The following is a 57,671-nucleotide window of genomic DNA, read 5'->3' on the forward strand; positions in this document are numbered from 1 at the left end:
CTTTCTATAGCAATATATGCAAGCACAAATAGTTAATAAAATTTTTGAGATTTTTAGCAAGAATAATCCAAATCCGAAAACCGAATTAATATATAAGAATGATTTTACCTTATTAGTAGCGGTAATATTATCTGCTCAAGCCACCGATATATCAGTAAATTTAGCAACTAAATCTTTATTTGCAACTTATGATACACCAGAAAAAATTTTAGAACTCGGCGAAGAAGGACTTAAAAAATATATAAAATCTATAGGACTATTTAACAGCAAAGCAAAAAATATTATCGCATTATGTAAAATATTGATAAGCAATTATCAAGCTTCAGTACCAAATGATTTTAAGGCATTAATTAAACTACCGGGCGTTGGCAGAAAAACTGCTAACGTTGTACTAAATTGCTTATTCGGCATGCCTACAATGGCAGTTGATACGCATGTCTTTAGAGTAGCCAACAGAATCGGGCTTGCTAAAGGCGGTACTCCTGAAATAGTAGAAACAGAGCTACTGCAGATTATCGATACAAAATGGCTAACGCATGCCCATCACTGGCTAATTCTGCACGGCAGATATATATGCAAAGCTAGAAAACCCGATTGCGACATCTGCCCTATTAAAGAATATTGCGATTATTATTTTAACCTTAAATAAGAGTTATAGTAAATCTTATAAATTACCAATTATTTCTGAATAATATTCATGTTCTATAGAATTAGGTTTAGGATCAAGTGTTGCTAATGTTTCTAAATGACAAGTAACGAACGGTGCACCTTTTACCTTGCCCCCTGCATAGATACGGATGTTTGCAAAACCAAGCGAATTCTCCTTCCATTTGTGCACTAGTTAATTCATGTAATATATTACCGTTTTTATCATAAAGACTAAATAAAGTTTTGTCATTATCCTCAATAAGTTTTATAGGGGTTTGTTTATTATCTAAATTTTCTTGCTGATGTCCTATATATATTTTATCTAAAACTTCTTTTTTCTCATATTCTTTAAGAATTATTTGTGTCATTTCTTTTACCGATACAGTAATCATATATTCTTTTTTATTAGAATAAATATCTTTGGCACAGGCGGCAATAAAACTATGAAGTTTAACTGCAAGATTTTTATGTTTTATAATAAAAGGTTTTTCTTGATATATTGGAAGTCTTGCTATACCAGAATGCGAAATAAAGCTTGCATTTTGAGAAGTCAGCATGGTTATAAACATCTCTATAGATGAAGTATCACGCGAGTCATATTTTATTGGAAACAAAGGCTACATAATACATCGGTTAAGCCTTGATCATGATAATCTAAGCTAGCGGAAAAGGCATACTTCCACTTAAAAATTTTTATCACCAGATCATTACCTTGATAAGAACTTTGAAAGCTACTCTGCTTACCCAAAAAATCTTGCCAAGCAGACATATTCGCTCCGTTGACTTTTACCATATAAAAATGTAAATCATCTTCCTGTTTATAATGATGAATTTCTGAATTTACTTTTTGTATTTGTGTCTCTTGTAACTTTTTAAAAATACCCTGTAAATCAGAATATTGTTTATCTATTTTACTGAAATTATACTTAGAACCAAGCCGTAAAGCTCGCCCATATTGCATTTCGATTCCATCCGGGGTTTTATCTTCTTTACATACAGCTTTTATAAATTGACTTAACTGTTCTTCATCTTTAGTAAAATTATTTTTTTTAAATCTCTCTAAGAATTTTTTTAATAAAGCCTCTTTTCTGCGATCTGTCATATTAACATCAATATGATTAGTAATATTTATGCCTGTTTTTAATCTTAAATTCAAAATATCTTCCATATATCTATAGAAGGTATAAATTTCTATAGTTTGGGGCTTAAAAGATGAATTATCATTTAATTGCAAAATAAAATCATTTACTTCTTTCCAATGTTCATAAGTTGATATATCAAGAGCGATAATTTTATCCTTTACTATATAAGGATTTTGAAGAAAATTAAAAATCTCTTGTAAGCTTATTCCCTCTAAATTTGTACAATCTAAGACACCGTCTTTCATAAAAGATAGTGCTTCTTTCAATTGATCATTGATTTTTCTTTCATTTTATAAATCTTTTAAATATTAATTCTTAAAGAAATACTAAAAATTAATATTTTATCAACAAAATATCTTATGTGATTATAAAGATACGGCTAAGTGATGTGTACAAATACTTTAAATTTTAATATATTTTCAAGTTGACAATTTTTTGCTTACTTCATAATATCTAGGCTCAATTTGATAAAGGTAAAATTTATGCGTTCAGCACTTATAACTTCTATATTAGTAGCTGTAGCTTTCTTAACAAGTGCTTGTAATACAATGCAAGGTGCAGGTCAAGATATGCAGGCAGCCGGTAAAAAACTTAAAGATTCGGCAGAAAGCAATAAGCCTCAAAAAGGTTGCGGCTGTCCTCACAGCTCAGCTAACTAAATATAATGTTTTTTATAATGGGTCGTCTGCCGATTCTTCATTTACTCGGAGTATATATCGCAGACGACTTTTTATTTTTCTGCCTTATCGATTTCTGCTTTTAGCTTTTCTATTTCTTCTTTTGAAAGTTTAGTATATTTAATTATTGTTTCTAGAGGCTCTTTATCAATTAGCATTTCTTTTGCTATTTCAATATTTCTTCTAGCTTCGCCTTCAGCTCTTCCTTCCTCTTTCATCTTTTTAAAAGCACTAGTTTCAATTCTAAGCCACTCTAAACGATTTTCATATTCCTCTCTTTCTGCATCATTTAAATTTATTACCTCAAGCACGGTTAATGCTTTTTTCAATACATCATTATCCAATTCTTTCGGTAAATTATCTTTATTTAATAAATCATTACGTGTTAAAAATGCTAGCCATATATCTAAAGCATTTTTAACTTTCTTGACGACATCCGATAACTCCTCCTTAGGATGCTTAGCAAATTTATTAATCTCTATCGTATGTAACTCTATATCTTTAAAATATACTAAACCACTTTTTATTTCCTTTAACTGAAAAGAATTATGATATTCATCTGTATCTGTAATACTGGTAAAGTTAAGTATGTGTATCCCTATTGTTTTATTTAATGCCACATAATCTGATCCCTCTTTCAGTTGCTCCGTATACATTTTCGCCCAGTAATACAAAGCTCTTTTATCGTAATCCACTTCATCGGTTACTTGGATTTCGATTTATACCTTTTACTGCTTTTACTTTTGGCTTTTATATCAAGTATAGATAGTTTATCGGCTTTAAAATTCTTTGGATTATACGGATTAAGTAATGTTACTTCTACAATCTGATCTTTCTCTCTTACTATCGAATTAATAAGCGATATCAATAAATCTTTATTCTCTTCTACTCCGAAGATTTTTTTAAATGCTAAATCTACTCTCGGATTAACTTTTGACATATTATTATGTTACTGAATGTGATTTTCTCTTTATTTTAGCATATTCTGAGGTAAATATTCTACTATAAATTTATATTAAATCTTTTGCTTATTCACCAATCTATATATCTCTTTTTTACTATAAACATCTTTGAATTTGTCATAAACAAGTTCGGTAGTAGTTTTGCTACTTAAGTTTTTACTTAAGCAAAGTTCTATAAATTTTTCTAAATTTTTGTGTTGGTTTTGTTCCTGTATATTTCCTGAAATCAACAATACTATCTCACCTTTTAAAATATTATTTTGATAGAACTCTATTATTTCATCTATATCCCCTGTTTTTATTTCTTGATACAGTTTAGTTAACTCACGAGCTACACATATTTCTCGGTTTCCTAGTATTTCCTTAGCTACCGATAAAGTATTTATCAAACGAGGAGCCGTTTCAAAAAAAATCAAAGTAGCCTTAAGATTTACTAGTTCAGAAAAAATCTTTTTCTTACTTTCTATAGTTTTAGGTAAAAACCCGTGAAATAAAAATCGATCAGTAGGAAGAGCCGATAAAGTTAGAGCAGTAACCGGTGCAGATACTCCCGGTACTACGTCTATATGACAATTAAGATTGCGTATACCTCTAACTAACTTATAGCCGGGATCGGAAATTAAAGGAGTCCCTGCATCAGAAATTAAGCTTATTATATTGCCCGATTTTATTAAACTTATGATATTTTCTCTATCTTTCTCGTCACTATGATCATTATAAATTTGTAATTTTGTATGAATATCATGTTTTGCTAGCAATTTTTGTGATATTCTAGTATCCTCGCATAAGATAATATCCGAATTTTTTAAAGTCGATATAGCACGAAGCGTTATATCTTCAAAATTACCGATCGGTGTTGAAACAATATATAATCCCGGTTTGGAAAGATATCTAATCATAGTTTTTTAATTTTAAGTAACATTATGGCTAGTATAAAACATAAACTACGAATCGTTCTATCATTTTTTTGCTTGATATATTTAACGTCCTGTCAAACTCCTAAAGAAGAACCTATAAGTTTTCCTAAAAAAGAACAAACAGAAATTGAGATTGCAATTTTAATGCCAAATCAGGGTCCTGATAGTATTGTCGGGAAACAATATAAAGATTTAATTAAAATGGGACTTAACGACGGAATCAAATCTTACATACATGTTACTTCTTACGATGGTTCAGACGAAAAAAACGTTTTAGCCGCTATGGATAAAATAGTAGCACGTAAAACTAAGATTATTTTAGGTCCTCTATATTCTAACTTTACCTCTCTAATAGCCGAAAAAGCAAAGGCAAATGATATTATTATAATAACTATGTCAAATAATCCGGCTCTTGCAGAAGATAAATTATTTGTATTCGGTCATGCACCTTTAAAACAACTGATACGTATCATTAATTATTACGCAAGTAACAACCATAAAGATTTTATGGCATTATTACCTAAAGGGAAGCATTCGCAAACTATTAGTCAAGTAATGCAAAATATATTGATTCAGAACAATGCATCATTATCACGCACTGAATTTTATGAGGATAATCCTGAATCTATAGCAAAAGCCGCAAGAAATATTTCAGACAATACCGATATTATAAATGAACGTAGCGACACGACAAAACCGGTTATTTATCTATCAGACGATCCAAAAAATTTAAACCTACTTGCTGATAGTATTCGTAAATATAATTTAGATAAAAAGGCTATTTTAATCGGTGATCATCGTATTGATATCGATTACCCTGAAAATATCGATATTAGCTTTACCGGCTCTTTAAATTTACTCAATAGCAACGTTCCGGATAGGACAAAAGACTTAGGTATTAACCATATAGGCTTCATGCATCTTCTTTCTTATGATTTAGGACGTATGACTGCAAACTATATAGGCAATGAATTTGCATCTGAAAGGTTTTTAAATAGAATGAACAGTAGACAACCTTATATAGGTTTATCCGGTAATATTTATTTCATCGATGGAGTAGCTCAGAGACGATATGATATTATTAGGAAAGAGAATGGGATATATTCTACTGTTTCAGGAAATTAGGGCGTTGTTGTATCTTGGTCACTCAGTGACCTGACCATGTGTTGTACGAATGTTCAGGATGTCATTCCCGCGGAAGCGGGAATCCAGTACTTTAAAGATTTTTTGAAAAGCTCTATTTATCTCGCTTTACTCTGGATTCCCGCTTCCGCGGGAATGACATTGAGTAGGTTTTTCAAGCCATGCAACAAGGCTGGTCAAGCCACAGGATGACAAAGGGACACTAACTAAAGATTAATTATTTATTTTTATCATTATCACTACCATCGTCTTTCATGCCGTCTTTAAAAGCTTTAAGACCTTTAGCAAGATCGGACATGACTTGTGGTAATTTGCCGGCACCGAATAATACAAAAATAATTAATAAAACTATTAATAAATGGCTAAAGCTCATTCCCATGATATTTTTTTTGCTGTATAAGTTAAAATTTAATTATATAAGATATTATAGCTCTAATCTAGGATAAAATAATTAAAGAAATGTTTACTAAAAAACAATTTTCAGAATTTTTTGCTACTTTTTTTTATATCGGGAAAATAAAATACTGCCCAGGCACTTTTGGATCGATTGCTGCTTTCCCTCTAACTTATTTCTTAATATATTTTATTGTTAATAACAAAATAATCATTCCTTTCTTAAGTCTTACTCTCGGTGAAGCTCAACTTGTCAGTATATTTATTATAAGCTTTAGCCTATGTTTGATACTCTTAATACTCGGCACTTATTTTACTAAAATATATTTAAATTATACAAATTCAGAAGACCCTAAAGAAGTGGTCATTGATGAAGTAGTAGGGCAAATACTAACTATTGTTTTAGTATTTTTTTCCGCTTTATTTGCTAATGAATCGTATTTAATTAAATATTTTAGTCCGCTAACAATAAATATTATATTACTTTTCGTATTACCTTTTTGTCTATTCCGATTTTTTGATATAGTAAAGCCCTGGCCTATTAATTGGTTGGACAAAAATATTAAGGGCAGTATCGGCGTTATGCTTGATGATTTGCTAGCCGCAATATTTGCTGCGGTAACTCAATACGCAATTATATTTGTGTTAATAGATATGCGACAATAGATTTGCTATAAAAAAAGATCATTGACTAATTTCTAATATAATAATATGATACGATAAATATTTATAAATTTTTAAAGAGATAGTTTTCATGTTCGCAGTTATAAAAGCAGGTGGAAAACAATATAAAGTAGACAGAAATAGTATTATTAAAGTCGAAAAAATTGATGGAGAACTTGGCTCTAAAATTCAGTTTGATCAAATTTTAATGATTGGCGAATACTCAAAGCCTTCTTTTATTGGGACTCCAATAGTTAAAGGGGCTGTCGTTACGGCTGAAATTACTAACCAACTTAAAGATAATAAAATTATAGTCTTTAAGAAAAAGCGTAGAAAAAATTATCGTCGTAAAGCCGGTCATCGTCAAGAATTGACGGAATTAAAAATATTAGATATTACCAAACAATAATAATAACTTAAAAGGAATTATAAAATGGCAACCAAAAAAGCCGGTGGTAGTTCTAGAAACGGAAGAGACTCGGCCGGTCGAAGGCTGGGAGTTAAAAAAGCCGATGGACAATATGTAATACCCGGTAATATTATAGTTAGACAACGCGGCACAAAAATTCATCCTGGAACGAATGTAGGGCTTGGCAAAGATCATACAATATTTGCTTTGATAGAAGGTAGAGTAGAATTTTTAACTAAGCGAAATCATAAAATCGTGAATGTTAAAGAAATTGCAAGTACTTAAGTATTGCGGTTTGATCTACTAGTGTTACGTGGAACGAAAAATGCTTTTTATGGCATTGTTACGTTGATTGGTAAAATCCACTTGGTCACCCCGTGGCTTGACTAAAGGGTCCATAAAAATAATTTAAAATACTAATATTATTAGTATTTTAAGCTGGATCCCGCGATCAAGTCGCGAGATGAAAATTGAAAACCGTTCCACACAATCATGTCTGTAAGTGCGCTAGATGACGACAGGCGGAAATTAATTATATAACATAATATTCTATTAGGCTTTCTTTACTTATGGCCTTAATAATTCAAAAGTTCGGTGGCACTTCCGTTGCAAATATTGATAGAATAAAAAAAATCGTTCCTATCATCAAAACCGAAATAGCTAAAAATAACCAAGTAATTGTAGTAGTTTCGGCTATGGCAGGTGTTACTAATCAACTTGTCACATTGTGTAATGAAGTATCAAGCCTTAATAACATTTCTCAATTTGCAGAATATGATGTAGCACTTTCTAGCGGTGAAATAGTCACTGCTTCATTACTAGCGCTCGCTCTTCAAGAAGAAGATATAAAGGCGCGATCATTTCTAGCTTGGCAATTACCGATGCTCACCGATAATAATCATAGTAAAGCTTTAGTAGAATCAATTACTACAGATTTACTAGAAAAATATTTACAGTTAAATACCATCCCTATAATAGCCGGTTTTCAAGGAATTAACAAATCCAATAGGTTAACTACTTTGGGCAGAGGAGGATCTGATACTACTGCCGCCTTAATCGCTGCAGCTATGAAAGCCGATAGATGTGATATTTATACCGATGTAGAGGGAATATTTACTGCTGATCCAAGAATTATTCCAAATGCCAAGAAGATAAAAGAAATAGATTTTTTAGAAATGTTAGAACTAGCATCAAGTGGAGCAAAAGTACTACACCCTAGAGCCGGAGAGTTAGTAATGCGGTATAAAATAGATATGCGTGTTCTGTCAACATTTTCACCGGATACAGAAGGTACGTTAATCACTTCAAAGGATAAAAATATGGAGAATGGGATTATTAACAGCATTACTTCTAATAAAAATTTATTAAAAATATCTGTAAAGAGCATGTCTTTAAGTTTTTTGCAAGTTGCAAATATGATTACACAAAATAATAATCATATTGAGTTTATGCAAGAGATAAAAAATAATGAAGAATATAGTTTTATTACAAATTTAACCGATAAAAATAATTTACAAGCTTTACTGACTAATTTAAAAGATGATAAGCAGATACAAGATTTTACTTTTGATACCGAAATTGCTACAATCTCTCTTATTGGTTATGGGATTAAAAATGATTGTAAATTACTTGAAACGATATTATCAAAGTTAACGAACGATAATATAAATGTTCACATGATACAATTATCAGAAGTTAAAATTACCTTATTCATAAATGATCAAGATGCAGAAAAAACAATTTTTAATTTATATAATCTTTTTAAAATATCTTAGATTCTGCATCTGAAATTTAATTTATAGAAAAAGAAGTGGAACAGACATGGCTCATACTACAGAAAAATTTTATAATTTGTGACAAAAAAAGTTAAAATAGATTAATTTAAATTTCATATATAAGACCTAAATACTTAATTCAATAGCTTAAATTTATTATTTTCATTATAATTATCTTCTATTTACTATTTATTAGTTATATATTAATAAATAAGTCTCAGAGCCTATCTATGAAGTTATTTTAACTCTCAATTTTTAGGAGTAAATTTTACAGGAAAAAATAATGAGCGAAGATATAAGGTCAAAAGAACGATTTAATCGGATTAACGATATATCAGAAACAAATAAAGATGATTCAGAAGAAATTAGAAATAATTTTAAAAAATTTGTACTGAATATATTAGAAACAGACAATATAACCCCGTATAAGTTAAGTGAAAAAACAGGTACTCATGAAACAGCGTGGAAAAATTTTCTAGATGGTCGTACAAAAATGCCTGATATGGGAGCAATTGTTGCTCTTGCAGATTATAAAAATGTTCCACTAGATGCAGTAATAGGCAGAGATATAAATAAAGCAAAAAAGATAACGGTAGAAATAAAACAAACTCCGGAAATATCGGCATCTATAGCTAAACTACCAAAAGATATACTGCAAGAAGCCATGTTGATAGGAGAAAAAACTAGAGGGTTTATTCATAAACCAACAAATAAAAAGACAAAATCTTTTGCTGAACAAGTTAAAAGCTCTAATAAACCGAAAGGAAGGTCTATCTAAATAAAAATATGTTTTTCAATATTGAGCCTAATATAAAACTTAAAACCTTACTTGATATTCTAAAATGGAAAATAACTTCAAAACGACCAAAATGACCGACAACACTGCCGTTTACTTCCACTGATATTCCACCACAAAAAATAACTAGCAGTAAAAATACACAGCTAAATCTCGATCGCTTCAGACAAGATGAATTTAAGGACGAGTCTGCACAGTGTACATTAGTACGTGACTACAGACGAGTTCCACGAAATTCATTAGTATCAAGCGATCGAGATGACGCTGTACGAGTAGCCTACATAGGACATGTAACCTTTTGAATTCAAATAGACGGTTTAAATATCTTAACCGATCCGGTATGGTCGGAGCGGGTTAGTCCTTTTACTTTTACAGGACCAACGAGAGTGGTAAAACCCGGTATTAATTTTACCGATTTACCTAAAATAGATGTTATATTAATAAGCCATAATCACTATGACCATTTAGACATCAGAACAATTAAAGATTTATGGGTACAAGATAACCCTAAGATTATTACACCGCTAATGAATGACGTAATAAGACGTAATAAAAAACATATTACCGATGCAGAAATTGTTACCTTAGGGTGGGGAGAGTCATATAAAGAACAAGAAATACAGCTAAATTCAAAAAGTTTCTAAGAAGATGAAATTAAAGGCGATGTAGAATTTTATTTAGAACCGACACAGCATTGGTCGGCTAGAGGAATATTTGATAAAAATAAAGCATTATGGGGAACTTTGATCATTAAAACTAAGATAGGAGATATTTGTTTTATAGGTGATTCGGGTTATAACGATAATCTTTTTAAAGAGATCGGAAAAAAACATAATATTGATGAAAATAAGTTGATTACCCCTGAAATAGGTGAATTTTTCCTATTTGATAAAAATGATTTATAGTTTATGCACTTAAATTAGATGTGTTTTGTCTACCCATACTATATGTTTTACTGGATCCCGTGAATAAATCACGGAATGACAGAGAGGAATAATAAGCCACACCAACCACCCCTGAACGACACAAAATTCAGTTTATAATGGAGATAAAAGCATATTTATTACTGAATAAAAATTGCCAATTTCTGATTTATCACAAGAAGAGAAAATAGAGCTACTAAATGGTTGTGCTTGGGGCGTTGCATTAGTCCATAATATTCTACCACTTTTTGCTTCTACTATTCCTATAGACATAAATATATTATCTGCATTACTTACTGAACAACCCAAAGCACTCATTAAAAAGTCACGTGTACGAGCTCCATTAGTCTTTATCATTTGCACATAATTAAGTAATACAAATATATCAGCTCCTGTTTTTTCTCCTAACATTATAACAGGTTCACCTATATTTTGAGTCATTGAGAAAGCTTTTCCTTCAGGCCATAATAAAGGCGTATATAAAGCAGTATAAGTATTATTATAGGAGCTACGGAAACGAGATACTAAATCATCAAGCTTTTGTGTTCTAATATCTTTGTTGTACAATAGCTTAACTCTTAAACCATTCTTCTGCATTGCTAAAGAAATTTCTTGCTTCAACAATTCTTCCAAATGATCTTCATAGTTATATTTACGTTCTTTGCAATTACCAATATCTAACGTATATACTTCCGTTTGCATCGGTAAAACTAATATTTCCTTGTATACATAAGATAATAAAAATTATAGATTTATGAAAAATTTTATGCATAACATTTAAAGTTATCGTCAAGATTTATTTTTTACCTATTACGGTTAAATAATATGGTCATAGAATAAGCAAGTACGGCAAACATGCAAAGATATAAAATCGGGAATAGGTTAAAATCAAATGATTTTATTACCTTTGCACAAATATAATTAGCAGTACCGGACATTAACATTGAGCCGATATTATGTCCTAAACTTATAACACGATAGCGTTCTTTAACTACAAAAGACTTAATAACTATACTATGAGCAAGAGAATTAAAAGGTGCAACTGATGCAGCTAACATTAAACTAGCTGCAAGCCCTAAATTAGTCATTTGATATTTTACTGCTATCACAAAAAATACACTTGCTGTAATAGTACATATAAATGCGATTTTTAATACTGAATTAACTCCTAAGCGATCGGCAATAAAACCGGCAATCGGCATGCAAACAGCAAAACATATTACTATTAAGACCGAAAAAGCACTCATAATAATACCGACTGAAGGTAATACGATCGGTAAATATTGCTTCATAAAGATGATCGCAATTTGATATGTTGCTCCAAAACCTCCGGCTAAAAATATTAACCGTGCAATATTTTTCCATTGCTTTTTAATTATAGAGCTAAGTTTTTCAATAGAATCTTGGCTATAGTGTGCTTTTTTAAACTCCGGTGTTTCATCAAATTTCCGGCGATAATAAAGAGTTATTAATGCAAGTGGTAAACTTAGTAAAAACGGAATACGCCAACCCCACTCCGGAAAAATATGAGAATTAAAGAAATTAGTTGCACCGATTCCGCATAATAAACCCATTACTCCTGTACATCTAGTTATTGCCGAGGCAGTAAATCGGTATTTTGCTCCTAAATGTTCAATAACATAAATCGCTGCACCGTCATATTCCCCTCCAATAAAAATACCTTGCATGAAGCGACATAAAACTAAAATTATTGTACTCCAAACTCCTATCGAGGAATAATCGGGCAATAAACCTATTATTAAGGTAGGGATTACAATACCGATAATCGTAAAACTTAAGGCTTTTTTTCGACCGTATATATCCCCTATACGTCCAAAAATATAAGCACCCATAGGCTTTGATAAATATGCTGCTGCATAAACGGCAAAAACATTTACAAGCTTTGTTAATAGATCAGTACTGGCTGAAAAGAATTTATCAGCGATAATTGCCGCTGAAAAACCATATAAACTATAGTCGTAATATTCAATAATAGTGCCTAAAAAAGCACCGAGAACTTTATTGCGTGATTTTGTTTGTTTCATTTTAAAGGTATACTGTGAGTAAACGAAAAGTAGGTAGACGACGAAGTTTAATTTGGAAAAGAGCAAGGCGTCTTGAAGCTGATAACCGCAGTGTACATACTAGTACGTGAGGATTATCAGCAAAAGACAACGTAGCCAATTTTTCAAATTAAACGAGTATACATGACCGCTTTGGCCGTTACTTAAAATCCTTCAAAGACCTTTATGTAAAGGTGGACTTCATATATCTAAACTGAATTAGTATTAGACAGGGACGATGTCCTAAAAGTTAGTGGTAGTCCTAGGTTAATATTAAGCTCACGAACCAAGCAGCTAATAGCTAATATATCACTTTCCCATTTTACGTGCAAGGTTTTCTAGGTAACCTGCTATAGTAGTTAAGGTTTCTGCGAATTTTTCTTCGTCGGGATGATTTTTTTGAAGACCATTTTTATTAAGTTTTTCTGTTAGACTAGCTATTTCAGCTTGTGCATTAAGTGATGCCATAACTAATAATAGCTCAAAAGAGGCTGTGGGACTACCAAGTTTAATTTCAGCTATTTTATCATTCAATTTATTCGCTAAAGATAGTAATTCTTCCTCATCTCCATTATTACAATATAATTGAAAACTCTTGTTATTTAATGTTACCGTAACAATTGACATAATTATTTTTGCTGTTTTTTTATTTCTTCAAGTTCATTAATATAAATGTTAATTTGATCTAGCATTATTATATAATTATCTTTTAATGCTTTATTTTCGTTTTGTAATTTTTGAACTTCATTTTGATTATTTACAAGCATACTCAACAAATCATCGAGTTTATGTTCTACTTCTTCCATTAATTTCTTTAGACTGCTTACATAACTTGCTTCTAAAGGTAATTTGTAAGTCGATCCTGTACTCGCATCCTCACGTACGTCTATGTACGCTGCGGTGCCGCGTTCCGTGTCTCCTTCAAATGCCTCTTTATTAGCTTCATTCTGTAAGCAGTCTAATATTTCATTATCCATTTTCGTTTAAGCGTTAATTATGAATGGATGACTTACAATAATAATTGATAACATTATAATAGATATAAGTACTAATTGTTTTTTACGTTTATAATTTATCACCGTAGCTCTTTTATTATTTAATAATTTTTCGGTTTCGTTCTGTTTAGTAGCTTCTATCTGCTCTGCATTTCTATCTTTTACATTAAGATAATCCAAGTATAATTTTAAGTAACCTCTTACGTATACTTCTCCCGGTAAAACATCAAAATCCCCCTCTTCTAAAGCTACTAAATATTTTTTTCTAATTTTTAAATCACTAGATACCTGATTTAAAGTTTTACCTGAATCTAACCTAATTTGCTTAAGCATTGACGACATAATTTACTCAAGTTTTTGTAAGAATATTTCAAATTTCTTGTTTGCTAAAATAATTATATTTAAGTCTATAGTTTCTTGAGCTTTAATTTCTTTAATAAAATCAAGCAAATTTCTAACTAAGTTATTATTATCAATCCATAAATCTAAATCAATAGTTGTTTTAGATTTATTAATTATTTTTATTAATAATCTACGTTGTTTGTCATATAAATCATCTTTTAGCGATTGAATACCTAAGCGACGCCAAAATGAATCGTTCAATTGCCTATCACAAGCTTTACGTAACCAATCAAGACTAAACATATCACTTATAACAAAATAAGCTTTTGCTATCTCTTTATTATTCCCTGAAGTCTGTTTTGTTACATATATAATGTCAAATACTGAAATTAAATTGTCAAATGTAGCGATAGTAGCAGCCAATGATTCCTCTACCCCGCTAGTGGTATAATAATTTAATTTTTCTTCAAATCTTATTTTAGTTTCTCCGACTAATAAAGTATCTACCGTTTTTCTTAAGTTTTGTGCAGGAACTCTAAACTCTTCTATAGTTTCACTAATATTAATAGGATGTTTTAAATTTTTAATAAACCACGAAATACCTCGACGCATTAATTTCGTTATTTCGGTAAACATGTCGATTTTTACATTGTAATCAATATTAGTAGGTAGCTTACTTATCGTTTCCCATATATCATCAAGATCAAAAATTTCACAAATAATGGTATATGACCTTATTATATCACAAAGAGGAGCCCCAATCTCACGCTTTACAATACTAATAAGCGGTCCTCCAAGCTGATTCATTATTTTATTTATAGTAACGGTTTTAATAATCTCATGTTTAAGTGGATGAGATAAAATTTCATTACGAAACTTTTTTTGCATCATTTCAGGAAAATAATCTATAAGATATGCATCAAAATATTTATCATGGGAAAAAGTAGAATTAATTAACTCATGATAAGCAGATCTCTTACTATATGATAGCAATATGCAAAGCTCAGGACGAGTTAATACTTCACCGCTCATAGCTCTGCTATTCAATTCTTCTGCACTAGGCAAGAATTCATTTTCCCGCTCTAATACTTTTTCTTCTTCTAAAATATCTATAAATTGACTAAGTATATTAACAGTTAAAGTAGGAGATAGTTGCATAATTGTTATTGCTTCGGTTTGCTTATAATTATCAAGTAATACTAACTCTTCAACTTGCTTTGTCATATCGTTTAGAAGTTTATTACGTTCTTCTAAAGTAATTTTTCCTGAGGTTATCGCACTACTTAAAGCAATCTTGATATTTACCTCATGATCGGAGCAATCAACACCTGCTGAATTATCAATAAAGTCAGCATTTATGCGCCCGCCTTTTTTAGCATATTCAACTCTACCTCTCTGTGATACCCCAACATTACCGCCTTCTGCTATAACTTTTGCTCTAATTTCTTCACCGTTACATCTAAGGTTATCATTTGCTTTATCACCGATTTCTAAATTATTTTCCGTTTTAGCTTTGATATAAGTGCCTATTCCGCCATTCCACAATAAATCAACACCTGCTTTTAAAATAGCTTTAATTAATTCTTCCGGTGATAATTCATTATCATTTATATCAAGTAATTTTTTAATTTCCGGCGATAATTTTATTAATTTACTACTGCGTTCAAATACTTTGCCTCCTTTAGAAATAAGCTTAGAATCATAATCAGACCAATTAGACCCCTTTAAATTAAATAAACGCAAACGCTCATTAAAACTTGATAAAGGATCAGGAGTAGGATCAATAAATATATGTTTATGATTAAAGGCAGCAACTAACTTAATAGTCTCTGATCTGAGCATACCGTTACCGAACACATCTCCCGACATATCTCCTATACCTACGACGGTAATAGGGTCTTTTTGGACATCTAACCCTAAAGTTTTAAAGTGATTAGTTACGGAAATCCAAGCTCCTTTGGAAGTAATAGCCATTTTTTTATGATCGTAACCTGCAGAACCACCGGAAGCAAAAGCATCATCAAGCCAGTAATTATATTCTCTTGCCACACTATTAGCATAATCCGAAAATGAGGCTGTACCTTTATCGGCAGCAACCACTAAATAAGGATCTTCTTTATCATAAATAATAACGTCTTTTGGATGTACTACTTTACCGTCAATGATATTATCAGTTATGTCTAATAAACCTCTAAGGAAATTCTTATAGCATTCTACCACTTTTTCCATATATTCATCACGAGTAAGCCCTTCCTCAGTAAAATGAACATAAAATCCGCCTTTAGAACCGACAGGGACAATAACAGAATTCTTAGTCATTTGTGCTTTCATAAGCCCAAGGACCTCAAGCCTATAATCTTCTGCTCTATCCGACCATCTAAGCCCTCCGCGTGATACGGGACCGCCTCTTAAATGAACAGCTTCAAAATTTCTAGAATAAACAAATGCTTCGGCAAACGGAACAGGTTTAGGTAAATCCGGTACTTTTGAAGAATCAAACTTAAATGAAAAAATATGTTTATGTGGTTGATAGTAATTTGTTCTAGTAATAGCATTAACTATACCAAGCATATTACGTAGTACTTTATCTTCACTACTCATCTCAACGGTTACTAAGTAATTATTTAGTTTATCTTTAATTACGTCACAATTATTATCCGAATGTTTAGGATTAAATTTTATATCAAATAGATTTACCAACATTTTTGTATATTCGGGATGTTTAAGTAACGTTAACTGTACATAACCTTTACCGTAACTAAATCCCGTTTGATGTAAATATCTTGTTAAAGCTTTGACGAGTTTAACTTGCTTCCAATTAAAACCGGCAAGCACTATTAATTTACTTAAAGAATCATTAGCAAGCATCCCAAGTGCCATTTTGTCTAAAGCTTCTTCAACATTTATTTTTAATTCGGTAATATTATCCTTTACAGGTACAATAGAAGTTAAGATAAAATTATATATCCAGCTTTCTTTGATTTCGAGAGCCTCCTTAATTGCAAAAGTTTGTTCATCAATTGCTTTAAAACCTAAATTTTCTATTGGCGGCAATATGTTAGAAAGTGCAAGTTTTACTTTTGGACTATATATTTTTAAGTAAAATTCCGTTTCATTTACAGAAACTAGATTAAACATACATTTTTGTGACTTACTTGCTTCCGTTAGATATTCAATATCTACTAAAGCTATTTCCGGAGAAAATTTTTGCCGATAATCTGCCGAAAAAACATTATCAAAAAGCTTTAAATTAATACCTGTTTGATATTCGCCGAATTTTTTAGAAAACTTAAAATAAAAATCTTCACTCCAACATGTAGAGATACGATCTAAATCTTGCTGTATTATTTCTGCTTCAAAACTTATTTTATGTTCCCCTTGTGCTTCAAGCGTTACAAAAAGATAAGAAAAATTACCAGCTACTTCGGTGATATAGTTGGATAAAATTTTACTACCGAATTTTTCTGCTAAATAACAATCTATCATATTATGGATTTCAGCCGTTAAACGTTCTCGTGGCAGAAAAATTATGATATTAAGAAAAGAACTAGACCAATCATATTGAATAAATAATTTAAGCTTCTTACTCATCATACTTGAGAGCATATGTAAACACATACAATATAAATCGCCTTGATCAATTTGTATTAAAGCTTCTCTCGGTAACGACTCCATTAAAATTCTTAACTTATCAGCATTATAACCAGATAATGCAAAACCGGCTTTCTCAATTACAAAATTAAATTTTTGTCGTAGGATTGGAATATTACTTATTGAATGGTAATACATATTTGAATTATATATACCGAAAATTATACTTCCCGAAATATATTCACCCGAAGAGTCAAAATTTTTCACTAAGATATAGTCGATTAAATTATCTGAATGGATAAGCGACGCACTATTTATTTTACCGAGTATTATTAATTGATTTTGATATAAAGGATTAGCAGAACATTTTATAATATCATCAATCTCGTCTTTTACTTCTTGCCATATTTTTTCTGCTCCTATTTCATTGCTTAATTTTAAAGATTTTACTTCAAAATCAAGAGTCCCTAATAAAACCAAATTATCGTTTTGTAACCAATTTAAGAATTCTTTAGCCTCTTTAAAATTTAATTTATAATTATCAATTATATTTTTAGATAAATCTTGTAATTTTGTGCGTAATTGCGGTAAATGGCTATAGCTTTGCTCTAACTTTTCTAATCTTTCATTTATAGCCTCGGTTAAAAATGTAGTAGTTTTATCGTCAAAATTTCCTAAAATGGTTAAATGTAGTATTGATTCTGATTTTTCATCCGACACAGAATTTTCTAATATTTTTTCTAATTCGCCTTTACTATTTCGGACACAGTTTATTACCGGATGGAGTAAAAACTTAGTGTGCAAATTCATGTTTTTAAGCAGACATATGATAAAATCAACAATATGCGGCTTATTATCAAGTAATATCAAGACATTTATTGCCGGATCATTTTCGATAACTGCCTTTGTTATTGCTATTTTTCTTGCTCTTGCTATCCTTTGCTTAAAAAACTTAAAGGCTTCATCTGCAAAATTTTGGAATAATTTTGCTCTATTCTCAAAATCATAATCTATCGGAATATAATTTAAAAACTTTTGAACAAAATCTATATATATGGAACTTGACTCACGTTCCTTGCTAAGTTCTAGAATTTTAGTTTTATAATTCGGGATTTGACAATTTAAACGGCTAAAGTTTAAAGAGGTTGTTTTTGGGGTCATGATTTTCTTAATTAATAATAATATGATTATTTCTGTTGTTATTATATTATATAAAATAACTTAAGCAAGAGGCATAGAAAATAAGTGGAAACGATATTTGCACAAAGCTCTGCATTCGGTAAAGCAGGCGTAGCAGTTTTTAGGATTTCTGGTCCTAAAAGTTTAGAAGTTTTACAGCTACTTACCGGTAGAAAGGACTTTAAATCGAGATTAATGTATTATCAACAAATTACAGTCCCTGAAACTAAGGAGCTAATCGATAATGTTATGGTTGTTTATTTTAAGTCACCTGGTAGCTTTACCGGGGAAGACGTAGTCGAAATTCACACGCATGGCAGTAAAGCTATATCTATAATGCTGACAAATGCATTATTAAATATAGCTGGTATTCGTTTGGCAGAAGCAGGAGAGTTTACCAAAAGAGCTTTTTTAAATAACAAATTTGATTTAACAGCAGCAGAGGGGATAGCCGATTTAATTAATGCCGAAACTATAATGCAGCATAAGCAAGCAATTAGACAAGCAAGCGGCAAACTTGAAGCATTATATAATAATTGGCGTAGTCAGCTTTTAAAAATTATCTCTCTGCTTGAAGCTTATATAGATTTCCCGGATGAAGATATACCTGATACCGTCCTTAATGAAGTTACTAATACTCATACAATTCTTGTAAATACAATATCGGAATATCTTAATGATAACAGAAAAGGAGAATTACTACGAAGTGGTCTTAAGCTTGCAATTATCGGTCCGCCAAACGTTGGTAAGTCTAGCTTACTAAACTTCTTAATGCAGAGAGATATAGCGATTGTCTCAAATATTGCAGGAACTACTAGAGATATAATTGAGGGACATTTAGACATTGGCGGCTATCCTATTATTTTACAGGATACAGCAGGTATAAGAGAAGAAAGTAGTGACATTATCGAGCAGGAAGGTATAAAACGAGCTATAAATTCAGCTAAAACAGCAGATATTAAAATTATAATGTTTGATGCCGAAAAATTAGACTCCTCTATAAATGAAGATATTATTAATTTAATTGATGAAAATACTATCACAATAATTAATAAAATCGATTTAATCGAAGCTAGTAAAATCTTTTCTATTGAAAATAAATATAAATGCTTAAGAGTTTCAGTAAAAAATAATATTGCTCTTTCAAGTATATTAAAAAATATTGAAAATATTGCCGAAAATATGGCAGGATTTACCGAAACTCCTTATATAACAAATCAGCGTCATCGTAACTATTTACAACAAGCTCTCTCACATTTAACGGCTTTTAGCTTAGATAATGATTTAGTTCTAGCAACTGAAGATATTAGAATGACGGCACGCTGCATCGGTGCAATTACAGGTGTTATCAACGTAGAAGAAATACTAGGCGAGATCTTTAAAAATTTCTGCATAGGTAAGTAATATTGTATAGCTCGTTCTATGTCATCCCCGCAAGGTATTATTGCATGGACACCAAATCATCATTGCGAGCGACTGTAAGGAGCGTGGCAACCTCATGAAACAGTAGATTTCTTGCATAACCTCCTTCTAAAGATAATTTGTACTTCAATCCGGTACTCACATCCGTTTCCTGTAAATTCCTCTTTATAAGATAGGTTATGCAAGAAGTCTAGTACAAAATGATTGCCAAGTCGAGGCTTTGTCTCTCCTCGCAATGACGAAAAAACGAAACATTACAGCATAACAATCATCTTTCTCAAATCTTTCCATATATTAAAGTATTTATTTTAACTTTATCTTGACAAAAACATTAACATACTTTAGAAACCACTTTTTATTAATTATAAGGAGTAACATTATGGCATCTATATTAAATATAAATTTTAAATGCGTTATGCCTATATTTAGCAATGAAATAGTAAGCCGTTTACCGGGTAATGTAAGCCACATCATTCATAAATTAAGCAGTACTATATTTTCATCAGTATATAGTACTGTTGAAGGAGCTTTTAAAAAAGGTTATATAGTGGATAATACACAGTGTAATTGGAAAAACATTGAACAATCTTTCAATGAGTCCCCAAATGATTTTTCAATACTACACCAAGAGTGCAACAATGGTTTAAATATTCCAATAACTAATATTTTTATCGATGCTGAAAATAATCCTCATATACTTTTACAACAAGCCGTAACACCTCATCAAAACGGTACGGCTAGTATTCTTAGTCAACTTTATAAAGTAACGAATGATTATATATTCTCTCAAGGCAATATTACCGAAACTAGCGGAGCTGATTTCTTAGGTTTAAATGAATGCACTAAAGAAGAAGCTATGAGTGCTTTACAAAACTATAACGCTTATAAAGAAACTTTAATCCCTCGTGAATCGTTTATAAATACTCTTGAAAATACTCTAAATCACTTAGGTCTCTCTTTAGATAATGTCTCTCCTACAGAAATAGGTAAAAATATTTTAGATCAACTCGGTAAAGCTTACACTGACCCTACTACTACAGAAAGACCTAACGATGATACAAATGACGGTGGATATAGCAGCGGTGCTTATATAGCTGGAATAGCATTAGGAACATTAGCTGTAGGTACGATCTTAGGGTATTGCATTAAATATGGATGGGATTGGTATAAGGGAAGAAATATACAAAATGAAAATTTAGATTTAGTAATGCAGAATAAAGAATTAGCATTTGTAGAACTACTATATGAAAATTTTAAGAAGAATGCAGTTATATTCGATGAAGTTATAAAAATAAATAATTTACATGATATTATAAAACTAGCAAAATCTATTAAGGAATATGAATTCTCAATACTACCACTAACTAATTTAAATAATGAAATTGTCAAATTAAATTCCCCATCCGTTATAGCAATAAACTTAGATTCTTCAAGCGGAATATTGCATGAAATATGTAAGAGTCTTGGCGGTGATGATAGTTTTCAGACTATCAGCAACTTTGCACGCTTAATAACAATTATACGAACAGCAAATCCCAAGTCTGAAGAATATAAAGAAAGCATTATAGAAATATTTGAGAGATTTAATCCTTGTTACACAGATATTGACTATCAAAATTGCGAAATGCCGTTATTAGCCGATGTATCATCACCATATAACTCCTTAGGTATAGAAGTATAGAACGTTGTTAGTACCATAACAAACCATCATTGACTTTTTGAAAGTTATATATAAAATGATGCTTAGAGTAGCAAAGTGCTATTTCGGGGTGTCGAAACCTCTGCCAAAAGTGAGAACATTTCTTACAAAACTGATGCAATCCTCGACTTCACGGTCAGGGTTATAATAGTTATGTCCAAGGTTTAAAGCTTAAGCTTAGAACCTAAAGGCTATTATGGCTATCGTTGATGGTTTTCTTACTCCCCCGACCACTAAGAGTTTATTTCTCTTCGGTGGTTGAAACTTAAGCAGTTTAAGTTTAATTAATCGGGAACAAATATGTCTGACCACAATACTAAAACCATCTCAAGACTCATCATAGAATTTATTTTAAATGAAAATAAAAAAATCTAAGAGCCGAGATAGCAGATTTACTAGAAAGACCTATAACAAAAAGCGATATCGAAAGAATAGAACAACGCTTAACAGAATTAGAAAAAATATTTAGTAATGATTTATAGCCTTGAAAATATCATCATCTCATTTTATTAACTACCTACTATAAAAATAAGTACTAAGATCATTATTAACCATTATGGTAAATAGTGCAAAAATAGCAAAAGACGGTAAGGTTTCTATACCAGTTTTATCATATTAATGTAGAGAGGTAGATACTTTAAAAGGAGGAAGAACATACATAATCACACCCGCCAATATTAGCATGATTATTCCTAGAATAATACCTACTATATTAAATGCATTTATAAAAGTAATATTAACATCCTTAATTAATTCGTGAGCAAATGAAGGTGGTAGTTGTTGAGCAATAATTATTCCTTCACCGATTGAGTCATGAGCTATTTCTGCAATTGATACAGAAACACCGTGAGGCATTACTAGATTGTTACTATATATATAAAGACGTAATACTCACAATAACAGCTATACCTAATACATTACCTAATTCATATGCTGTTTCTTGTAATGCTGCTGCACCTCCAGATCTCTCTGCCGGTACTGCATTCATCATAACTGTTACGGTGTAGAGAGGCATAGACTACTTCCTATACCAAGCAATCCAAGATATATAATATAGTATTCGATAATAAATCTCTATAGTCTAATATACTAGGTAAAATCAATGATATAGTAGTAAAGATAAGCCCACTAAACATTATTACACGTGCGATAAATCGTGTGAGTAAATATGGCATAACTAAAGATGCAATTAAAGCAAAAACTGCTGCAGGCAACATATAAAGACCTGCATATAAAGGACTTAACCCTTTGATAAACTGTAACCATAAGGACATAAGATACATTATGGATCCTAAGACACACGTAATCAGCAAATAAACTATTACTCCTATACTAAAATTGCTCATTAAGAATAAACGCATATCCACTAACGGATCATCACTTTTAAGTTGGCATAACGTAAGGTAAATATTATTAGTAACACAATGCCAATTAATAGCATTCCGCCGGATGCTAGATTCATAATACCGTATTTAGCCAACATCTTAATGCCTTGAACTAAAGCTGCCATCCCAAAAAACGATTGAAATACTCCTATCCAATCCCATGGGTTCATTACTAGGATTAGATGATTTAGGAATCCAAACTATACCAAAAGCAATAATTACTAATGCAATAGGTGAATTTATTAAAAAATGCAAATTGCCAACTTAAAAGCTCAACCAATACTCCTCCTAGTACTGGTCCTATAGCTGCTCCTACGGTTGCCATTATTCCCCACACGGATATTGCGATCATACGTTCATGTGTATTATAAAGTGGAAGGCATCATCACTGATCCTCCTAACCCAAGTAAAGCACGACATAATACTAATCCCCATGAGCTATCAAATACATAAACTAACATTGAAGCGATGGAAAAAACTAAAAGCCCCCAAAGTAATAATCTTTTACGACCAAATCTATCTCCTAATGCACCTGCGGTAATGAGAAGACCTGATAATACTAATGCATATGCATTGATTATCCATAATTGTTGTAAATTAGATGGTTTTAAATCAAGGATTATAGTAGGCATAACAGCATACAAGACTGTAGCATCCATCGATACCAAAAGTAAGCAAATGCTTAAAATAATTAAAATATGCCATCTAAATTTATCAGATATAGATGATGAATTATCTTTAGCGATATATTCAGTTTGCGGAAATTGTGGTACCATATGTGATAAGTTATTTAATAAGGGTTTTACTAAATCTATCTTTTTCGAGAACTATGGGACTGTTAACAAGTAATTTAATTAGCTTTACAATTTCTTTTGTTAATAGTCCTAGGTTAATTCAGTTGGTAACATAGTAAGCAAGTCCAAATCAATTAACCATAACACAAGTAAATTTAACATCTAAGCATCACCTAGTATGGAAGTCAAGATTTAATCTTACAAGCACAATAACATAAATAAAATTTGATTTTTCTTTCTCAAGCTTATATTTTAATTGGTAAGTTTATAATATGGAAATTTATGTCAAATACAGATAAGGAAAGAGCCATTGCCGCAGCACTCGCACAAATTGAAAAAAGCTACGGTAAAGGTTCGGTAATGAAACTAGGGCAGCGTCCGCATGTTGATATAGAGGCCGTATCAACCGGCTCACTTGGGCTAGATATAGCTCTTGGAATCGGCGGTGTTCCCAAAGGTAGAATCATCGAAATTTTTGGTCCTGAAAGCTCAGGTAAAACCACTCTAACATTGCATTTAATTGCAGAAGCTCAAAAAAAGGGTGGTACATGTGCTTTTATTGATGCCGAGCATGCATTAGACCCTGCTTATGCTAAAAAATTAGGCGTAAATATTGATGAGCTTATTATTTCACAGCCCGATACAGGTGAACAAGCCCTAGAAATTGCCGATACGTTAATTCGCTCCAGCGGTATTGATATGATAATAATAGATAGTGTTGCGGCTTTAGTACCGAAATCAGAGATTGAGGGCGAAATGGGTGATGCTCAAATGGCTTCTCAAGCAAGGTTAATGAGCCAGGCTTTGCGTAAACTTACTGCATCAATTAATCGCACCAATTGTATTACTGTTTTCATCAATCAAATCAGAATGAAAATAGGTGTGATGTTCGGTAGTCCTGAAACTACGACAGGCGGTAATGCCTTAAAATTCTATGCTTCTGTTAGGATCGATATAAGAAGAATCGGCTCCATTAAAGATAAAGAAGAAGTAATAGGCAGCCAAACCAAAGTAAAAGTAGTCAAAAACAAAGTATCTCCTCCATTTAAAACTGCAGATTTTGATATAATGTACGGTTCAGGTATTTCAAAAGAAGGCGAGATAATCGACCTTGGAGTTAAGCTTGATATTGTTGAGAAATCCGGCTCTTGGTTTTCCTACAAGAACGTACGCATAGGTCAAGGGCGTGAAAACGTCAAACAATATTTAAAAGAACATCCACAAATTTCCAACGAAATTGAGAAAATAATACGTGAAAAATCGTCAAAAATTACTAATATAACTTGATCAAACGGAGGAAGAAAATGATTGATTTAACAGGTAAAACTTCCTTAATTACGGGAGCTTCAGGAGGCATAGGCGGAGCTATAGCGAGGTTACTGCACAAACTCGGAAGCCATGTAATTATTAGCGGTAGTAATGAGGAAAAATTAAAATCCCTTGGAAAGGTTGTAAAAGATAATTATACGATAGAAGTATGTAATCTTGCCGATAAGGAAGAATGTAGCAATTTAATATCTAAAGCATCAAAGTTAGATATTTTAGTATGTAATGCCGGTATTACTAGCGATACGCTAGCAATTAGAATGAAAGATGAAGATTTTGACAAAGTTATTGATATTAATTTAAAAGCAAATTTTATTTTAAATCGTGAAGCAATAAAAAAAATGATACAAAACAGGTATGGACGTATTATTAACATATCTTCAATAGTAGGAATTTCAGGTAACCCCGGGCAGGCTAATTATTGTGCTTCTAAAGCAGGTTTAATAGGTATGACCAAATCGCTCTCTTACGAAGTTGCAACCAGAGGCATTACGGTTAACACAGTAGCTCCAGGATTTATTAAATCAGATATGACCGATAAACTAAATGAAAAACAAAGAGAAGCTATAGTACAAAAAATTCCGCTAGGCACTTACGGTATGCCGGAAGACGTGGCAAACGCAGTTGCATTTTTAGCAAGCGATCAGGCATCATATATTACCGGTCAAACTATACATGTAAACGGTGGTATGTTAATGGTATAAAAATTAATAAGATTATTTTGTGCTAGCATAAAATAATTTTTTGTGCTAGAAGTTCTTTTAAAGATAAAATGCGATGAATATTTTAAATAAATATTCATACAGTTAAAATAAAGTCTAATAGCTGAATAACCACTATTATACGGCATATAAAATTAAATGATTTATGGAGTTCAAAATTATGAGTACAACGGATAAGATCGAACAGAAAGTTATTGAAATGGTTGCTGAAAAGCTAAATAAAGATAAATCGATAATAACTACGGATTCAAGATTTATAGAAGATTTGAAAGCTGATAGCCTTGATACCGTAGAGTTAATGATGGCAATAGAAGTTGAATACGGTATTGATATCCCTGATGATGAAGCCACTAAAATTAAAACCGTATCCGATGTTATAAAATATATCAAAGAACGCCAATCTTAATCTGCATAAAAAATCCCTAATAGATAATTAAAAATGTCGAATCAAAGAGTAAATAAAAGAGTAGTTATTACCGGACTTGGACTTGTTACTCCTGTTGGGCTTAATGTTAGCTCATCTTGGAAAAATATTGTAGATGGAGTAAGCGGTATAAAAACTATTACAGAATTTGACACTTCTAAACTTGCGTGTAAAATTGCCGGACTTATAGATAACTCTGAGAAAGATGGATTTAAACTTGAAAATTTCACACAAGCAGATGACATTAATAGACTAAGTAAAATGGATAAATTTATCCATTACGGAGTAGCAGCCGCAACCGAAGCAGTTGAAGATAGCGGCTGGTTACCCGACGATGAAAAATCTCGTGATAGAACCGGCTTGATATTAGGTTCAGGAATCGGTGGGCTTAAAATGATCGAAGATACCTCTATCAAACTTTATCAAGAAAATAACGGCAAAGTTAGTCCTTTCTTTATCCCCGCTTCATTAATTAATCTTTTATCCGGTCTTGTTTCTATAAAATACGGTTTTAGCGGTCCAAACCAAACGGCAGTAACAGCTTGCTCTACAGGGGCACATGCTATAGGCGATGCTATGCGTATGATAAAGCACGGCTATGCCGATGTTATGATCGCAGGCGGTACGGAAGCTCCAGTTACACCTGTCGGAGTTGCAGGTTTCGTTGCTGCTAGAGCATTATGTACTAAATATAACGATAATCCTAAAAAAGCCTCAAGACCTTGGGATAAAGACCGCAGCGGCTTTGTTATGGGTGAAGGAGCAGGCGTTGTAGTCTTAGAAGAATATGAGCATGCCTTAAATCGAGGGGCTAAAGTTTACGGTGAAGTTATAGGATACGGCTCTACAGGTGACGCCTATCATATGACAGCTCCACATCCTGAAGGTAGAGGAGCTTATAGAGCGATGAGAGACGCAATGCTAGATGCAAATATCACGCCCGATATGATTGATTATATTAATGCACACGGTACTTCTACTACACTTGGTGATGGAATAGAATTAGCAGCCGTACAAAAATTATTTTTAGAAGCGAATCCCAAAGTTTTAATGTCTTCTACTAAATCATCAATAGGACATTTGCTTGGTGCGGCAGGAAGTGTTGAGTTTATCTTTTCAGCTCTTGCAATTAGAGACCAGATTGCACCGCCAACCTTAAACTTAGATACCCCTATGGATGAGGTGAATATAGATTTAGTTGCACTTAAAGCTAAGAAAACTAAGATAGATTACGTGCTTTCCAACTCGTTCGGATTCGGTGGTACTAATGCTAGTTTAGTGATTAAGAGTATACTCGTTTAATTTAAAAAATTGGCACAAAGTCCTATAAGCACCGTACTCACGTATTAAGTATACGTTCCGCTCCTCGTCTTATGGACTCCTTGTGCTTTTCCAAATTAAACTTCGTTTACCAACCTTTAACTTAATGTCATTCCTGCGAAAGCAGGAATCCAGTAAAACATATAAAAACTTATTTTTATATGTTTATTCTATCAAATATGTAATTTTGTACCAATATTAAGGTTATTTTTCTAGATTCCTGCTTTCGCAGGAATGACATTAAAACTAGCCAATAATCAACTATGACCCCAATTTATTACATTAAAGACGGTAACTTAAGTTTTGCGGATAAAGTAATTTTATCTGATTTAGAGCTTTATTTGTACACAGGAGATAAGATTTGTCTTATAGGACGTAACGGCTGCGGGAAATCAAGCTTAATGAAAGTCATATCAGGTGATTATGAGTTAGATAACGGTGCATTATTTCAAGATCCTTTAGTTACAACCGGTTATTTAAGACAAGATATTTCTATAAAAACTCATCTAACTGTTTATGATTTTGTTTTACAACAAACAGATAGTACAAAAGAAATAGATAAATACCAAATCAATATAATTCTAGAAAAATTACAAATCAACGGAACAGATAATTTATCCACCTATTCAGGCGGTCAACTGAGAAGAGCAAGCCTTGCTAAAGCTTTAATATTAGAGCCGGAAATATTATTACTTGATGAACCGACTAACCATCTAGATATTGCAACAATCGAATGGTTAGAAGAATTTGTTAAATCTTATAACGGTGCTATTATTTGCGTTAGTCATGATAGAACATTCCTCTCAAATGTTACTAATAAAATTTGGTGGCTTGATAGAGGAATTTTACGTAAATCCGATAAAGGATTTAAATTTTTTGATGAATGGCAAACAATTATCATAGACCAAGAAGAAGCCGCTCTTCGGAAATTAAATAAAAAATTATCTCAAGAAAATGAATGGTTAAATGCCGGTGTTACTGCTAGACGTAAACGAAATCAAAAGAGACTTGCGGATTTGAAAGCTTTAAGAGCAATAACACAAGAACAGACTGCAAAACTAGCTAGTTCAACACAAAGAGTTAGGGCAGAACTTGCCGAAAATATAGCTAAAAGTAAATTCATTATTGAAGCAGATAATATTACTTTTAGTTATAAAAATACTAAAATTATTGATAATTTTAGCTTTCGTGTAAAAAACGGCGAGAAAATTGGTATAATCGGTGCAAATGGCTCAGGCAAATCTACCTTTATCAAACTACTAACAAAACAGCTTACCCCTGAAAGCGGCAAAATTATATATGGCGGTAATTTAGATATTTCATATTTTGATCAACATAGAGAAAAACTAGAGCCTAATCATACATTACAACAAACTTTATGTCCTACAGGCGGTGATCAAGTATTTTTGCCACACGGTAAAACCATGCATGTTGCCGGTTATTTAAAACAATTCATGTTTAATCCTAAACTACTTAATGCAAAAACCGCTATTTTATCAGGCGGTGAAGCTAATAGATTATTACTTGCAAAAATTCTAATTAACCCTGGCAATCTGTTAATTTTAGATGAACCGACTAATGACCTCGATATGGATAGTCTGGAAATTTTACTAGATATACTTACAGATTATTCAGGTACTTTAATAGTCGTGAGCCATGATCGTGACTTTTTAGATAGGTTAGTTACTAGAACTTTAGTTTTCGCTCAAGGTAAAATTCATGATTTAACAGGAGATTATGAAGATTATAAGCAGTATTTTACTACCTCTCCTATAGCCAAAAAAGCTTCAAAACCACTACCACTAACTTCTCAAAAAGAACCTCTAAATAAAAAGCTATCTTATAAATATCAGCGTTTGCTTGAAACATTGCCCAACTATATTGAAAAGCTAGAAATATCCATCAAACACTTAGAAAAAGAACTTGAAGACGTTAATCTATATTTAGATAATCCTCAAAAATATAACCGCATTACTAGCCAATTAATTAATGATAAAAAGAAACTAGACGAGTTATTAAATCAATGGCTAGAAATACAAGATTAATTTTTATTAAAATTTTCTTGACTTAATTATTAACTTTTGTTAACGTTTCTTGGCGTTAATATTAAAGATGATGAGCATGTCTGATATAACAGCTACATTAAAATATAAATTCGATAATTTAAAAGAGCATCTTAACAATTCTTATTCTCGCTCTCAAATAGAAGTAATTCTAGGAGAATTGAGTAGTTTACAAAGCGAAGCAGCTTCATATGGCTTGAATTTTGACATATCCAATCTAAAAGAGACTGCTGAAACTAAGCTCAAGAACTATGAAGTAGAACAATCTATTGAGAAAGCTAGGGTTCAAGAAGAAGAATTTCTAAAATCACAAAGAGCAATAAAACTTGCCGAAGAAGAAAAAGAAATCGCACAAAGAATTGCTGCACTTAATAATTTGCATAATGAATTTATAAAAAATATTACTAAAGATACTAAAAGAATTGAAGAAAGTAATAAGCGTTTAGATAAGATAATAAATAAACTAGAAAAGGAAAACATTATTGATCATGAAGAGTTAAATCGTGAAATATTAACTCATGAAGAAATATTTAAACTAAATCAAGCGTATAAAGTATTACATAAAAACCATAAAAAAATAACTGAAGAACACAAACAAGCACATACATAATTAAATGAATTAAATAAAACAATAACGAATTTATCACAACAATTACAAGAAAAAGGCTTAGCACCAAAAAAAGTTAAAGAATTAAAAGACGAATTAGAATTTCACCAAGAAATGTTAAAAATACATAAGGCACATGTAGAGAAGATTGAAAATAGTAAAAAAATATTAGATCAAGAAATTATTAAACATGAAAAAGAACACAACATAAATAAAGATAAAATAAAGAAATTAGGAAGTGATATTAAAGAGCGTTATAAAAAAGAACCAGAAAAATATTTAGATGCATATGAAAAATATTTAGTTCTAAAACATCAGCATAAAGCAATTAAGACAGACGGCGTTGTAAAAGATATAGAGCATCATAATAAAGTACTAAATAAAATTAACGTGGATAAAACTAAATCTTTAGCTAATAAAATCAGAGAACAAACACAAGTAAAAGATACTAATACTAGGAGTTTATCTCCTGCTCGTACTCCTAATATTAAAGTTACAAATAATAAAACGAGAGGAATTTAACTAAATTAGTAATTATTATGTCTAAATTTAAAAAATTAACTCCTGAACAAAGAAAAGCAGCTTTAGAAGCTGCAAAAGTACAATTTGAAGAACAACAGCAAACACATAACGCAATATTTAAAGAAGCTATGCAAGCGAGTAGTCAAATCCACCAATATAATCAAGATTTAGGTAATTGTGTGGATAATGCTTCCAAAGATATCAAACTTGCCGGTAAAGCTTCTAAAGGCGTATGTGAAATAATATAACATTCTAAAAGCTGTAACTATATAGTTGCAGCTTTTGTATCATTTTGAATTAAGCTCGAAAGACCTATTGCCTGTATTTTTTCTGACAATTTAAAGCTAATCTCACCTGGAAATATTACATTAATTTGATCAAGTTTTAAATCTTCTAAAGATATTTGCATTGATTTTGTAATGCTCGGTGTATTTGTATATTTAATTTCAAACCCCAAACGTTTTCCATTTTTAAAAATTAAAAGATCTATTTCCGCTCCATTATGAGATGACCAAAAATAACATTCTTCGGGTTCGGCTTTATAATATCTAACAATTTGTTCTAAGGCAAATCCTTCCCATGATGCACCTATTTTAGGATGAGTGCTTAAAGCTTCATAATTATTTAAGCCTAATAAAGCGTGATATATTCCACTATCTCTAAAAAAGATTTTTGGAGTCTTAACTTGTCTTTTTTTAAGGTTTTCATACCAAGGCTGCAAAATACGGATCATAAAAGTTCCCTCTAAAATATCTAAATAATGCTTTGCGGTATGATATGAGATAGATAAAGAATTTCCAAGTTCTGAAGCATTCAATATATTAGCGTGATAATGGCAAAGCATTAACCAAAACCTACGTAACTGCATAGACGGAATTGTAAAACCTAAATTTGGTATATCTCTTTCTAAAAATGTTTTAATGTAATTCTGACGCCATAAAGCACTTAACTCTTCATCATCTGCAAGATATGATAAAGGAAATCCGCCGCGTATCCATAATTGCTGAGTACCTGACACTTCAGATAAGGTAAACGGTGTCATTTCAATATAACCTATTCTACCTGCTAGTGTTTCAGAACCTTGTTTAATTAAGTCTCTTGATGCACTGCCTAGTACTAAAAATTTAATATCAGTTGTATCAACAAGAACTCTTAAAATAGGGAATAGATTCGGTTTATACTGAATTTCATCAATAATAACAAATCCTTTTAGATCAGACAAAGCAAGCATCGGTTCATTTAATCTTGCTAAATCTAAAGGATTTTCAAGATCAAAAATATTGATTTTAGGAATATTATAAGCTTCTACGAATTGTTTAGAAAGTGTAGTTTTTCCGCACTGCCTTGGTCCTAACAAGGCACAAACTTTATGAGTTTTAAAATGTTTTATTATTGATGAAAGGAATTGTTTTCTAAGCATTTAAATTAGTACTATGAAAATTAGAAACATAACGTCTAATTCTCAGTATAGAAAGAAAAAACGACAAAGTCAAAACGCTTTGTCTCGTGCTGCAACTATAATCGCATGTATTTTTTTAAGCGTCCGGTCAAAGTCATCGTTAGTAACTACATAATCATACTCATTAGCATGTGATATTTCGTTTTGTGCCGACTGCATACGTAATTTTATTGCTTCTTCATTATCGGTCGCTCTATTTCTTAAGCGTTGTTCCAATACTTCAATATTAGGAGGCAATACAAATATAGCAACAACATTAGTAGCATTTTTCTTAATACTCCTTGCTCCTTGCCAATCAATATCAAACAAAACATCCAAGCCTTGATTTAATAACATTTCGACATATTCTTTAGGCGTACCGTAATAATCATCGTATATTTTAGCATATTCAAGGAATTTATTCTGCTTAACTAATTCTTCAAACTCTAGACCGGTCTTAAAGTAATAGTTTATGCCCTCTACTTCTCCTAAACGTGGTTTTCTTGTAGTTGCCGAAATAGATAAACGCAAATTATTATCTATTTTCAATAATGCTTTAGCTAAACTCGACTTACCTGTACCTGAAGGGGAAGATAAAATTATAATCAGTCCTTTAGAGTTCCTCGAAAGTTCTACTTCTAGAGGTAATTTAGACGTCGCTGCGGTGCTACGTTCCATGTCTCCTTTAAATTCCTCTCTATAAGCGCATTTCTGAAGAACTCTTTTATTTTTTGTTGTCATATTTTATGTTTTATTTCGTAGGTACAGCATATTTCAGAAAGATTTAGACAAGATGAATTTAAATGCAAGCCTGCGAAAGCAGTAGGTAAACTACGTGAGTGAGTACAGGCGAGTCATGCAAAATTCGCTTGTATCAAGCTTTATGAATTATTCTGTACTTTTCTTTTTATTACCTCATCCATAGTACAATTAAAATATTTTGCTATTTTTAAAATAGTATCTATTTCAGGGTTGAATTCACGATTAGCTTCCGCTCTCATAATTCTGCTAACAGTAGTATAAGGGATATTAGTGACTTCGGCAAGATATTTACGATCTATCTTTTCTTGTTTTAATTTTTCTTCTAAAAATTCTTTTACTTTAGTAGCAAGTGCCATATTAATAACCTCTGAATAAATAAAGGATAGATATATACAAAGTCGAGTATTACCAGCCTTGTTACATGGATCGAAAAGCCTACTCAATGTCATTCCCGCGTAGGCAAAAATCTAGTAAAACCATATAAAAACAAGTTTTTATATGGTTATTTTATCAAATATATAACTTCTGTAGCAATATTGAAGTTATTTTGCTGAATTCCCACCTACACGGGAAAGCTTTGTTGCTAGTATTTTTTATTGTTGTTTGGCCCCCGTGGTCAAGCCACGGGGTGACACACAGGGGATTGTACCGATCCATGCAACAATGCCTACGCGGTAATGACATAGAGTACAAAAAAAACAGAAATTACTCCTTAGACAATAATACTTGTACAAATTCCGTTTTAGATAGATCAGCTGCTACGTTTACCATAACATCATGTTCTGTCACTTTAGACACATAGCCCACTAAAATACCTGCAGGATAAACATTACCGTGTCCAGAGGTTACTATCTCCTCATCTTTCTGTACTAAATGATTGTTAGGCAAGTATAAAATTTTACTATTATTATTATTACCTGCTAAAATACCTTGTTCTCTTGAAGAATTAGCTTTAATAGGTATTCTAGAATTAACATCGCTAATTAACATTACTTTCGCATAATTATTACTCACTTCTATTACTTTTCCTACTAATTTTCCTGAATTAACAACGATTTGATCAGGTTCAATGCCTTGCTTTTTACCTGCAGAAATCAAAGCAGTTCTAGAAAAGGGATTAAAGGAAACACTCAGTAATTTAGTAGTAATATATTCAAATTCTTCTTCCTCAGCAATCGTTAACAAATCTTTTAATGCAATGTTTTCGGCTCTTACCAATTCTACTTCACTTTGTAAATGTTGTAATCTTGCTATCTCAAGTTTAAGTTCTATATTTTTTCGTTCTAAATCTTGAAAATAAACAAATTTTTGTGTTATTGAATTTATATATTCAAATATATCTTCATACACTGCTAAACCGATTGATACTATACTACCGGTTACTTCAAGTGATATACTAGATATTTTTTTAGGTGTAGCAAAAAATAAATATACAGACAATCCAAGCCCAAATATAACAAAAAAACGCTTAAGAGTATTTGATATTATTCTTATTAATTCTAATGAATTTGAAGAATTTTTTACTCTATTTGCAAGTATTGCCATTTTTAATCCTGTTTAAATAGTACATGTTTTAGCTTTGTAAAATCTTCAAGTACTTTTCCTGTTCCAAGTGCCACACAAGAGAGGGCATCATCTGCAACTATTACTGGCAATTTAGTGGCTTCACTAAGAACAAAATCAAGATTTCGTAATAATGAACCGCCGCCTGTTAAAACAATTCCCTTATCAACTATATCTGAAGATAATTCAGGAGGCGTTGCTTCTAGTGCTACTTTTACCGCTTCAACAATTTGACTTACCGGTTCAATTAGACTATCAGCAATTTGTCTTTCGTTCAATATCATTTCTTTAGGAATACCGTAAATTAAATCACGTCCTTTAATTTCCATCTTTCTCGGCTCAGCATTTTCATCTACATAAGCCGTACCTATTTCTTGCTTTATCTTTTCGGCAGTAGCCTCACCTATCAATAGGTTATAGTGCCTTCTTATATATGAGATAATAGCTTCATCCATCTTATCACCGCCGACTCTTACCGACCTTGCATATACTATGCCCCCTAGTGACACAACTGCAACTTCGGTAGTGCCTCCTCCAATATCAACAATCATCGAACCGGTTGCTTCCGTTACGGGTAGCCCTGCCCCGATCGCTGCCGCCATAGGTTCTTCAATTAAATAGACATCCCTACCCCCTGCACTTTCTGCTGCTTCTTGGATAGCACGACGCTCAACCGGCGTAGAACCGGAAGGCACACAAATAACAATTGTCGGCCCAAAAAAAGAGCGACGATTATGTACCATTCTAATAAAATACTTTATCATTTCCTCTGCACCCTTAAAATCGGCAATAACACCATCTTTTAAAGGTCTTTTTGCTTCAATATCCGTAGGAGTACGCCCAAGCATCATTTTTGCTTCATGACCATAAGCATAAGGCACAAAAGCACCGTCTTTTTTTATTAACGCAATAACAGAAGGTTCCCTTAGAACAATTCCACAATTTTTTTGATAGACAATAGTATTTGCCGTACCAAGATCTATGGCCATACCGGAAGAAAACCCTTCCAAAAATTTCATTATCATTTTATTTTTTCTCTCTAAATTCTAAAAACACTTCTATAGAACTGTTAACAAAATAAACAATCCCATAGTAAATAAAAATTTAATATAGACGAAGTTTAATTTGGAAAAGAGCGAGAAGCCTCGGAATTTTTGACCGCAGCGTAGAATACTACGTGAGGATCAACAATGAGAAGCGACGATGCCAATTTTTCAAATTAAACTTCGTCTATATTAAATTTCTTTATAATGTAACATAATAAAGTTACTAATAAAAAATATTAGCATACTAGGTAATAAAATAGCAGCAATTAAAGACAAATTATTATAAGTAAGTATTTTTAATAATATTTCTGATAACGAATATGCTATAAAACCTGAAAATAAACCTAATAGCAGTATTTTTTCTTGGGAATTATCACGCTGTTTAAGACTAATAAAACAACTTGCTAAAATTACGGTTGCCATCATCATTATAGGCTTAAATAATTGCTTGTAATAATAAATTTGATAATTAATAGCCGGTAAACCTGAATTTAATAATTCATTAATTAATTTAGGTAAAGCCCAAATAGAAACCATTTCAGGACGAATAAATTTATTTACTAAACTATTAATTGATAAATTTGTCTGCATAGTTAAATTATTGTAAGCCTTAGTTTCCTCTTTTGTGAAAACCTTAACTCTATTTAAATGTAACATTTTATTTTCAATAATACCGTATAATGCATCAATTCTCTTTAAAAAAGAATTATTATGATCAACAAATAAAATTGTAATATTATTTAATTTTTTCTCGGCAACATTAATAAATTGTGTTTGGATAATTTGAGTTTCATCATTTAAAGATTCAAAAAATAATAAGCCTGATTTAGATATTATACCCTCACTCAAGGCTTTTTTAGTTAGTTTTGCTTCTAATAACTCATATTTTTGTAAGCCTATAGTACCGATAGGATTCAATATAGTCGTAAAAACTATACCTAACATTAAAGTTACAATACATGGAATAACAAGCACTTGCCAAATATGAATACCGCTAGATAACATAGCCGTTAATTCATTATTTTTTGTTAGATTTCTAAGAAAAAATAACATAGCGGTAAAACTAATTAATGAAGATACTTGACCTAGTAAATAAGGAATCTTATATAAGATAAGTCTCCAAAAAAAACTAACAGGAACATAAATATTTTTGAATTTTTGTAAAAGATCAAAAACATTTGAGATAATTAATAGCCCGATTAAAAGAAATAATATAATAAAGAAACACTTAGAATATAATTTAGTAAGATACCAAGAAAGTGTTTTTAGATTAATCATTATAAATTCAGTGCTAATGCGAATTTAAATAAGAATTTGTGTGGTGGGGCTGGTAGGACTTGAACCTACGACCACACCGTTATGAGCGGCGTGCTCTAACCAACTGAGCTACAGCCCCTTTTCATTTGAAATTTATATAATTATTATGCAGTTAAGTCTAGTAAAATTTTTATATTTTTGAGGTATCGCCTAAAAAACAGGGCAATATGGTTCAGTGTTTTCGTCATTGTGAGGAATTACAAAGTAATTGACGAAGCAATCTCAGGAGTTTGTTGTTATTTCATGAGATTGCCACGCAGCCTATGGCTTGCAATGACGGTTTGGTATCCACGCATCAACGCTTTCGCAATAATAACATCAAGTTATAAATAAAAAAAGGCCGAGTAGTAAACTCGACCTTTTAGGATACTATAATTAGTAAATAATTTTAGTGGTGTACAACTGTTACAGCTCTACGATTATAGGCAAAAGCTTCTTCAGTATTACCCATCATAGCAGGTCTATCTTTACCATAAGAGATTGTATTTAATCTGTTATGATCGATTCCTTTATGAGCTAAGAATTTTTTCGCTGCTGCTGCTCTTCTTTCACCTAAACCTAAGTTATATTCTTTGGTACCTCTTTCATCGCAATGTCCTTCAACAGTAACTTTTACTTCAGGATGCTTTGATAACCAGCAAGCTTGTCTCTCTAGTTCTTCTTTAGCCTTTGGTGATAAAGCAGAGCTATCAAAAGCAAACCATACTGCATTTCCTGCATGCTTCTCGAAATCTTTCATTAATGAAGTTTCTTCACTTTGGTTCATATTACCGTCAAATTGCGGTGCTCTTTTTGTTGTATTACACCCTGCAAGCACACATAATGCAAGAAAAGCTAATGTAATTTTTGTTTTCATAATTAAACTCCTTGAGATTATAATTTATTAATATTGAATTCATTTTAGCTAGTCATAAAACTAAACTAACCAAAAGCTATGTGAGTTAGTATATATCATTATTTTATTAGTTTAAAGGCTAAAATATTATAAAATGCAATTACTCATGTATAAATGTGGTAAAAATATCATTTAATACAAGTATATACTTTGGATAAATAGATAGATGCAGTTTAATGGGGAAAAGAGGAATCGATTTTGAAGCTTATAACCGCAGCGTATATATAATATGTGAGAATTATAAGCAAATAAGTAGTGTTGCCAATTTTTCAAATAGACATATTCAGAAACTCGCTTATAGAGAGGAATTTGAAGGAGACACGGCACGCAGAACCGCAGCATACATAGAGGTACGTGAGGATTCGAGTACAGGATCAACGTACAAATTACCTCTAGTAGTAGAGTTTCCGAAGATGTCTAATACAACGAGTATATTCACCATCTAATGAATGCACTGCCCCAAGTAAGACCTGCACCGATAGCTGAAAATAGTAGAATATCACCTTTTTTTATTTTGCCTGATGCTTTGAGAGTACTCAAAGCAAGCGGAATAGAAGCAGCAGAGCAGTTAGCATGTTTGTCTACGGTTTTCACTACTTTATGCTCTTCTATATTTAATAGTTCAGCGAGTTTATTTATAATACGGATATTTGCTTGATGAGGTATAAAATAATCAATATCGCTTACACTGAATTGATTAGCATGCAGTAAATCTTTTATAGATTGTTGCATTTTTTCTATTGCATGACGAAATAATTTTTGCCCCTGCATAACTATTTTGCCACTAATACCGTTCATACTTACACCACCGTTTGTGTATAATATTTCATCATAATCAGCCCCGCTTGAGAAGATATTACTATCTATTAAACCGGAATCATCACTACTACGCTGTAATATTACGCTACCGGCCCCATCACCGAATAAAACGCAAGTAGTCCTATCATTCCAATCTAATAACGACGTCATTTTCTCGGCTCCTATAAGCAAAATAGTTTTATATTTATCTGATGAGATAAGAGAATTTGCTACTTGTAAACCATAAACAAAGCCGGCACATACTGCTTGTAAATCAAAAGACGGTATATTAGTTAAACCAAGATAACCTTGAAGCTTAGAGGCAACCGAAGGGAAGCTATTATCGGGAGTAGTAGTACATGTAATAATTAAATCAATATCATTTACCGATATCCCTGCATCTGCTATAGCTTTTTCAGCTGATTTTAAAGCAAGATGGGAAGTATATTCTGTATCACCTGCTATATGACGCTGCGTAATACCTGTTCTTGTTCTAATCCATTCATCGTTAGTATCTACGAATTTTGCAAGCTCGTCATTACTAACTATTTTTGAAGGAAGATACCCGCCGCAACCAATAATTTTACAGGTCATAAATCTTTTAGGCTACTTCTTCTTCAGTTTTAATTTTCTTTGTTACTACTAGACGATTATTATAAGTACCGTCGACTAAAGAAACGTGATGCGGAAGCTTATATTCACCGGTTTGCGAATCAACTATTACGTTAACTTTGCCAAGTGCTAAGTGCGAACGTCTCATATTACGTCTTGATTTTGATGTTTTTTTCTTTGGAACTGCCATTATTAGCCTCTCTAAATATAAATTAAAAAGTATTTGTCAAATTAGTGAAGCAGTATATTATAATCTTGTAATAAAATCTAGATAAAATTAAACTTATGAAAATTTTTATAACATACATTTTTAGTATATTAGCCTTTTTTTCCTTAAACGGCTGCAAAACTATCGAAAATAGAGGGCAATCTATAGATGATTCGGCACTTGTAAAATTAGAGTCTAAAAAACTAAATAAAACAGAAGTCGTAGAGTTAATAGGTACGCCTACTATAGTACCGGAATATTCCCAAAATACCTGGTATTATGTTGAAAGAGTTATGTCTCAAAGAGCTTGGCTCAATCCAAAAATTGAAAAGCAGAAGATAGTAAAAATTACGTTTGATGCTAATAATTTTATGCAGGAAGTAGTAGTAATAGATGATTCTCATAGACAAGATATAGAAATAGTCTATGAATATACTAGGACATATGGAACGGAACTTAACGGACTACAAAAATTTGTTAAAAATTTAGGTAGATTCAATAAAACCACTGACGGAAATAAAAACAAAAGCAAAAATAAGAAAAAGAGATAAGTACCTTAATCATCATTGCAAGATGGCTTATCTGTGTAGATACCTAATCGTCATTGCGAGCCATAGGCTGCGTGGCAATCTCATGAAATAACAACAAACTCCTGAGATTGCTTCGTCAATTACTTACGTAATTTCCTCGCAATGACGATTTGATACTCACGCAGGCGTAACACCAACACCCATAAAACAAAAAACTATCTAATATGATTTCGATATTTAGTAAATTAAAACAAAGTTTATCTAAAACTTCTAATAAAATATCGGAAGGTATCGACAAAATATTTTACAAGAAAAAATTAGATGCAGAAACTCTAGAAGAGCTAGAAGAGCTACTTATCTCAAGTGATATGAGTGTTTTGGTAGTAACTAATATTATTGAAGAGTTTAAAAAGGTAAAATTTGACAAAGAAATAGATAGTGATACAGTAAAAGAAGCCCTTGCTAAATTAATAGAGCAGCAGCTATCAAAATCAGAAATTCCTTTTACTTTAAGCGAAAATAAATTAAACGTAATTTTAGTTTGCGGTGTTAACGGAGCAGGTAAAACCACGACTATAGGTAAGCTTGCTGCAATGTACTCGGCACAAGGGAAAAAAGTAGCAGTTGCAGCCTGCGATACTTTTAGAGCAGCTGCCGTAAATCAGCTAAGTACTTGGGCAGATAGAGCAAATGCACTACTTATTACCGGTGAAGAATCGGCTGACCCCGCAAGTGTTGCTTATCGCGGGATGGAAGAATCGATAAAACAAAATATCGATATACTTTTTATCGATACAGCAGGTAGGCTTCATAATAAGAAAAATTTGATGGATGAACTGTCTAAGATTGTAAAAGTTATAAAAAAACTAGACGAGAATGCCCCCACTCATAGCGTTTTAGTCATTGACGCTATTACCGGACAAAATACCTATAACCAAGTAGAACATTTTAATGATGCTACTAATTTGACGGGGCTTATCGTGACTAAACTAGACGGCAGTGCTAAAGCGGGCGTAATTGTCGGAGTAGTACAAAAATTTAATTTACCCTTATACTTTATCGGTATAGGCGAGAAGATAGAGGACTTAAAAATATTCAACCAACATGATTTTGCTAGAAATCTAGTGGGGTTGTGAGGTTTTACTACGTCATTGCCCGCACGAATATTGAGTCGTCATTGCGAGTAGCCGTAGGCTGCACGGTAATCTCATGACGGTAATCTCATGAAGTAATAATAAACTCCTAAGATTGCTTCGTCAATTACTTACGTAATTTCCTCGCAATGACGATCTAATTAAAAATAAAATCATAAAATGACTCAAAAAAATACCTTATTGCTCATAGACGGATACGGATTTGTTTTTAGAGCCTATTATGCACAACAGCCTTTAACTTCACCAAAAGGCGAGCCTGTCGGTGCTCTTTACGGTTTTACTTCAATGCTGCTAAAATTACTGAGCGACTTTAAGCCTAAACATGTCGCTGTAGTATTTGACAGCGGCGGGAAAAATTTTCGCCATCAGATTTATCCCGACTATAAAGCTAATCGCCCTCCACCCCCTGAAGATTTAATTATACAATTACCTTTAGTTCGTGATGTTGCAAGTAACTTAAATTTTCCTATTCTAGAGAAGAACGGTTATGAAGCCGATGACATTATCGCAACCTTTGCTACTAAAACTGCTGCACTTGGCGAACATGTAGTCATTATCTCTTCCGATAAAGATTTATTACAGCTAATGACTGAAAACATCAAGATATATGATCCGTTAAAAGGGAAATATATTACGGAGGATGATGTGGTTAAAAAATTTGGCACTACTTCTGATAAATTACGTGAAGTAATGGCTTTAATCGGCGATAGATCGGATAATATTCCGGGTGTACCATCTATTGGACCAAAAACTGCAAGTAGTCTTATAACACAATTTGGTTCTGTAGAAAATATATTTAACTCTTTAGACCAAGTCTCAAGCGTAAAACAACGTGAAACTTTACAAAATTCAAGAGAAGCGGCGTTAATTTCATGGCAGTTAATAGGGCTTAATTCTAATGTTGATTTAGATTTTCAGCTAAATAATTTAGAATGGTCACCTCCAAATAGCGATAAATTAACAGGATTTTTACAGGAATACGGTTTTAGATCTTTATATAAAAGAGTAGAAAATTTATTGGATATTAAAATTAACGACCACAAAGAGATAGCAGATAATAAAGTAACGGAAATAAAAGAAATTAATAATGCTAATGAGTTAGCAGACTTTGCTAAAGAAGCCACGAAAATAGGAATATTCGGGATATATTTATTACAGCATAAAGGAGCTAATCTTGCTTTTATTTTATCACTGCAAAACCAAAGCTATATTATTAAAATTTCAAACACTTCTCATGATCTATTTTCTCATAATACTAAAAGTAATAACAACTGGTTTTCGGATATAATCTTCAATTTACTAACCGATAAATCCATAAAAAAAATTACTTACTCTCTTAAACCTCTACTTAAATTTTATGCAAACCAATCTCATGACATTACGGCTATAGAAGATTTAGAATTAATGCAGTATGCATTATCTGCCGGTTTATCACAGAAAAATTTATTTAAAGAAGTTTTGAAAGAAACTTGGATAGAAAATATAATTATCGAATCAGCAAAAATAGTAATAAACTTTATCGCACTTTATAAGCAAACTATATGGGAACTTAAAGACAACAAAACCTTTAGACTTTATAGCAACATTGATTTACCTATTTGTTTTATTTTAGATAAAATGGAGAAAGTGGGTATTACAGTAGATGCTAATTACCTAAAACAATTATCCGCTGAATTTGGAACAGAAATTCTAAAACTTGAAGAAGAAATTTTTGCTCTTAGCGGAACTAAATTTAATATTGGTTCGCCAAAACAATTAGGCGAAATCTTGTTCGAAAAAATGCAATTACCTTTCGGTAAAGCTTCAGCTAAAGCAAGCTCTTACTCAACGGGAGCGGAAATACTAGAAAAACTTAGTGAGCATGGATATAATATTGCAGATTTGTTATTAAGATGGAGGCAACTAACAAAATTAAAGAATACCTACACCGATAGTTTGCCGAAACAGATAGATAATATAACACATAGAGTACATACGACATTTTTACAAACTTCTACCACTACAGGAAGACTTAGCTCACAGGAACCTAATCTACAAAATGTACCTATTCGCTCTAGTGAGGGGAATCAAATCAGAAAAGCTTTTATTGCTGAAGAAGGTTATAAATTAATATCTGCCGATTATTCTCAAATTGAGCTTAGAATATTAAGCCATATCGCAAATATAGATGCACTAAAACAAGCATTTATCAATAAAGACGATATCCATACTCAAACTGCTTGTCAGATCTTTAACTTACAAAAACACGAACTAACTAGCGAACATAGACGTAAAGCAAAAGCTATAAATTTTGGTATCATTTACGGTATAAGTGCTTTTGGGCTTGCTAAGCAATTAAACGTTACTAACGGCGAAGCATCCGAATATATCAAGAAATATTTTGCTGAATATAAAGGAGTGCAAGAATATATGGAGCAAACAAAAGCTTTTGCAAGTAGCAACGGCTATGTCACAAATTGCTTTGGCAGAAAATGTTTTGTACCTCTAATTCATGATAAAAAGCTTAAACAATTCGCAGAACGTGCGGCTATTAATGCTCCGATTCAAGGAACTAATGCCGATATAATTAAAATTGCTATGATCAATCTAGATCAAGAAATAGAAAAACGTAAACTTAAAACAAGATTAGTACTGCAAATTCATGATGAATTACTATTTGAAGCACCGATTGATGAAGTAGAAATTATAACACCTATTATTAAAAAAATCATGGAAAATTCTACTAATATGGCTGTACCGATTATAACCGAAATTAGAGCAGGTAATAACTGGATGGAAATTCATTGAAGGTGTATCATTCCTAGCTAAAGGCGGCGTTATTGCATGACTTGCTGTCATTCCCACAAAAGCGGGAATCCAGAAAAATAACTTCAACATATAATACAGCATACATATTTGATAAAATAAGCACATAAAAAATCATATATTAATATAACATTTGAAGAATTTTAAAAGGAGCGTAATGTATGAAAAATTTTATATTTACGTCTGAGTCAGTTTCTGAAGGGCATCCGGACAAAATTGTCGATCAAATTTCAGATACGGTACTTGATGAGATTCTAAAACAAGACCCTAACGGTCATGTTGCCTGTGAAACATTTGTAACAACCGGTCTAGTTCTAGTGAGCGGCCTAGTACCTATGTGGATATTGAGCAAATAGTACGTAGCAAGATACAAGAAATCGGCTATAATAATCCAAATTATGGATTTGACGGTAGCTGTTGTGTCGTAATTTCAGCTATCATTAACAATCACCCGATATAGCTATGGGTGTTGACAATGCAAATGACGATGAAATAGGTGCAGGAGACCAAGGTATGGTTTTCGGTTATGCCTGTAATGAAACGGATAGTTTCATGCCCACACCGATTTACTACGCTCATTTATTAATGAAAAGGCAAGTATATTTACGTAAACAAAATATCTTGTCTTGGCTTAGACCCGATGCAAAATCTCAAGTCACGTTACGATATGAAAATAACAAACCAATTGCCATTGATACAGTAGTTTTATCAACTCAGCATCATCCGGAAATACAACAAAAAGACCTTATTGAAGCAGTAATGGAAGAAATTATTAAACAGGCATTACCAAACAATTTACTTCATAAAGACACTAAATACCTAATTAATCCGACGGGTCGGTTTGTTATAGGCGGTCCCGTTGCAGATTGCGGTTTAACCTATAGGGAAATTATCGTGGACAGCTATGGAGGAATGGCAAGACACGGCGGCGGTTGCTTTTCTGGAAAAGATCCAACAAAAATAGATAGATCGGCTGCTTACATGGCACGCTATATTGCTAAGAATATAGTAGGAGCAGGACTTGCCGATCGCTGTGAAATACAAATATCCTACGCAATAGGCGTAGCTGCTCCCGTATCTGTTTATGCTGAAACTTGCGGTACTAGCACATTAAGCAACGAACAAATTACTAAGCTCATAACACAGCATTTTGATATGCGTCCAGGAAGAATTATTAAACATCTTAAGCTTCGCACTCCATGTTATCAAAAAACGGCTTCTTACGGTCATTTCGGCTGAGAAGACGCAAATTTTACATGGGAACAATTAGATAAAGTAGATATATTGAGGTGAGTAATTATTGACATTTATTCGTAATACATGATTATTTTGATCCCTGCTTAACTAATTAGTTGAAAATATGGTTGAGAATGTAAATAATGATATAAAGTTCGGTAACTTAGAAAATTATGATAATCAACTTACAAATACTGCTCTAAACAAGAATAACCAAAATAAGCTGAAAGAACATTATGAAAATATCACTCAAGCCTTAAATAACATACGGAAATATGAGTATGAAGCAAAAGCAACTCAGTACTGCGAAATGCTTGACGATACCCGTACCTATGATAAATCCACAAAAGATTATAATTTAGGCTCAGTTCATTTTATAACGGCTAAGCGTATAAAGCTTTAAATCCTGACGAAAATACAGGTAAAAAATTAGACCATTTTATGGATAGCTTAGATGAGATTTATAAGCAATCCTTTTTACGTAAATTAACTAGCTCAACTGAATTACCACCAGCAGAACAGTTAAAAAAATTTTTAGAAAAAACTACAGATGAAATATATGATAAACTGCAAAAAACCGGAGAAGCATATTTATCATATTCTAATGCTCCTACTAATACAGGATTACATACAAATGTTATAAAATATTCTAAAGAAAACGGAAAAAATTATCGTATATATATAATGCCAGTGCTGGGGTAAGAGCAGATAATTCAAAACTAAATCAAACACCAAAAGATCAATTAATACAGGAGTATTAGAAGATAAAAAATAAGAAGTTAAAACCAATAATACATTCAATAAAAATTCAGAACCTAAAAAACAAACTATCAAAAATAAATTTTATAAGTATTTAAGTAAATTAACGAGAAAATTGGGATTAAAATCCATAAGTAATTATTTTAAAGAATTAATTAAAGACCCAAATCTTGAGCAAAATATCAATTTAGAAAAAGAACAAAGTTAATAGCAGACAAACATCGACTAACAAAATATATGGAACTTAGCGATAATAAAAATAATAATGCAGTATTTAGCGGTAAAAAAACATCAAAGAATATTACTCAATTATATCAATAATAGATTCATTTTACTGTCAATTCAGGTATTGCCTATAAAAAGTTGACTCAAGGTTTCGATGTCATTCCTGCTAGGCATTGGCTTTGTTGCATGGTTCGGTTTTTTCGTCATTGCGAGGAAAATTACGAAGTAATTGTACGTCCGCAATCTCAAGTTTGTTATTATTTCATGAGATTGCCACGCAGCCTATGGCTGCTCACAATGACGACCCGATATCCACACAACAATGCCTTGCGGGAATGACAGTGGAAAACCGAACCACTCAACAACTACGCTATTTACTATATCCTTTTAAAATCTCAAAATCTTGCCCTTGGAGCAAGAATTTTTCAGGTAATGTAATTTTTGCTACAAAATTTTTTACATCTGCGCTTTGTAAATAGATTGTAGCTTTAGCATTACTCTGATCTTCATTATTTATACGAGCTGCAAGCAAGGTTACTATCTGCCGTAATTCTTCATGATTTTGTGGATAAAACTGTAGTTCAAATTGTTTATTATTAATTGCATCCTCAATTGATGAAAAGCTTTTTGCCGTTAGTTTTATTCCTCCCTCATCTTTAACTATGTCACAATTAACAACTACCAAACTTTTAACATCAAGTAAATGTACATAATCTTTTAAAACTTCCTCACTAAAAATACTAAGTTCAAAGATATTCTCAGGATCGGAAAGCACGAGCGTCACAAACCTACCTCTTGCCGACATACGAGAATCCTTTTTTTGTATTACACCGGCAAGATTTACTCGGTTAGTACCATCAGGTAAGTTATTATACAAATCCGCAGTATTTAAAATATTTAAACGACTAAATATTTCTTGATATTCCGTAAGAGGATGATTAGAGATAAATAAACCCATAGCCTCAAATTCATAAAAGGCTAAAGTATTTTTATCGGCATAATCGCTTGATACTAAAATAGTTGGACTTAAACTAGAAACTTTAATTAAGCTAAATTGATTAGATTCCTGCTCTTCGTGATATGCAGTTGAATAAGAAAGCAATTTTGGAATACTTGACAATAATTGCAATCGATTATCATGCAGCTCATCAAAACAGCCTGACTTGATTAAATTTTCCAATAATTTACTGTTAATAGATTTTGGGGGTAATCTTTCAATAAAATCAGTAATTGATTTAAACGCCCCTCTTGCTTTTCGCTCATCCGTTACTAACTTACCGAAATTCGGCGTAACTCCCTTAATAGCACCTAAGGCGAAGATTATTGCACCCGCGATGTCATACCGTGGCTTGACCACGGTATCTTTTGAAATTTCCTGGATACCACGATCAAGTCGCGGTATGACAGGCTTTACGCTATGCGGGATGACAGTGTCCGAAAACTTTACACTAAAATACCCTTCAGAAATATTAATATTAGGTGCAATAATTTTTATGCCGTTATCTTTTGCTTCTTGTAAAAATAAATTAATTTTATCGTGATTATTCAATTCAAGATTTAAACATGCTACTAAAAATTCAGCAGGATAATTAGCTTTAAGATATGCAGTTTGGTATGAAATAACACCGTAAGACGCAGCATGTGCCTTATTAAAACCGTATCCGGCAAATTTAGCCACGGTCGCAAAAATGGATTTAGCTTGAGATTCCGAAATATTATTAGCAATTGCTCCTTTAACAAAAATTTCTTCCTGCTCCTCCATTTCTTTTTTTATCTTCTTACCCATTGCTCTCCGAAGTAAATCGGCAGCTCCTAGCGTATAACCTGCAAGAACCTGAGCAATTCTTTGTACCTGCTCCTGATATATCACCACTCCGTAAGTTTCTTCTAAGATTGGTTTCAATAGCTCATGTAAATAATCAGGCTGTTGTGATTTATGCTTACAAGCTATATAGGTAGGAATATTTTCCATAGGACCAGGACGGTATAACGCACCAAGAGCTATCAAATCATGTATAGAATCAGGTTTAAGGCGTCTAAGTGCATCTTTCATCCCGATACTTTCAAATTGGAAAACGCCGACTCCTTTACCTTTACACAACATTTGATAAGTCTTATTATCATCAAACGTCATATTGTTAAAATCTACTTCTATCCCTTGCTCTTTAAGCAGTTTCTTACAATCGGTAATAACCGTTAGGGTTTGTAGCCCTAAAAAATCAAATTTAATTAAACCGGCAATCTCGGAATATTTCATAGAATAACCGACTACCAGCATATCGGAGTTAGCATCTTTATATACCGGTACTATATCCACTAAATCAGTACCTGCTATTACGATTCCTGCAGCATGAGTTGAGGAATGCCTATGCAGCCCCTCAAGAATTAACGAAGTATCAATCACTAACTTAATTAACTCCGCTTCACCGTCTAAATTATACAGCCCATTACCTTTAGCGGCATTTGCAAGCTCCGGAACTTCACGCATTGCCTGTTCTAAGCTAACTGGATTAACTGCACTAAAAGGGACAAGCTCCGTTAGATAATCAGCGAATTTATAAGGTAAGCTAAGCACACGAGCGACATCCTTAATTACAGCCTTTGCCTGCATCTTACCGAAAGTTATAATCTGTCCTACTCTATTATTACCGTATTTGGAACGTACGTAATTAATTACTTCCTCACGCCTTTCCTGACAAAAATCAATATCAAAATCAGGCATTGAAATACGTTCAGGATTTAAAAATCTTTCAAATAATAAGCCAAATTTAATCGGATCGAGATCAGTAATAAGCAAGCTCCAAGCAACAACCGAGCCTGCTCCCGATCCTCTACCCGGTCCGACTAAAATACCCTCTTTTTTACTCCATTTAATAAAATCAGATACAATCAAAAAATAACCGGCAAAATTCATATTACAGATAATATCCAGCTCATAATTAAGACGAGCAAAATATTCGGTTTTCAATGCTTCTTGATTCTCTAACGCAATATTTTCAGATTTAAACTTTGTAGCAAGCCTTGCAAGCAACCCTTCTTTTGCATCTTTTTTAATTAAATCCGTTTCACTAATATCTTTGGTGGCAAAATTAGGCAGCATCGGCGGGTTTGCATGTGCGGCAAAATAACAACGCTCTCTTAAATTCACGGTATTTTGGATGGCACTAGGTAAATCGGAAAAAAGCTCTATCATCTCATGCGGTGATCTAAAATAACAATTTTCGCTAACTGTTTTTCGATCCAGATATTCTTTAGTAACACCGGCTGATATACATAACAATACATCATGTGCATCATGCATGCTTTTCTCACTAAACAAAACTTTATTAGTAGCAACAAGCGGAATAGCAAGCTCGGCAGCAATTCTAATATAACTATCCTCAATAAACTGTTCTTCCGGTAGCTCATGTCTCATAATCTCAAAGTAAAAACGATCTCCTAAAATTTCCTGTAATTTACGTGCAAACAGCATCGCTTGCTCCTCGTTGCGAGCTAGCAAGCATTTTCCGACAATACCGTCGGTATAACAGCATAATCCTATTAATCCTTCTTGATATTCGATTAAATCTTCAAAATCAATGTGATCGCATATCTTACGATCATTTTTAGTAAAAGTAAGGCTTGATAGTTTGAGTAAATTTTTATAACCAGTTTCATCTTTAGCTATAAGCAAAATTTGAGCAAAAATATCTATATCGTATTTTATATTTAGAATAACTCCGTGTATCGGCTGCAGTCCTTTTTTTACTGCACATAATGCAAACTCTAATGAGCCGAATAAATTTCCCTTATCTGCCAAACAAATAGCAGGCATTTTATTCGATGCAGCAAGTTCTACTACCTTCTCAATCGTTAATGCACTTTCTAGAAAAGAATAAGAGCTTTGAGTTCTTAAATGAATAAATTCAGGTCGCATTTTAAATTAATGTTAAAGTTTATTGTCTTACTGTATGACTCCTTATGTCATTCCCGTAGACTTTTTATGTTATTCCCGCGTAGGCGGGAATCCAGTACTTTAAAACTTTTTAAAAGCTCGATTTATCTCGCTTTACCCTGGATTCCCGCCTACGCGGGAATAACATCGGAAGCCTTAACGACAAGACTAAATTTTACTTCCGACTGCATAATATCTAAAACCGATTTTTTTCATTGCTTCATTATCTAGTATATTTCTAAGATCAATGATTATCGGCGATTTTACTAAATCATAAATTTCTTGCCAATTAAGTTCTTTAAATTCTGACCATTCAGTTGCAATAACTATAATATCTACTGATTTACAGGCGTCAACTGCTGAATCTAAATATAGCAAATTTTTATGTTTCAAATTCTTTTTAGCATTTTCAAGACCGATAGGATCAAATGCTTTAACATATACATCTTTATTTAATAAGATCTTTACAATTGCGATGGCAGGGCTTGCTCTTACATCATCTGTTCCTGCTTTATATGTTAAGCCTAAAATTGCTATATTTTTACCTTTTAAATCTCCGTCTAACAAAGTAGCTATTTTATCTACCATATTACTTGGACGCTGCTTATTACTTTTAATTACTGCCTTAAGAATCCTACAATCTATATGATGATTTTCTACAAGATTATTTAATGCTAGAATATCTTTTGGAAAGCACGAACCGCCAAAACCAGGTCCTGCATTTAAAAAATTTTGACCGATTCTTTGGTCAAATCCTACACCTTTAGATAAATCTTTAATATTACCGCCGATTTTTTCACATAAATCAGCCATCTCATTAATAAAAGCAATTTTGGTAGCTAAGAAACTATTTGAAGCATATTTAATAAGTTCGCTCGTCACTAAATCGGTAACCACAAACTTTGCACCTTGTAAAGGTGCATAAATTTTTCGCAATATTTCCTCTGATTCTTTATTATTTACACCGATAACTATACGATCAGGATATAAAAAATCTTCTACCGCACTACCCTCTCTTAAAAACTCAGGATTAGAAGCAACATTAAATGAAAAGCCTCTTGATTTTAAATAAGCTATAATATATTACTGCAACTACCCGGCGGAACGGTAGATTTTATGACTATTAAACAATCTTTATTTATATGCTCGAAAACTTTATCAATAGCATCATAAACATATTTTAAATCCGCTTCTCCCAACCCTTTTGAAGGTGTACCGACCGTAATAAATATTGCATCAGCATTTTGAAGTTCATTATTATAAATATTTGTAAATTTTAACCTATCAGATTCTAAAGCTTGCTTAAGATACTCATCAAGTTTAGCTTCATAAATCGGTAATATTTGCTTATTTAATTTGGATATTTTAACCTCATCATTATCAAGACAAGTAACATTATGACCTAAATAGCCCATAATAATACCTGAGACTAATCCCACATATCCGCTACCGATAAATGTAATATTCATAATTTTTTGTGATTTTTATATTAAATTTTTAAATTATACGTTATATTCCAAGTGTATACCTCAAATAAATGAAGAGTAGTATAGACGAAGCTCAATTTCAAAAAGTGCAAGGAGTCCACAAGACGAGGAACAGAGCGTATACTTAATACGTAAGTACCGGAGTACTTGTAGGATGACGTAGCCAATTTTTGCAGTTCTATCCGAGTATATAAAGCTTTTATCATATTTCAATAGATTTACAAGCTCAAATGAATTTTATTAAAAAAACCTTTATTAGTATTTTTATAATTCTGATTTCATTATCTTTGGCTATAACTCTAACTGTTTATAGTGCAAATAAAGGACACTTAAATGAACCTTTGAAAAAAATAATTGAATTTTATTTAAGTAAAAATGATATAAAGGCTGTACTACATAATTTAGAATTTAAAGAAAACCGATTATCCATAGATAAAATTTCCTTAAGTCTTATAGATAATGCTAGAGGAGAAATTAACGATTTTAATCTTTTCTTTAATTTCAAAAATTTCTTCTCTAATTCGTTAATAGAGGCTAATTTTAATATCGATAAAATTTCCGTAATTTCAAATAACGATGAAGAGATTATAAATACTTCAACGACCGGTGATTATTCGTTAAATATAATTAAAAAAAATTCCCTAACCGACATACGACTAACTTCAATAAAAAGTGATATTCTAACTGATGAGCAAGGAGCAGACTTACCTCTAGGAAATGCTTTATGCTCATATAAAACCACCTATTCTAAATATAATCCAAAGACTGTTAATTGCAAACTCACCTTTGGGAACAAAGCTTTTTTATCACTAAGCGGTATAATAACCGATAAAAATATCGATGCAAGTGCAGCTGCCACAAATATGCCTTTAATAATTTATCAAACAGTCGAAAAAATCATTCCGGATAATCCTATAATCTCATATTTACGAGAACATATAAAACAAGGTTACATCCAAAACGGAGAATTAAATATTAAATTAGATAAAAAATTTTTAAAAAAAAATATTTTAGTAGAAGATAATTTAAAAGCAAATTTACATATCTCGAATTTTGAATATAAATATCATACAGATTTACCACCTTTGACTAAAGTTGATACTAATATAATCATTTCAGGACCGGAAATAAAATTTCTAATTAATGAAGCATATAGCGGTAAAAGTGTCGTTTCAGACGGTATTATGACTTTCAAATGGGAAGGACTGGATAAATCACAATTTGTTTTTAATGCTACTGCTAAAGGTGAAATTAATGACTTAATTGCCTTTGTTCCAAATGATGCATATCAAAATATTAAAGCTCAAAATATTGATCTTAAAAAAATCAAAGGAACGGCAAATTCAATAATAGAGCTAATAATTCCTATTAGCCCCAATATCCCTAATAGCTATAATGTTTTGTCGACATTAACAAATATCTCTTTTAACACCTTAGACAATAATATCCTATTACAAAACGGTGAAGCCAAAGGTAGTTTTAAAGATAATAAACTAAATATTAGCGGTAAAGGTAACATTAATAATTATGCAAGCAGCTTTACTTATGATCATGATATATCGGATAAAAATAATGAGTGTTTACTTAAAATAAAAAGCAATATTGCGGCAAATAATCAAAGATTTGGAGTATTTAAATTAATTTCAGGCAGCACCGTTTTAAATTTTGAGTATAAAAAACAGCATAATAATGAGAGTTTTATTACCGTTAATTCTAATCTTAATAATTTAGAATTTTATATAGATAAAGTATCTATTCATAAAAAATTATATAAAAAAGCCAATTTATATTTATATACTAAATTAAATGATAAAAATTTCGATAGAAATATTGTATTTAACCTTTCAGGGCAGGATAATCTAAAAATTAACGGTAATGCCTTAATTAAGAAAAATATTTATAATATTAATCTAGCCTCTGTTAAACATAATCATACGGATTTAAAAGGAAACATAATCATAGATAACCATAATCTTAATACGACACTTTATGGAAACAGATTAGATTTATCAAATGCTAATATGATGCAGTTTTTAGAAAAAGCGGGAGATTCTACACGTAATATTAATTTAAAAACTAATATATCAAAAATACTTTTAAAGAATAATATAATTCTAGGTAATCTTGATTTAGCAATTAAATGTGATAAAGTGCGGTGTTTCTCCGGCTTTCTAAATGCTAATATTGATAATAAAAAAGTTAAGATGTCGCTTACTGCTAAGGAAACTTTTGAACAATGGTTCATTGAATCCGATAATGCCGGAGCATTGCTTAAGGGACTTGGAATGTATACCACTATGCAAAACGGTCAAATTAACATCAACTTAAATACAAAAAGATATGAAGTAAAAAAAGGTGAAATAGTGCCAATATTAGACGGCAAATTTTCTATAAAACATTTTACGGTAGTCGATACTCCTTTTTTAACACGGCTTGTTTCCTTTGTTTCGTTGCCGGGTTTTCTTAGTTCAATAACTAATAATAAAAATATTTTATTTGAAGATATGAGCGGTAAATTTAATTATAGAGGAAATATAATTACAATTTTTGATACGGAAGCACATGGACCGTTCTTTGATTTTACTATGACAGGTAATATTGATACCAAGCAGCAATTAATTATGGTTAAAGGAAATGTTATTCCTTCCTTTTTCTTAATCAGCACTATTGTAACTAAAATACCGGTAGTCGGTAAAATATTTTCCAAAGTCGCTCCTTACTCCCTAAAAATGAAATATTAAGTAACTATTTAAAGCTATTAGATTTCATGTACAAAATTTTTAATCATTCCTTTATGTCATTCCTGCGAGGCATTATTGCGTGTGTACCTAATCGTCATTGCGAGCGACTGAAAGCGTTGTTGCATGGCTCAAAAAACGTGTTCGGTGTCATACCATGGCTTGACCACGGTATCCAGAAAACAACTAAAAATACTAACAATATTAGTATTTGGGTCCTGCTACAAACTTGCGGGATGACAGAAGTGGAAGCAAGCCATGCAACAAAGCCACAACTGCAAGGAGCGTGGTGGCAATCCAGAAATAATAATAGAATATTCTGTAAATCAGAATTTTTTACTGGATTGCTTCGTCGCAACTTACAATTTTTCCTCACAATGACGTTGAAGATCAATTCATGCAAGAATGACATAAATAACCATACATATTTAATCGGTATTTTACTTTTAGGCTTAATTTCCGGTCTTACGTTCAATTTAATTTTTTTTACAGTTCCATATCAATTATCCGAAGCAAAATACACCACTGATATAATAGGTTCGATATCACTAGCTGCCTTTCCGTATTGCTTAAAGGTCATATGGTCACCTTTTATAGATAAATACTCTATACCTTTTTTATGTTCTAAATTCGGTCACAGGCGTGGCTGGGCATTGGTATCACAAATATTTTTAATCCTAGCGATGACGGGGTTCTTAAACATAAGCCCTTGTAATAACTTATATATTACTGCAATTATCTTATTTATTATTTCATCCTGCAGTTCTACACAAGATATTGTACTTGATGCATATAGAATTGAGAGACCTACATCTAAAGAAGAGCTTTCAATGGCTTTTACCTTTAGTAGCATAGGGTTTCGTTTAGGTATGTTACTTGGCAGCGTCGGTACTTTATATTCATCAATTATTTTCGGCTGGAATACAGTATATAAATCGGCTCTATTAATTACTCTAATTGGACCTATAGTAATTTTATGTATCAAAGAACCACAATCAAAAGAAATACACCATACAACTACTCATTTAATAGGATTACAACAATATTTTGAAGTTATTAAAAAAAGTATTATCTCCTTAAAAAATGAACAGCAATATTTACTGCTAATTATATTGTTTATCTTTTTATATAAGGCTGCGGATTCTATACCTATGGCTATGAGTTCGCCTTTATTGCTCGATTTAAGTTTTACTACTCATGAAATTGCCGTTATTTACAAAGCTTACGGGTTACTAATCATGATCGTCGGAGGAGCTTTAAGCGGCGTTTTAGCTGCAAAAATGGGTATATTTCATAGTGTCTTAATTGGTGGAGTTATTCAATTATTGTCACCTCTTATGTTTATGATTCTTGCTACTATCGGCTATGATATAAAGACATTTATAATAACTGTTACAGTACAAAATTTTTGTGCAGGCTTTGCAGGAACTATTATCTCTATCTATTTTGCTAGCCTTTGCAATAGTGAATTTGTTGCCACACAATATTCTATTATTGCATCTTTTAGCTCGCTTAGCCGTATTATTCTAGCTAGCCTTGGCGGTATTTGTGCAAAATATCTTACTTGGCCTGTATTCTTTTTAGGTAATACTCTGTTTAGCATGTTATTTATCCCGATATTTTATAAAATATATAGAAAGAAACTAGGCTTTGTGAATATTTCTAAAAAGATATGACAATTATTAAAAAAAGTTTATAATATTGATATATATATTTCTGCGAAATGAAGAGTCAGAATTTTTATGAAACTATATAGTTTTCAAGAACATTTATTAGAATTAAAAATAAGGCTTCTTAGAATATTTACTGCTTTTATAATTATATTTGCTATTTGCTATTATTTTAGCGACAATATTTATAGTGTTTTATTAAAACCGCTTGCTAAGCTAAGCGGTGATACGGTACGAAATATAATTTATACAGGACTTACAGAAGCATTTTTTACCTATATTAAACTTGCAGTTTTTACTGCTTTTACTATTATTATACCTATAATTGCTTTGGAGTGTTATTTATTTATCAGTCCCGGGTTACACCGCCATGAAAAAAAAATTATCGCTTTTATTCTTTTTATGTCGCCTATTTTATTTTGGTGCGGTAGTATTTTTGTTTTTTACTTTGTAATGCCGAAAGCTTGGAATTTTTTTCTTAGTTTTGAAAAACGTGATATGATCGTACCGATAGTTTTGGAAGCAAGAATTAGCGAGTATCTAAATTTAGTTATTCATTTAATTATTGCTTTTGGAGTCGCCTTTCAACTGCCAGTTGTGATAATGATATTAAATATACTAAAAATAGTTAAGGTACAAACACTTAAGCAAAAAAGATGCATTGCCGTGGTAATTAACTTTATTATTGCAGGAATATTAACGCCTCCTGACATTTTAAGCCAGTTTGCTCTTGCAATACCGCTACTTTTATTATATGAAACTTCAATAATGATATGTAATTTTATAGAAAAACTGAGGACACTAAATGTTAAATATCAAATGGATTAGAGAAAATAAAGAATTGTTCGATGAAAAGCTTAGCCAAAGATTTATTGAACCTATGTCTAGTAAAATTGCTATGCTCGACGGAGAGAAAAGAAAAATTACGAGTTTAATTCAAGAATTTCAGCATGCACGTAAGGTAAAATCAAAGATTTTAGGTAATATGGCCTCTAAAAGCGGCGAAGAATTTGAAGGGTTACAAAGAGATGTCAAACATATAAATGAGAAGTTGGAAGCACTTGAACAGGATCTAAATAATAATAACGAATTAAATGAACTATTAAATATGTTTCCTAATATTCCGGACGAAGAAGTACCTTACGGAATGGATGAAAGTATGAATAAATTAGTTCGTACTTACGGAGAGACAAATCCAAATGCTTTGAATAAACAGCATTTTGAACTAGGTATAAAATTAAATTTAATGGATTTTGAACAAACTGCTAAAATTTCTGGAACTAGATTTGTAACGTTAAAAGGTGATTTAGCAAAGCTAGAACGTGCTTTAATTAATTTTATGATTGATGTTCATACTAAAGAGTGGGATTTCTTTGAGATATCACCTCCGGTATTAGTTCGAGATAATGCTATGTATAATGCAGGACAACTACCTAAATTTGCCGAAGAGTCTTTTGCAACAACCAATGGTTACAGACTAATTCCAACCGCAGAAGTATCTTTAGTAAATATGGTCGCCGATACTATTATACCAAGAGAAAAATTACCGATACGTTATGTTGCTTACACCCCGTGCTTTAGATCAGAAGCAG

At 32.0% G+C, this 57,671-nt stretch carries 55 protein-coding genes, 1 tRNA gene, 1 other RNA gene and 6 pseudogenes (1 of these 63 only partly in view); 32 read left to right on the forward strand and 31 right to left on the reverse strand.

The window, feature by feature from the left end; all coding sequences use genetic code 11:
- Window positions 1–16: 16 nt before the first annotated feature.
- Complete coding sequence (gene nth / locus RSL_RS05900; RefSeq protein ID WP_014273768.1) at window positions 17–649, forward strand: endonuclease III; 633 nt, start codon at window positions 17–19, stop codon at window positions 647–649.
- A gap of 73 nt (window positions 650–722) precedes the next feature.
- Here the strand turns inward: nth and RSL_RS05905 are convergent, their stop codons facing one another.
- On the reverse strand, window positions 723–1,205 hold the full coding sequence (locus RSL_RS05905) for a hypothetical protein (RefSeq protein WP_014273769.1): 483 nt from the start codon (window positions 1,203–1,205) through the stop codon (window positions 723–725).
- Window positions 1,206–1,249: 44 nt separating this feature from the next.
- Entirely contained in the window at window positions 1,250–2,056 is an 807-nt protein-coding gene (locus RSL_RS10225; protein ID WP_014273770.1) for a hypothetical protein, read from the reverse strand.
- A 216-nt stretch (window positions 2,057–2,272) separates the two neighbouring features.
- Between RSL_RS10225 and RSL_RS05920 the strand changes: the two genes are divergently transcribed.
- Window positions 2,273–2,449 (forward strand): entericidin A/B family lipoprotein, encoded by a 177-nt coding sequence (locus RSL_RS05920; protein WP_012151273.1) that lies wholly within the window; start codon window positions 2,273–2,275, stop codon window positions 2,447–2,449.
- A gap of 71 nt (window positions 2,450–2,520) precedes the next feature.
- On the opposite strand, the gene RSL_RS05925 is transcribed toward RSL_RS05920, so the two are convergent.
- The 3 genes from RSL_RS05925 to rsmI all read right to left on the reverse strand — a co-directional run bounded on the left by RSL_RS05925 (window position 2,521) and on the right by rsmI (window position 4,328).
- Window positions 2,521–3,162, reverse strand: coding sequence for an Rpn family recombination-promoting nuclease/putative transposase (locus tag RSL_RS05925; protein WP_324602875.1), 642 nt, complete (start codon window positions 3,160–3,162; stop codon window positions 2,521–2,523).
- An 8-nt stretch (window positions 3,163–3,170) separates the two neighbouring features.
- A complete protein-coding gene (locus RSL_RS10540) occupies window positions 3,171–3,407 on the reverse strand; it encodes a PD-(D/E)XK nuclease family transposase (protein WP_014273772.1) in 237 nt (78 codons plus the stop codon).
- A gap of 75 nt (window positions 3,408–3,482) precedes the next feature.
- Window positions 3,483–4,328 (reverse strand): 16S rRNA (cytidine(1402)-2'-O)-methyltransferase, encoded by an 846-nt coding sequence (rsmI, locus tag RSL_RS05935; protein WP_014273773.1) that lies wholly within the window; start codon window positions 4,326–4,328, stop codon window positions 3,483–3,485.
- A 24-nt stretch (window positions 4,329–4,352) separates the two neighbouring features.
- Between rsmI and RSL_RS05940 the strand changes: the two genes are divergently transcribed.
- On the forward strand, window positions 4,353–5,471 hold the full coding sequence (locus RSL_RS05940; protein WP_014419940.1) for a penicillin-binding protein activator: 1,119 nt from the start codon (window positions 4,353–4,355) through the stop codon (window positions 5,469–5,471).
- A gap of 235 nt (window positions 5,472–5,706) precedes the next feature.
- On the opposite strand, the gene tatA is transcribed toward RSL_RS05940, so the two are convergent.
- On the reverse strand, window positions 5,707–5,868 hold the full coding sequence (tatA, locus tag RSL_RS05945) for a twin-arginine translocase TatA (RefSeq protein ID WP_004997483.1): 162 nt from the start codon (window positions 5,866–5,868) through the stop codon (window positions 5,707–5,709).
- Window positions 5,869–5,948: 80 nt separating this feature from the next.
- Between tatA and RSL_RS05950 the strand changes: the two genes are divergently transcribed.
- The 8 genes and pseudogenes from RSL_RS05950 (at window position 5,949) to RSL_RS05980 (ending at window position 10,430) form a co-directional block, all read left to right on the forward strand.
- On the forward strand, window positions 5,949–6,548 hold the full coding sequence (locus tag RSL_RS05950; protein ID WP_014273775.1) for a phosphatidylglycerophosphatase A family protein: 600 nt from the start codon (window positions 5,949–5,951) through the stop codon (window positions 6,546–6,548).
- Between the two features lie 88 nt (window positions 6,549–6,636).
- Window positions 6,637–6,954 (forward strand): 50S ribosomal protein L21, encoded by a 318-nt coding sequence (rplU, locus tag RSL_RS05955; protein WP_004997480.1) that lies wholly within the window; start codon window positions 6,637–6,639, stop codon window positions 6,952–6,954.
- A 24-nt stretch (window positions 6,955–6,978) separates the two neighbouring features.
- Entirely contained in the window at window positions 6,979–7,239 is a 261-nt protein-coding gene (gene rpmA, locus RSL_RS05960) for a 50S ribosomal protein L27 (RefSeq protein WP_004997475.1), read from the forward strand.
- A 284-nt stretch (window positions 7,240–7,523) separates the two neighbouring features.
- Window positions 7,524–8,729 (forward strand): aspartate kinase, encoded by a 1,206-nt coding sequence (locus RSL_RS05965; protein ID WP_014273776.1) that lies wholly within the window; start codon window positions 7,524–7,526, stop codon window positions 8,727–8,729.
- A gap of 283 nt (window positions 8,730–9,012) precedes the next feature.
- Window positions 9,013–9,507 carry a hypothetical protein gene (locus RSL_RS05970; protein ID WP_014273777.1) on the forward strand — a complete coding sequence of 165 codons (495 nt, stop codon included), beginning with the start codon at window positions 9,013–9,015 and terminating at the stop codon, window positions 9,505–9,507.
- A gap of 155 nt (window positions 9,508–9,662) precedes the next feature.
- Window positions 9,663–9,815 (forward strand): annotated as a pseudogene (locus tag RSL_RS10230) (palindromic element RPE3 domain-containing protein); the annotation flags it as partial.
- A 33-nt stretch (window positions 9,816–9,848) separates the two neighbouring features.
- Window positions 9,849–10,169 (forward strand): MBL fold metallo-hydrolase, encoded by a 321-nt coding sequence (locus tag RSL_RS05975; RefSeq protein ID WP_081463633.1) that lies wholly within the window; start codon window positions 9,849–9,851, stop codon window positions 10,167–10,169.
- Window positions 10,170–10,268: 99 nt separating this feature from the next.
- Window positions 10,269–10,430, forward strand: a complete 162-nt coding sequence (locus RSL_RS05980; protein ID WP_004997461.1) for a hypothetical protein — start codon at window positions 10,269–10,271, stop codon at window positions 10,428–10,430.
- Between the two features lie 132 nt (window positions 10,431–10,562).
- On the opposite strand, the gene RSL_RS05985 is transcribed toward RSL_RS05980, so the two are convergent.
- From RSL_RS05985 to RSL_RS06010, 7 genes are all read right to left on the reverse strand, one after another.
- On the reverse strand, window positions 10,563–11,150 hold the full coding sequence (locus RSL_RS05985; protein WP_014273779.1) for a hypothetical protein: 588 nt from the start codon (window positions 11,148–11,150) through the stop codon (window positions 10,563–10,565).
- 101 nt (window positions 11,151–11,251) lie between these two features.
- Window positions 11,252–12,493 carry an MFS transporter gene (locus RSL_RS05990; RefSeq protein ID WP_004997456.1) on the reverse strand — a complete coding sequence of 414 codons (1,242 nt, stop codon included), beginning with the start codon at window positions 12,491–12,493 and terminating at the stop codon, window positions 11,252–11,254.
- Window positions 12,494–12,652: 159 nt separating this feature from the next.
- Window positions 12,653–12,811: non-coding RNA, 6S RNA (gene ssrS / locus RSL_RS08290), on the reverse strand.
- A 9-nt stretch (window positions 12,812–12,820) separates the two neighbouring features.
- Window positions 12,821–13,138 (reverse strand): cell division protein ZapA, encoded by a 318-nt coding sequence (locus RSL_RS05995; protein ID WP_004997454.1) that lies wholly within the window; start codon window positions 13,136–13,138, stop codon window positions 12,821–12,823.
- A 2-nt stretch (window positions 13,139–13,140) separates the two neighbouring features.
- A complete protein-coding gene (locus tag RSL_RS06000; RefSeq protein WP_014273781.1) occupies window positions 13,141–13,488 on the reverse strand; it encodes a palindromic element RPE1 domain-containing protein in 348 nt (115 codons plus the stop codon).
- Between the two features lie 6 nt (window positions 13,489–13,494).
- A complete protein-coding gene (locus RSL_RS06005) occupies window positions 13,495–13,848 on the reverse strand; it encodes a helix-turn-helix domain-containing protein (protein ID WP_012720012.1) in 354 nt (117 codons plus the stop codon).
- 3 nt (window positions 13,849–13,851) lie between these two features.
- On the reverse strand, window positions 13,852–18,600 hold the full coding sequence (locus RSL_RS06010) for an NAD-glutamate dehydrogenase (protein WP_014273782.1): 4,749 nt from the start codon (window positions 18,598–18,600) through the stop codon (window positions 13,852–13,854).
- Between the two features lie 84 nt (window positions 18,601–18,684).
- Between RSL_RS06010 and mnmE the strand changes: the two genes are divergently transcribed.
- Window positions 18,685–20,022 carry a tRNA uridine-5-carboxymethylaminomethyl(34) synthesis GTPase MnmE gene (mnmE, locus tag RSL_RS06015; RefSeq protein WP_014014769.1) on the forward strand — a complete coding sequence of 446 codons (1,338 nt, stop codon included), beginning with the start codon at window positions 18,685–18,687 and terminating at the stop codon, window positions 20,020–20,022.
- Between the two features lie 397 nt (window positions 20,023–20,419).
- Window positions 20,420–21,721, forward strand: a complete 1,302-nt coding sequence (locus RSL_RS06020; protein ID WP_014273783.1) for a DUF5460 family protein — start codon at window positions 20,420–20,422, stop codon at window positions 21,719–21,721.
- 633 nt (window positions 21,722–22,354) lie between these two features.
- Here the strand turns inward: RSL_RS06020 and RSL_RS10235 are convergent.
- The 6 genes from RSL_RS10235 to RSL_RS10545 form a co-directional block, all read right to left on the reverse strand.
- Window positions 22,355–22,594 (reverse strand): hypothetical protein, encoded by a 240-nt coding sequence (locus RSL_RS10235; RefSeq protein WP_041472114.1) that lies wholly within the window; start codon window positions 22,592–22,594, stop codon window positions 22,355–22,357.
- A 13-nt stretch (window positions 22,595–22,607) separates the two neighbouring features.
- Window positions 22,608–22,754 (reverse strand): MFS transporter, encoded by a 147-nt coding sequence (locus tag RSL_RS10240; RefSeq protein ID WP_146709393.1) that lies wholly within the window; start codon window positions 22,752–22,754, stop codon window positions 22,608–22,610.
- A gap of 10 nt (window positions 22,755–22,764) precedes the next feature.
- Window positions 22,765–23,013, reverse strand: coding sequence for an MFS transporter (locus RSL_RS06030; protein WP_231287697.1), 249 nt, complete (start codon window positions 23,011–23,013; stop codon window positions 22,765–22,767).
- 92 nt (window positions 23,014–23,105) lie between these two features.
- Window positions 23,106–23,294 carry a hypothetical protein gene (locus RSL_RS09165; protein WP_041472116.1) on the reverse strand — a complete coding sequence of 63 codons (189 nt, stop codon included), beginning with the start codon at window positions 23,292–23,294 and terminating at the stop codon, window positions 23,106–23,108.
- 17 nt (window positions 23,295–23,311) lie between these two features.
- The gene (locus RSL_RS10735) at window positions 23,312–23,476 is read right to left on the reverse strand and encodes a hypothetical protein (protein ID WP_324602876.1); all 165 of its coding nucleotides are present in this window, start codon (window positions 23,474–23,476) and stop codon (window positions 23,312–23,314) included.
- Window positions 23,477–23,489: 13 nt separating this feature from the next.
- Entirely contained in the window at window positions 23,490–23,900 is a 411-nt protein-coding gene (locus RSL_RS10545) for an MFS transporter (protein ID WP_014419942.1), read from the reverse strand.
- A gap of 300 nt (window positions 23,901–24,200) precedes the next feature.
- On the opposite strand from RSL_RS10545, the pseudogene recA reads away from it, so the two are divergent.
- The 7 genes and pseudogenes from recA (at window position 24,201) to RSL_RS06075 (ending at window position 31,150) form a co-directional block, all read left to right on the forward strand.
- Window positions 24,201–25,230 (forward strand): annotated as a pseudogene (gene recA / locus RSL_RS06045) (recombinase RecA).
- Entirely contained in the window at window positions 25,223–25,948 is a 726-nt protein-coding gene (gene fabG, locus RSL_RS06050; RefSeq protein WP_012151300.1) for a 3-oxoacyl-ACP reductase FabG, read from the forward strand. The pseudogene recA and the gene fabG overlap by 8 nt, the downstream one beginning before the upstream one ends.
- A gap of 163 nt (window positions 25,949–26,111) precedes the next feature.
- Window positions 26,112–26,372: an acyl carrier protein gene (gene acpP / locus RSL_RS06055; RefSeq protein WP_008579292.1), complete on the forward strand. Its 261-nt coding sequence runs from the start codon at window positions 26,112–26,114 to the stop codon at window positions 26,370–26,372.
- Window positions 26,373–26,405: 33 nt separating this feature from the next.
- Window positions 26,406–27,692 (forward strand): beta-ketoacyl-ACP synthase II, encoded by a 1,287-nt coding sequence (fabF, locus tag RSL_RS06060; RefSeq protein WP_014273785.1) that lies wholly within the window; start codon window positions 26,406–26,408, stop codon window positions 27,690–27,692.
- A gap of 281 nt (window positions 27,693–27,973) precedes the next feature.
- Window positions 27,974–29,755, forward strand: a complete 1,782-nt coding sequence (locus RSL_RS06065) for an ABC-F family ATP-binding cassette domain-containing protein (RefSeq protein WP_014273786.1) — start codon at window positions 27,974–27,976, stop codon at window positions 29,753–29,755.
- A 76-nt stretch (window positions 29,756–29,831) separates the two neighbouring features.
- Window positions 29,832–30,902, forward strand: a pseudogene (gene roaM, locus RSL_RS06070) (actin-based motility regulator RoaM).
- Window positions 30,903–30,919: 17 nt separating this feature from the next.
- Window positions 30,920–31,150, forward strand: coding sequence for a hypothetical protein (locus RSL_RS06075; protein WP_014273787.1), 231 nt, complete (start codon window positions 30,920–30,922; stop codon window positions 31,148–31,150).
- Window positions 31,151–31,167: 17 nt separating this feature from the next.
- Here RSL_RS06075 and RSL_RS06080 read toward each other — a convergent pair whose 3' ends face one another.
- From RSL_RS06080 to pal, 8 genes are all read right to left on the reverse strand, one after another.
- Window positions 31,168–32,322, reverse strand: a complete 1,155-nt coding sequence (locus RSL_RS06080; RefSeq protein WP_012736649.1) for an ATP-binding protein — start codon at window positions 32,320–32,322, stop codon at window positions 31,168–31,170.
- 69 nt (window positions 32,323–32,391) lie between these two features.
- Entirely contained in the window at window positions 32,392–33,081 is a 690-nt protein-coding gene (gene gmk, locus RSL_RS06085) for a guanylate kinase (RefSeq protein ID WP_014419943.1), read from the reverse strand.
- A 140-nt stretch (window positions 33,082–33,221) separates the two neighbouring features.
- Window positions 33,222–33,551: a helix-turn-helix transcriptional regulator gene (locus tag RSL_RS06090; protein WP_012720019.1), complete on the reverse strand. Its 330-nt coding sequence runs from the start codon at window positions 33,549–33,551 to the stop codon at window positions 33,222–33,224.
- A 256-nt stretch (window positions 33,552–33,807) separates the two neighbouring features.
- Window positions 33,808–34,647: a rod shape-determining protein MreC gene (gene mreC, locus RSL_RS06095; protein WP_014273789.1), complete on the reverse strand. Its 840-nt coding sequence runs from the start codon at window positions 34,645–34,647 to the stop codon at window positions 33,808–33,810.
- Window positions 34,648–34,649: 2 nt separating this feature from the next.
- Window positions 34,650–35,690, reverse strand: coding sequence for a rod shape-determining protein (locus RSL_RS06100; protein ID WP_014273790.1), 1,041 nt, complete (start codon window positions 35,688–35,690; stop codon window positions 34,650–34,652).
- Between the two features lie 210 nt (window positions 35,691–35,900).
- Complete coding sequence (locus RSL_RS06105) at window positions 35,901–36,989, reverse strand: LptF/LptG family permease (RefSeq protein WP_014273791.1); 1,089 nt, start codon at window positions 36,987–36,989, stop codon at window positions 35,901–35,903.
- A gap of 41 nt (window positions 36,990–37,030) precedes the next feature.
- A tRNA-Ile gene (locus RSL_RS06110) sits at window positions 37,031–37,107 on the reverse strand.
- 309 nt (window positions 37,108–37,416) lie between these two features.
- Window positions 37,417–37,884 carry a peptidoglycan-associated lipoprotein Pal gene (gene pal, locus RSL_RS06115; RefSeq protein WP_010977766.1) on the reverse strand — a complete coding sequence of 156 codons (468 nt, stop codon included), beginning with the start codon at window positions 37,882–37,884 and terminating at the stop codon, window positions 37,417–37,419.
- 215 nt (window positions 37,885–38,099) lie between these two features.
- Between pal and RSL_RS06120 the strand changes: the two genes are divergently transcribed.
- On the forward strand, window positions 38,100–38,369 hold the full coding sequence (locus RSL_RS06120) for a palindromic element RPE1 domain-containing protein (protein ID WP_014273792.1): 270 nt from the start codon (window positions 38,100–38,102) through the stop codon (window positions 38,367–38,369).
- Here the strand turns inward: RSL_RS06120 and RSL_RS06125 are convergent.
- On the reverse strand, window positions 38,359–39,315 hold the full coding sequence (locus tag RSL_RS06125; protein WP_010977768.1) for a beta-ketoacyl-ACP synthase III: 957 nt from the start codon (window positions 39,313–39,315) through the stop codon (window positions 38,359–38,361). The genes RSL_RS06120 and RSL_RS06125 overlap by 11 nt on opposite strands.
- Window positions 39,316–39,322: 7 nt before the next feature.
- Window positions 39,323–39,523: a 50S ribosomal protein L32 gene (rpmF, locus tag RSL_RS06130; RefSeq protein ID WP_004997395.1), complete on the reverse strand. Its 201-nt coding sequence runs from the start codon at window positions 39,521–39,523 to the stop codon at window positions 39,323–39,325.
- A 95-nt stretch (window positions 39,524–39,618) separates the two neighbouring features.
- Between rpmF and RSL_RS06135 the strand changes: the two genes are divergently transcribed.
- From RSL_RS06135 to RSL_RS10740, 7 genes and pseudogenes are all read left to right on the forward strand, one after another.
- A complete protein-coding gene (locus RSL_RS06135) occupies window positions 39,619–40,092 on the forward strand; it encodes an outer membrane protein assembly factor BamE (protein WP_014273795.1) in 474 nt (157 codons plus the stop codon).
- 203 nt (window positions 40,093–40,295) lie between these two features.
- Window positions 40,296–41,207 carry a signal recognition particle-docking protein FtsY gene (gene ftsY, locus RSL_RS06140; protein WP_014273796.1) on the forward strand — a complete coding sequence of 304 codons (912 nt, stop codon included), beginning with the start codon at window positions 40,296–40,298 and terminating at the stop codon, window positions 41,205–41,207.
- Between the two features lie 177 nt (window positions 41,208–41,384).
- The gene (gene polA, locus RSL_RS06145) at window positions 41,385–44,012 is read left to right on the forward strand and encodes a DNA polymerase I (protein WP_014273797.1); all 2,628 of its coding nucleotides are present in this window, start codon (window positions 41,385–41,387) and stop codon (window positions 44,010–44,012) included.
- Between the two features lie 179 nt (window positions 44,013–44,191).
- Window positions 44,192–45,269: pseudogene (gene metK / locus RSL_RS06155) on the forward strand (methionine adenosyltransferase).
- Window positions 45,270–45,390: 121 nt separating this feature from the next.
- On the forward strand, window positions 45,391–45,669 hold the full coding sequence (locus RSL_RS06160) for a hypothetical protein (protein ID WP_014419944.1): 279 nt from the start codon (window positions 45,391–45,393) through the stop codon (window positions 45,667–45,669).
- Window positions 45,670–45,707: 38 nt separating this feature from the next.
- Window positions 45,708–45,968, forward strand: coding sequence for a hypothetical protein (locus RSL_RS06165; RefSeq protein WP_014419945.1), 261 nt, complete (start codon window positions 45,708–45,710; stop codon window positions 45,966–45,968).
- 172 nt (window positions 45,969–46,140) lie between these two features.
- A pseudogene (locus tag RSL_RS10740) lies at window positions 46,141–46,346 on the forward strand (hypothetical protein).
- Window positions 46,347–46,620: 274 nt separating this feature from the next.
- Here RSL_RS10740 and dnaE read toward each other — a convergent pair.
- Window positions 46,621–50,166 (reverse strand): DNA polymerase III subunit alpha, encoded by a 3,546-nt coding sequence (dnaE, locus tag RSL_RS06175; RefSeq protein WP_014273798.1) that lies wholly within the window; start codon window positions 50,164–50,166, stop codon window positions 46,621–46,623.
- A gap of 186 nt (window positions 50,167–50,352) precedes the next feature.
- Window positions 50,353–51,653: pseudogene (locus tag RSL_RS06180) on the reverse strand (UDP-glucose dehydrogenase family protein).
- 248 nt (window positions 51,654–51,901) lie between these two features.
- Between RSL_RS06180 and RSL_RS06185 the strand changes: the two are divergent.
- The 4 genes from RSL_RS06185 to serS all read left to right on the forward strand — a co-directional run.
- Window positions 51,902–54,412: a YhdP family protein gene (locus tag RSL_RS06185; protein WP_014273799.1), complete on the forward strand. Its 2,511-nt coding sequence runs from the start codon at window positions 51,902–51,904 to the stop codon at window positions 54,410–54,412.
- A gap of 137 nt (window positions 54,413–54,549) precedes the next feature.
- A complete protein-coding gene (locus RSL_RS06190; RefSeq protein WP_081463635.1) occupies window positions 54,550–56,085 on the forward strand; it encodes an MFS transporter in 1,536 nt (511 codons plus the stop codon).
- 66 nt (window positions 56,086–56,151) lie between these two features.
- The gene (gene tatC, locus RSL_RS06195; protein ID WP_014273801.1) at window positions 56,152–56,907 is read left to right on the forward strand and encodes a twin-arginine translocase subunit TatC; all 756 of its coding nucleotides are present in this window, start codon (window positions 56,152–56,154) and stop codon (window positions 56,905–56,907) included.
- A protein-coding gene (gene serS / locus RSL_RS06200; protein ID WP_014273802.1) for a serine--tRNA ligase crosses the window boundary here: on the forward strand, window positions 56,885–57,671 show its 5' portion. Its footprint extends 491 nt past the window's final position; the window shows 787 of its 1,278 coding nt (coding positions 1–787); the start codon lies at window positions 56,885–56,887; the stop codon falls past the right edge of the window. Before tatC ends, serS begins: the two co-directional genes overlap by 23 nt.

It is taken from the genome of Rickettsia slovaca 13-B (assembly GCF_000237845.1).
Classification (GTDB): Bacteria; Pseudomonadota; Alphaproteobacteria; order Rickettsiales; family Rickettsiaceae; genus Rickettsia; species Rickettsia rickettsii.

Bases quoted from the DNA above. Each gene is read 5' to 3' on its own strand.
- RSL_RS06005 (WP_012720012.1), bottom strand. From the start codon at position 13,848: ATGTCGTCAATGCTTAAGCAAATTAGGTTAGATTCAGGTAAAACTTTA.
- RSL_RS05970 (WP_014273777.1), top strand. From the start codon at position 9,013: ATGAGCGAAGATATAAGGTCAAAAGAACGATTTAATCGGATTAACGAT.
- RSL_RS06120 (WP_014273792.1), top strand. From the start codon at position 38,100: ATGGGGAAAAGAGGAATCGATTTTGAAGCTTATAACCGCAGCGTATAT.
- RSL_RS05940 (WP_014419940.1), top strand. From the start codon at position 4,353: ATGGCTAGTATAAAACATAAACTACGAATCGTTCTATCATTTTTTTGC.
- RSL_RS06080 (WP_012736649.1), bottom strand. From the start codon at position 32,322: ATGCTTAGAAAACAATTCCTTTCATCAATAATAAAACATTTTAAAACT.
- RSL_RS05950 (WP_014273775.1), top strand. From the start codon at position 5,949: ATGTTTACTAAAAAACAATTTTCAGAATTTTTTGCTACTTTTTTTTAT.
- fabG (WP_012151300.1), top strand. From the start codon at position 25,223: ATGATTGATTTAACAGGTAAAACTTCCTTAATTACGGGAGCTTCAGGA.
- rplU (WP_004997480.1), top strand. From the start codon at position 6,637: ATGTTCGCAGTTATAAAAGCAGGTGGAAAACAATATAAAGTAGACAGA.
- RSL_RS06020 (WP_014273783.1), top strand. From the start codon at position 20,420: ATGGCATCTATATTAAATATAAATTTTAAATGCGTTATGCCTATATTT.
- RSL_RS10235 (WP_041472114.1), bottom strand. From the start codon at position 22,594: ATGCCTCACGGTGTTTCTGTATCAATTGCAGAAATAGCTCATGACTCA.
- RSL_RS10540 (WP_014273772.1), bottom strand. From the start codon at position 3,407: ATGTCAAAAGTTAATCCGAGAGTAGATTTAGCATTTAAAAAAATCTTC.
- rpmA (WP_004997475.1), top strand. From the start codon at position 6,979: ATGGCAACCAAAAAAGCCGGTGGTAGTTCTAGAAACGGAAGAGACTCG.
- RSL_RS05965 (WP_014273776.1), top strand. From the start codon at position 7,524: ATGGCCTTAATAATTCAAAAGTTCGGTGGCACTTCCGTTGCAAATATT.
- RSL_RS06185 (WP_014273799.1), top strand. From the start codon at position 51,902: ATGAATTTTATTAAAAAAACCTTTATTAGTATTTTTATAATTCTGATT.
- RSL_RS09165 (WP_041472116.1), bottom strand. From the start codon at position 23,294: ATGAACCCATGGGATTGGATAGGAGTATTTCAATCGTTTTTTGGGATG.
- RSL_RS05995 (WP_004997454.1), bottom strand. From the start codon at position 13,138: ATGTCAATTGTTACGGTAACATTAAATAACAAGAGTTTTCAATTATAT.
- RSL_RS05990 (WP_004997456.1), bottom strand. From the start codon at position 12,493: ATGAAACAAACAAAATCACGCAATAAAGTTCTCGGTGCTTTTTTAGGC.
- RSL_RS06135 (WP_014273795.1), top strand. From the start codon at position 39,619: ATGAAAATTTTTATAACATACATTTTTAGTATATTAGCCTTTTTTTCC.
- RSL_RS05905 (WP_014273769.1), bottom strand. From the start codon at position 1,205: ATGCTGACTTCTCAAAATGCAAGCTTTATTTCGCATTCTGGTATAGCA.
- RSL_RS06100 (WP_014273790.1), bottom strand. From the start codon at position 35,690: ATGATAATGAAATTTTTGGAAGGGTTTTCTTCCGGTATGGCCATAGAT.
- rpmF (WP_004997395.1), bottom strand. From the start codon at position 39,523: ATGGCAGTTCCAAAGAAAAAAACATCAAAATCAAGACGTAATATGAGA.
- mreC (WP_014273789.1), bottom strand. From the start codon at position 34,647: ATGGCAATACTTGCAAATAGAGTAAAAAATTCTTCAAATTCATTAGAA.
- fabF (WP_014273785.1), top strand. From the start codon at position 26,406: ATGTCGAATCAAAGAGTAAATAAAAGAGTAGTTATTACCGGACTTGGA.
- RSL_RS10545 (WP_014419942.1), bottom strand. From the start codon at position 23,900: ATGGTACCACAATTTCCGCAAACTGAATATATCGCTAAAGATAATTCA.
- acpP (WP_008579292.1), top strand. From the start codon at position 26,112: ATGGAGTTCAAAATTATGAGTACAACGGATAAGATCGAACAGAAAGTT.
- tatA (WP_004997483.1), bottom strand. From the start codon at position 5,868: ATGGGAATGAGCTTTAGCCATTTATTAATAGTTTTATTAATTATTTTT.
- RSL_RS06065 (WP_014273786.1), top strand. From the start codon at position 27,974: ATGACCCCAATTTATTACATTAAAGACGGTAACTTAAGTTTTGCGGAT.
- RSL_RS06090 (WP_012720019.1), bottom strand. From the start codon at position 33,551: ATGACATTGAGTAGGCTTTTCGATCCATGTAACAAGGCTGGTAATACT.
- RSL_RS06030 (WP_231287697.1), bottom strand. From the start codon at position 23,013: ATGTCCTTATGGTTACAGTTTATCAAAGGGTTAAGTCCTTTATATGCA.
- polA (WP_014273797.1), top strand. From the start codon at position 41,385: ATGACTCAAAAAAATACCTTATTGCTCATAGACGGATACGGATTTGTT.
- pal (WP_010977766.1), bottom strand. From the start codon at position 37,884: ATGAAAACAAAAATTACATTAGCTTTTCTTGCATTATGTGTGCTTGCA.
- RSL_RS10240 (WP_146709393.1), bottom strand. From the start codon at position 22,754: ATGCCTCTCTACACCGTAACAGTTATGATGAATGCAGTACCGGCAGAG.
- RSL_RS06105 (WP_014273791.1), bottom strand. From the start codon at position 36,989: ATGATTAATCTAAAAACACTTTCTTGGTATCTTACTAAATTATATTCT.
- gmk (WP_014419943.1), bottom strand. From the start codon at position 33,081: ATGACAACAAAAAATAAAAGAGTTCTTCAGAAATGCGCTTATAGAGAG.
- RSL_RS05920 (WP_012151273.1), top strand. From the start codon at position 2,273: ATGCGTTCAGCACTTATAACTTCTATATTAGTAGCTGTAGCTTTCTTA.
- ftsY (WP_014273796.1), top strand. From the start codon at position 40,296: ATGATTTCGATATTTAGTAAATTAAAACAAAGTTTATCTAAAACTTCT.
- dnaE (WP_014273798.1), bottom strand. From the start codon at position 50,166: ATGCGACCTGAATTTATTCATTTAAGAACTCAAAGCTCTTATTCTTTT.
- RSL_RS10735 (WP_324602876.1), bottom strand. From the start codon at position 23,476: ATGATCGCAATATCCGTGTGGGGAATAATGGCAACCGTAGGAGCAGCT.
- RSL_RS06165 (WP_014419945.1), top strand. From the start codon at position 45,708: ATGGATAGCTTAGATGAGATTTATAAGCAATCCTTTTTACGTAAATTA.
- RSL_RS06000 (WP_014273781.1), bottom strand. From the start codon at position 13,488: ATGGATAATGAAATATTAGACTGCTTACAGAATGAAGCTAATAAAGAG.
- RSL_RS06125 (WP_010977768.1), bottom strand. From the start codon at position 39,315: ATGACCTGTAAAATTATTGGTTGCGGCGGGTATCTTCCTTCAAAAATA.
- RSL_RS06010 (WP_014273782.1), bottom strand. From the start codon at position 18,600: ATGACCCCAAAAACAACCTCTTTAAACTTTAGCCGTTTAAATTGTCAA.
- RSL_RS06075 (WP_014273787.1), top strand. From the start codon at position 30,920: ATGTCTAAATTTAAAAAATTAACTCCTGAACAAAGAAAAGCAGCTTTA.
- tatC (WP_014273801.1), top strand. From the start codon at position 56,152: ATGAAACTATATAGTTTTCAAGAACATTTATTAGAATTAAAAATAAGG.
- RSL_RS06160 (WP_014419944.1), top strand. From the start codon at position 45,391: ATGGTTGAGAATGTAAATAATGATATAAAGTTCGGTAACTTAGAAAAT.
- nth (WP_014273768.1), top strand. From the start codon at position 17: ATGCAAGCACAAATAGTTAATAAAATTTTTGAGATTTTTAGCAAGAAT.
- rsmI (WP_014273773.1), bottom strand. From the start codon at position 4,328: ATGATTAGATATCTTTCCAAACCGGGATTATATATTGTTTCAACACCG.
- RSL_RS05985 (WP_014273779.1), bottom strand. From the start codon at position 11,150: ATGCAAACGGAAGTATATACGTTAGATATTGGTAATTGCAAAGAACGT.